Below are 56603 nucleotides of genomic sequence, written 5' to 3'. Positions count from 1 at the left end.
CGCCTCATCCGCATCGTCGTCGTCGGAGAGGCCACGCTCGCCGTTGCGAGCGATCGCGAGGATCCGGTCGGCTTCCGTCGTCCGGGCGAACACCACTCCCATGGTGTCGCGGCCCTTGGCGGGCACCTCGGCCACGGCAGAGCGTACCACCTTGCCGCTGGACAGAACCACAAGGACCTCGTCGTCTTCGGCGACGATCAGACCACCCGCGAGAGTGCCCCGATCGTCGTTCAACTTGGCCACCTTGATGCCGAATCCGCCGCGTCCCTGGACGCGGTACTCCTCGACGGCGGTGCGCTTGGCGTACCCACCGTCGGTGACGACGAACACGAACTTGCCGGGCGCGGCGAGGGATGCCGAGAGCAGGCTGTCGCCCTCGCGGAACTTCATGCCCTTGACGCCGGCGGTCGCGCGGCCCATCGGACGCAGCGCCTCGTCGCTCGCCTGGAAGCGGACAGACATGCCCTTGCGGCTGATGAGGAGGATGTCGTCCTCGGCATCGGAGAGCAGGGCGCCGACCAGCGCATCGTCGTCGTTCAGGCGAATCGCGATCACGCCGCCCTGACGGTTGGTGTCGTACGCCTCGAGGCGCGTCTTCTTGACGAGACCGTTGTGCGTCGCGAGCACCAGGTACTGGGCGACCGCGTAATCGCGGATGTCGAGGATCTGCGCGATGCTCTCATCGGGCTGCATCGCGAGGAGGTTCGCGACGTGCGTGCCCTTCGCGTCGCGACCGGCCTCGGGCACCTCGTAGGTCTTCGAGCGGTAGACGCGGCCCTTGTCGGTGAAGAAGAGCAGCCAGTGGTGCGTCGTCGTGACGAAGAAGTGCTCGACGATGTCATCCGCCCGCAGCTGGGCGCCCTTGATGCCCTTGCCGCCGCGGTGCTGCGACCGGTAGTTGTCGCTGCGCGTGCGCTTGATGTATCCGTCACGGGTGACGGTGACGACCATCTCCTCCTCGGCGATGAGGTCTTCCATCGAGACGTCGCCGTCGTAGCCGTGCAGGATGTGCGTGCGACGCTCGTCGCCGAACTTGTCGACGATCCCGGTGAGCTCCTCGCGGATGATCGTGCGCTGACGACCCTCGTCGGCGAGGATCGCCTTGTAGTCGGTGATGAGGGCTTCGAGCTCGGTCGCCTGATCGATGATCTTCTGACGCTCGAGCGCGGCGAGACGACGCAGCTGCATCTGCAGGATCGCCTCGGCCTGGATCTCGTCGATGTCGAGGAGCTTCTGGAGTCCCTCGTTCGCCTCCTGCGTGGTCTGCGATCGGCGGATGAGCGCGATGACCTCGTCGAGAGCATCGAGCGCCTTGAGGTATCCGCGCAGGATGTGCATCCGCTTCTCGGCCTCGGCGAGACGGAACTGCGTGCGGCGCACGATGACGTCGATCTGGTGGGCGATCCAGTTCGAGATGAAACCGTCGATCGCGAGCGTGCGGGGCACGCCGTCGACGATCGCGAGCATGTTCGCGCCGAAGTTCTCCTGCAGCTGCGTGTGCTTGTACAGGTTGTTGAGCACGACCTTCGCGACCGCGTCGCGCTTGAGCACGACGACCAGGCGCTGACCCGTGCGGTCGGACGACTCGTCGCGGATGTCGGCGATGCCCGTGATCTTGCCGTCGCGGGCGAGATCGCCGATCTTGACCGCCACGTTGTCGGGGTTCACCTGGTACGGCAGCTCGGTGATGACCAGGCACGTACGACCCTGGATCTCCTCGACGTTGACGACGGCGCGCATCGTGATCGATCCGCGGCCCGTGCGGTACGCCTCGTGGATGCCCTTGGTGCCGAGGATCTGCGCGCCGGTCGGGAAGTCCGGACCGGGAACGCGCTGGATCAGACCGTCGAGCAGCTCCTCGCGGGTGATGCCGGGGTTGTCGAGCGCCCAGAGCGCCGCCTCCGACACCTCGCGCAGGTTGTGCGGCGGGATGTTGGTGGCCATACCGACCGCGATACCGACCGAGCCGTTGACGAGCAGGTTCGGGAAGCGCGCCGGAAGGACCGTCGGCTCCTGGGTCTGACCGTCGTAGTTGTCGGTGAAGTCGACCGTGTCCTCTTCGATGTCGCGCACCATCTCGAGCGCGAGCGGGGCCATCTTGGTCTCGGTGTATCGAGGGGCCGCGGCACCCATGTTGCCGGGCGAGCCGAAGTTCCCCTGGCCGAGCGCCAGCGGGTACCGCAGCGACCACGGCTGCACGAGACGGACGAGGGCGTCGTAGATCGCCGAGTCACCGTGCGGGTGGTACTGACCCATGACCTCGCCGACGACGCGGGCGCACTTCGAGAACGACTTGTCGGGGCGGAACCCGCCGTCGTACATGCCGTAGATCACACGGCGGTGCACCGGCTTGAGTCCGTCGCGCACGTCCGGCAGCGCGCGACCGACGATCACGGCCATCGCGTAGTCGAGGTAGCTGCGCTGCATCTCGGACTGCAGGTCGACCTGGTCGATCCGGCCGTGGTCGTGCTCGGGGACGGGGCGTTCTTCGTCAGTCATGTGTGTTTCGATTCCGGTCGTTCAGTTCTGGGTCGCTGAGCTCGTCGAAGCGTCAGATGTCGAGGAAGCGGACGTCCTTGGCGTTGCGCTGGATGAAGGTACGACGCGACTCGACGTCCTCACCCATCAGCACGCTGAAGATCTCGTCGGCGGCCGCGGCATCCTCGATGGTCACCTGACGCAGGGTGCGCGTCGTGTGGTCCATCGTGGTCTCCCACAGTTCCTTGGCGTTCATCTCGCCGAGACCCTTGTACCGCTGGATGCCGGCGTCCTTCGGCATCCGCTTGCCGTTGTCGAGGCCGTACTTGAGCAGGGCGTCGCGCTCGTCGTCGCTGAACACGTACTCGTGCGGCGAGTTCGACCACTTCAGGCGGTAGAGCGGCGGCATCGCGAGGTAGACGAAGCCCGCCTCGATGAGCCCGCGCATGTACCGGAACAGCAGGGTCAACAGCAGCGTCGTGATGTGCTGGCCGTCGACGTCGGCATCCGCCATCAGGACGATCTTGTGATAGCGAGCCTTCTCGATGTCGAAGTCCTCGCCGATGCCCGTGCCGAAGGCCTGGATCATCGCCTGAACCTCTTTGTTGCCGAGGGCCTTGTCGAGGCGCGCTCGCTCGACGTTGAGGATCTTGCCGCGGAGCGCGAGGATCGCCTGCGTGTGCGGGTCGCGACCCTGCACCGCGGACCCACCGGCCGAGTCACCCTCGACGAGGAAGATCTCGCTGATCGACGGGTCCTTGCTCGTGCAGTCCTTGAGCTTGTCGGGCATCGCGGCCGACTCGAACACGCTCTTGCGACGCGCGGTCTCGCGGGCCTTGCGCGCGGCCATGCGCGCGGTCGCGGCGTCGATCGCCTTGCGGATGACGTTCTTCGCCTGACTCGGGTTGCGATCGAACCAATCGCCGAGCTGGTCGCCCACGACCTTCTGCACGAACGCCTTCGCCTCGGTGTTTCCGAGCTTCGTCTTGGTCTGCCCCTCGAACTGCGGCTCGCCGAGCTTGATCGAGATGACGGCGGTGAGGCCCTCGCGCACGTCGTCGCCGGAGAGGTTGTCGTCTTTCTCCTTGAGGAGGTTGTTCGCACGGGCGTAGCGGTTCACGAGCGTCGTGAGCGCGGCACGGAATCCCTCCTCGTGCGTTCCGCCCTCGTGCGTGTTGATCGTGTTCGCGTAGGTGAACACGTTCTCGGTGTACGAGGTGGTCCACTGCATCGCGACCTCGAGCGAGATCTTGCGCCCCTTGTCCTCCGACTCGAAGGCGATGATCTCTTCGGTGACGACCTCGGCGTGACGCACTTTGTTGAGGTACTCGACGTAGTCGACGAGACCGCGCTCGTAGAAGAAGACGTCGTGCGGCTGCTTCTCGATCGTCTGACCCTCGTCCTCGACCTCGTAGGTCGAGGAGGCGCGCTCGTCGCTCAGCTCGATGCGGAGTCCCTTGTTGAGGAACGCCATCTGCTGGAAGCGGGTGCGCAGGGTGTCGTAGTCGTACTCGGTGGTCTCGGTGAAGATCGACCCGTCGGCCCAGAAGGTGATGCTGGTACCGGTCTCGTCGGTCGCCTCGCCCTTCTCGAGCTTCTGCTGCGGGGCGCCGCCGTCGGCGAAGCTGTGCCGCCAGACGAAGCCCTTCTGCTTGACCTCGACCTCGAAGCGCGTCGACAGCGCGTTCACGACCGACGAACCGACGCCGTGCAGACCACCCGAGACGGCGTAGGCGCCGCCGCCGAACTTGCCGCCGGCGTGCAGGATCGTGAGTACGACCTCGACGGTCGACTTACTCGGGTCGGAGGAGTGCGGGTCGACGGGGATGCCGCGACCGTTGTCGACCACGCGCACGCCGCCGTCGGCGAGCAGGGTGACGACGATCGTGTCGGCGTAGCCGGCCAGCGCCTCATCGACGGAGTTGTCGACGATCTCGTAGACGAGGTGGTGCAGACCACGCGGACCGGTCGATCCGATGTACATGCCGGGTCGCTTGCGCACCGCCTCGAGACCCTCGAGGATCTGGATCGAGTCGGCCCCGTATTCGGGGAGCTCGGGAGCGGGTGCGTTCGATGTGTCTCCGGTCGCACCCGTCGAAGGGTCGGGGGTTCCCCCGGTGGTCGATTCGGACTCGTCGGCGGGGGATTCAGGCGTCATCAGAAGACATTCTCCACATCGATATTGCGAAGTCCCAGTCTAGCCGGGTTTTCCATCGAAATATCGCTCAACGGCCGCGTGTGGCCCTCTGAGAGGTTCGACCCCCTTGCATGGTGCCCTACCCGTAGGTATCGCGCGGGCCCCGCCCTGGAACGACTCTGGGACCCCATTTCCAGGAGGGGACGTCCGGTCCGATGAAGCGCAGATTCTCGACACCGGCATCCGGATACCGTCGTCCGATCTCGGTGAGGATGGTCGCCCGCATGTATTGGAGGTTCTTCGCCCATGCGGTGGAATCGCACTTCACCGTCAGCAGCCCGCGCTCCAGCGAGACCGGTTCCGAGTGCTTCGCGGTGTCGGCGCCGGCGAGATCCGCCCACTGCCGCACCAGGTCTTCCCGGGCGAGCGTGATCTGCCACCCGGAGTCGCGGCTGAGCTTGTCGAGCACCGCGCCGAGCGAACCGGGATCGCGACCCGGGGCGAACGGGGCGTTCTCGTCGTCGACCGAGACGCGCTTCTTCTTGCGCCAGTTCTTGGCGCTCGGCTTGAGACCGCGCAGGCGCAGGTAGGTCGCCACCGTCTCGGGTGCGTCGGGAGCATCGGGGGCGGATGCCGGGACGGATGCCGGATTCACGATGTCGTTCATTCGTCGCCCCCTGCCCGCTCATCGCTGATGGTTCCGGCGCTGATCCGCACGACGTGCGCGTGCAGCACCTCGGGGATATCCTCCTCCACGGCTGCGGTCACCACCACCTGCTCGTACCCGGCGGTGAGGGCGGCGAGCCGTTGACGGCGGTCGGCGTCGAGCTCGGCGAAGACGTCGTCGAGGATCAGCACCGGGTCGCCGGCGGGGGACTCGCTGCGCAGCAGTTCGGCGGAGGCGAGCCGGAGCGCGAGCGCGACCGACCACGACTCGCCGTGCGAGGCGTAGCCCTTCACCGGGAGCGACCGGACGCGCAGCACCAGGTCGTCGCGGTGCGGACCCGTCAACGTCAGGCCCCGATCGAGCTCGTTCGAGCGTTTCGAGGCGAGCGATGCGCGGAACTGCTCGGCGACGGCCGCCGGGGTCACGGCATCCTCGGATGCGGTGGTGGCGTCTTCGTCTTCTTCGGGGTCGCCGCCGCGGATCGACAGCGCCCATTCGAGCTGCGGTCGGTGATCGGCGCCCGCGATCGCGGCGTATGCATCGGCGAGCGGCTGCTGGAGATCGTTCGCCAGGCGCTGTCGCGCGACGATGATCTCCGAACCGAGGGCGACGAGCTTGTCGTCCCAGACATCGAGAGTGCTCAGGCCCTCCCCCCGGATGCCGCGTGCCCTGGCCGACTTCAGCAGAGCGTTGCGCTGCTTGAGCACTCGGTCGTAGTCGCCGAGCACCGCGGCGAGACGCGGGGTGCGCTGGATGAGCAGCTGGTCGACGAAACGACGGCGCGATGACGGGTCGCCCCGAACGATCTGGAGATCTTCGGGGGCGAAGAGCACGACGTGCGCATAGCGCGGGAGTTCGTTCGTCTTCGACGGCGAGCCGTTGATGCGCGCCTTGTTCGAGCCCTGCCGGTTGACCTGAACCTCGGTCAGGACCTTGCGTTCTCCGTGCGAGAGCCGCGCACGGATGATCGCGTACTCCTGTCCGTCGCGCACCATCGGCGCATCGGAGGAGACCCGGTGCGATCCGAGCGTGGCGAGGAACACCACGGCTTCGGCGAGGTTCGTCTTACCCTGACCGTTGCGGCCGACCAAGACGTTCGGACCGCGGTGCAGAGCGAGTTCGGCGGTCGCGTAATTGCGGAAATCCACCAGGCTCAGATGCTCCACGATCACGGAATCAGCCTACCTTCGGGGTCCGACATCTCCCCGCTCGAGGGTGACCGGCGACCGCCCGAAGTCCTCGAGCGGTCGCCGGTCGCGGCTCACGGAAGGGGACCGTAGAGCGACGGCGACGTCCGAGCATCCGTCGCCTGCTCGAATGCGTACGCCAGGCCGAGGAGCGTTCCCTCGTCGAAGTCGCGTCCGAGGAACTCGAGGTTCACACCGCTGCCGGGAACCGTCTCACCCGTGACCGTCTGCCCCATCGGCACGGTGACCGACGGCATCCCGGTGTTGGGGCTCAACCGCATATTGGTTCCCTGCGTACCGTAGGCGTTCGTGCTCGGGTAGATGATGGCGTCGAGGTCGAGATCCTCCATCATCTGCGTCACGAGGGTCTTGCCGGCCGCGAGCTGGACGGTGTGCGTACCGGTGTCACCCGCCCATGCCTGATACGTCGCATCCGTGACCGCGTTCCGCGATACGTAGATCGACCGGCGTGAGGTCACGAAGCTGTCGGTCGCGAGGATGTCGGTGAGAGTCCGCGCTTCGACGTCGGGGCCGAGGTGCGTGGCGATGTACTCGTTGAGATCGTGAACGAACTCGTTCGTGGATCCCGAACCCTCGTTCAGCACGGCGGAGAATCCGGACGGCGGCGTCACCGGAACCACGGTCGCTCCCTGCGCGGTCAGCGCGGCGGTCGCCTCGGAGAAGAGGCGTACGGTGCCGGCGTTGTTCCCCACCATCGAGGAGATGTAGCCGATCCGCGCGCCCTGGAGCGCGTCCGTGTCGAGGAACGAGGTGTACGACTCGGGCACGAGACCTTCCTGTCGCGCGGTCACGGGATCGGCGTCGTCGACTCCGACCACCGCGTCGAGAGCAACGGCGGCATCGATGACCGAGCGGGCCATCGGTCCACCGGTGTCCTGCGAGAGCGCCAGCGGGATGATGCCGTCACGGCTGGCCAGACCGACCGTCGGGCGAACGCCCACCAGCTGGTTGTACGACGACGGCACGCGGATCGATCCACCGGTGTCGGTGCCGAAGCCGATACCGGCGAGGTTCGCCGAGATCGCCGCTCCCGTTCCACCGCTGGAACCGCCGGCGGTCCGATCCGTGTTGTACGGGCTCGCGACGAGGGTCGTCGCACCCGGCTCCTGGAACGACGAGAACTCGGAGACGAATCCGTAGGCGAACTCGTCGAGGCTGGCCTTCGCGAGGATCACGGCTCCGTCTTCGCGCAGACCGGTGACCATCGAAGCATCCGTCGCGGTCTGGTTCTCGTTCCAGCACGCGCAACCGCCCGTGGTGACCATGTCGACCGTGTCGTAATTGTCCTTCAACGCGATCGGCACGCCCAGGAGCATGCTCGTCATGCCCTCGGATGCACGGATCTCGTCGGCAGCCGCCGCGTCGGCCAGAGCCTTCTGGTTCACCGTGATGATCGAGTTGAGAGGACGGGTGCCGCCGGGCACGACGGTGCGGTCGTACGCCGCGATCCGGTCGAGGTACTCCTGGGTGATGCTCTGCGAGGTGGCGACTCCGGCGTTCATCGCGGCCTGCATGTCGATCACGGATGCTTCGACGAGTTCGAAGGGTCCGTCGTCGTAGACGATCCGCTGCGAGAGATCCGCGAGGTCGAGGATCGTGAGCTCGCCGTCCGCGTCGGTATCGAGGACGGCCAGGCGCGACCAGTCCGCGGATTCGTCGGTGATGCCGAGGGAGTCGGCGGCGACCGACAGGTCATCGGCAGTCACCATCTCGTCGCCGGTGACGTCGAGCTCGCTGTAGTACGGCGGCAGACTGAGGGTCGCCGTCGGCGCCGCCGTCGCTGCTCCGCTCGCCATGCCGGCCGCGACGATCGTGGAACCCACGACCGAGACGGCGGCGACGATCCGCAGTGTGGTCTTCTTCACGGTGGTGTCTCTCCTGGTCTTCGCGTTGTCTGCTCGGCGTGCGTGCGCGGTCATCGGGTCCTCCGTCGCACGGCGATGACGGTGCCCGCGGCGATGGCGGCGATGGCGCCGGCCCCGAGGATCAGCCACGGTGCGGCATCCGCACCCGTCGTGGCGAGGGAGTCGTCGGTGGACGTGCCCGAACCGGAACCGTTGCCCGAGCCGGAACCGGTGTCGGGGTCACCGCCATCCGATCCGCCATCCGATCCTCCGCCGCCGGTTCCCGGTCCGGAGTCCTCGTCCGGGATGATCTCCACGATCGCGGACGTACCCGCGGCTGCCGCATCGATCGAGGAGGGCTGCGTGTTCGAGTCGACGATACGTCCGGAGGCGATGGCGATCGAGGCATCGCCCGCATCGATCGCGGTGAAGCTGAGGGTGACGAGGGTCTGCGTGCCGGTCAGACCGGGGGAGGTACCCAGTCGGGTCGCGGCGACTGCGATCTCGTCGCCTGAATCGGTCGCCGAACCGAACCCGCCGTCGGGGAACACCTCGCTGTCGGCGACGTATGCGAGCAGTTCGGGGTCGTAGGCGATGTCGAGTTCGTACGCGTAGGCGTCGACGAGACCCGTGAAGACCGCGGTGACCGTGACGGTGTCTCCGATGGAGACAGACGTCGGGGCTGCGGTCAGCGTCGCGGTTTCATAAGCATCCGGGACGACCACGGCCGAGGCCGATGATGCCGTACCGAGCGCGAGGAGGGCTGCGGCTGTGAAAGCGACGCCGGATGCGAGGGTGCGCATCCGGCGGAATCGGGCAGGGGGGATTTCTGGCATGCGGAGCGTCTTTCGTCTGGAGAGACGAGCTCGGCTGCACGGCTAGGGGGAGCAGCCGTGCTCTGGGGTACGGCTGACTCTCGCAGTCGGGTGTTTCGCGTTCTGAGCGGTGCCGTTTCCGGCACGTAACGGTCGGTGACGGCAGCTCGGAACGAGGCTCAGCGAAGCAGGAGGTTCGGCTGGAGCAGGTACTTGAACGAATCGAGGCCCGCCTGATCGACGGACGTCTGGCTCGTGATCAGCACGGGGCTGAGCTTGTTGGCGTTGTCGCTCGAGGTGAACGTGACGCGCACGAACTCGCTCTTCACGGCACCGAGCGCCTCGATCAGGTACTGCGGGTTGAGGCCGAGAACGACTTCGTCGCCACCCGAGAGGATCGCATCGACCGACTCGGACGCTCGGGCGTGCTCGCTGCCAGACGCATCCATGGTCACGCTGTCGCTCGAGAACGTGAAGCGCAGCGGAGCGGCCCGATCGAGCACGAGCGCGACGCGACGAACGGCTTCGATGAGATCGGCCGTGTTGACGACCGCGTAGTGGTCGGTCTGCTCGGGGAACAGCCGGCGCACCGGCGGGAAGTTGCCCTTGATCAGCAGCGAGGTCACGGTCTTGTTGCCCGCGGTGAACGCGATGATCTCGCGGTCGCCGGCGCCGGAGAACGCGATCTGGATGGTTCCGGCATGACCGAACGTCTTGCCGACCTCGACCAGGGTGCGGGCCGGGACGAGCGCGGTCTGATCGGCGGCCTCTTCGCCGTCCCACGGAACGTCGCGGAGCGAGACGCGGTAGCGGTCCGTCGCGACGAGGCTCAGGCTCTGGCCGGAGACCTCGAGCTGCACACCGGTGAGCACGGGGGTGACGTCATCCCGCGAGGCGGCGAAGCCGACCTGGGCGATCGCGGTGCCGAAGTCGTCGGCGGGAACGACGCCGGAGGACCCGGCGACCTCGGGGATCGACGGGTACTCCTCGACGGGCATGGCCGCGAGCGTGAATCGTGCGGATCCGCAGGTGACGGTGATTCCGCCGTCGTCTTCGACAGCGATCTCGATCGGTGCGTTCGGCAGCCGGCTGGCGATGTCGGAGAGCAGACGGCCGTGCACGAGGATCGTGCCGGGGGTGTCGACGGTGGCTTCGATCGTCGTACGAGCGGATGCCTCGTAGTCGAAGGCCGAGAGGGTGAGACCCGAACCGTCGGCCTCGATCAGGACACCGGCGAGGATCGGCTGCGGGTTGCGCTGCGGTAGGAGCTTGACGACGAACGACACTGCCTCGCTGAAGACATCGCGGTTGACCTGAAACCTCACGGGTGCTCCCTTGTCGTCGATCTGATGACGGTGTCGTCGGTACTGCTGCGAGGTGGGCCCACCGCAGGGCTTCCCATGCTAGCCCCACAGCCCTGCGGATCCCTACGCCGACGGGAATCTGTGGTTCCGGGTGGTTCTCCCCACCGTCTGGTGATCGGATCGCGCCTTAACCGGGTTAACTCCTTAACGGTGTTAACAGCTGTGGATACTGTGGATAACTCGGTGGATAGTAGTCGCGAGTAGGGAACTACAAGCTTGTCAGTTGTGGAATCCCTGAGGAAACCGCGGGTTCGCGGCATTTGATCGGCCGTTCTGTCTCCCGTAGTTATCCACAGGTTTGGGCCTTCGACCCACATTCATCCCGATCCGACTCACAACCATCCACAAGTTATCCACATGTGCATAGAGGCATTTATCGGATGCCGTGGATCGTCGTCAAGTCAGAGAAAAGGGGGACACGCTCCGCGAACGGATGCCGTGTCCCCCTGTGTCGAGGTGCCGAGCGCGGTGCGAGGTGTCAGCGTCGCCCGAGCTGCGTGGTGATCTCGGTGACCTGGTTGTAGATGGAGCGACGCTCCTTCATGAGGTCGCTGATCTTCTTGTACGCGTACATGACCGTGGTGTGGTCGCGGTTGCCGAACAGCTGACCGATCTTCGGCAGGGAGAGGCTCGTGCGCTCACGGCACAGGTACATCGCGATCTGACGCGCGGTCGCGATCTGCTGCGATCGACTCGACCCGTAGAGGTCGTCGACCGTCAGCTTGAAGTACTGGGCGGTGGCCGTGATGATGTCGGTCGGCGAGATGATGTTGTCCTCGGCCGTGTCGACGATGTCGCGCAGCACCGTCTGCGCGAGCGAGATGTCGAGAGCCGAGCGGTTCAGGCTCGCGAAGGCCGAGACGCGGATGAGTGCACCCTCGAGCTCGCGGATGTTCGACGAGACGACGGTCGCGATGTACTCGAGCACCTCATCGGGGATGTGCAGGGCCTCGCTCTGCGCCTTTTTGCGCAGGATCGCGATACGGGTCTCGAGGTCGGGCGCCTGCACGTCGGTGATCAGACCCCACTCGAAACGGCTGCGCATCCGGTCCTCGAAGCCGGTGAGGTGCTTGGGAGCGACATCGCTGGTGATGACGACCTGCTTGTTGTGGTCGTGGAGCGTGTTGAAAGTGTGGAAGAAGGCCTCCTGGGTCTCGGCGCGACCCTGGAGGAACTGGATGTCGTCGATGAGGAGGATGTCGACCTCGCGGTAGCGCGCTTGGAACGCGGCGCCGCGGTTGTTCGCGATCGAGTTGATGAAGTCGTTCGTGAACTCCTCGCTCGAGACGTAGCGCACCTTGACCCCGGCATAGAGGGACTGCGCGTAGTCGCCGATCGCGTGGAGCAAATGGGTCTTGCCCAGCCCTGAGTCACCGTAGATGAAGAGCGGGTTGTAGGCCTTGGCCGGCGCCTCGGCCACGGCGACGGCGGCCGCATGGGCGAAACGGTTGGACTGGCCGATGACGAAGTTGTCGAACGTGTACTTGGGGTTGAGGCGCGACTCGTGGCGCAGGGGAGTGGGCTGCTCCATCGGCGACTCGACGCGGACGTTCTCCTGCCGACCGAAGTCGGCCACCGCGATCGGAGCGGTCGGCTGCTCGGCGAGTTCGTGGTTCACCACGACCCGGAAGGAGGTGACCTCCTCACCGATGTGGGTGAGTGCCTCCATGATCGGAAGTCGCAGTCGCTTGTTGATCTGCGCGGCGGTGAGGTCGTTGGGCACCTCGAGGTAGAGAGTGGCCGACATCACACCCGCGGGGACCGCGAGACTCAGGAACCCCTGCAGCTGCGGCGTGACGCGATCGTCGTCGACGAGCAGCTCCTGCACCGTGGTCCAGATCGGAACGTCGGGCTGGGCAGGTGAGGACATGACGCTCCGGGGCGGGGATCGGTGAGGGGCTGCGAGATGCGGGTCGCCCCTGTGGATAACTACGGATGCCCACGGTAGTCACCGCAGCCGTGAACGGCAACCTGCCTTGGAAAATCAACGCGCGTGTTGTGTCTGGCCGAGTGCACGAGGTTGTGGATAATGGCTGTGCGGTACTCATTGATCCACCGCCGCGAAGCGCCCAGATTTGCTCTGCGCGCCGCAGAGACGTACCCTTAATCGGTTGACTTATGCCTTTTCGGCAGTTCCCTATATGTCTCCGGTCGAAGTGAATCCGGTGGCAGCATCCCCGGAGTGATCTCATGAGCAAGCGCACCTTCCAGCCCAACAACCGTCGTCGCGCCAAGAAGCACGGCTTCCGCGCCCGTATGCGTACCCGTGCGGGTCGTGGCATCCTCGCCGCGCGTCGTGCGAAGGGCCGCACCGAGCTCTCCGCGTAATCCGCTGTGCTCGCCCGCGCCAATCGGCTGACCCGCGGGAGCGACTACCGGTTGGTCGTTCGTCGCGGTTCACGCTGTGGCGGGGCGCGCGTCATCACCTCGATGATGACGACGGATGAAAGCAGGGCCGTGCGTTTCGGCTTCATCATCAGCAAGCAGGTCGGTGGCGCGGTGGTTCGAAACACCGTTCGACGCCGACTCAAAGCTGTCTGCGCCGAAGCGCTGTCACGCGTACCTCAGGGCACGGATGTCGTCATCCGTGCCCTTCCTTCGTCTGCGACGGCGACCTACGCCGAGCTCCGAGCCGATGTGGACCGCTGTCTCACGCGACTGTCGAGGGTGGACGCGCGATGACCGCGCTGCCGGCATCCTCCATCGGGACGGGACACCTCCGTTCGGGTGATCTGATGCGGAGCATCCCGCTGATCCCGCGAAATCTCGTGCTCGGGTTCCTCGCCGGGTACCGCAAGGTGATCTCCCCGATGTACGGAGACGTCTGTGCGTACTACCCCTCCTGTTCCGCTTACGCTGTAGGAGCGGTGCAACAGCACGGTGCCGTGCGGGGAACACTGCTCTCGGCATGGCGCATCCTCCGTTGCAACCCCTGGACCCGCGGGGGCGTCGACGACGTGAAACCGCACGAACACTTCCGCCACGACCTGACCGCCCATGGTTTCGTCGTTCCCGCTCGAAAGGACTGACCGGTGGGTCTCGACCTTCTGCTCGCCAGCGTCTCACCGTCGCCGGCCCCCTCCTCCGGAGGTTTCGATCTGATCGGAACCATCCTCTGGCCGCTCAAGTGGCTGGTCGAGCTGGTGCTCGTCGCCTGGCACTGGCTGTTGACCGCCGTCGGTCTCGCCGCTGACTCGGGTCTCACCTGGGTGCTGTCGATCGTCGGCCTCGTCATCGTCGTGCGCGCCGCTCTGATCCCGCTCTTCGTGAAGCAGATCAAGAGCCAGCGAAAGATGATGGAAATCGCTCCTGAACTGCGGAAAGTCCAGGAGAAGTACAAGGGCAAGCGCGACCAGCTGAGCCGCGAGGCGATGAGTCGCGAGACCATGGCGCTGTACAAGAAGCACGGCACGACGCCGATGTCGAGCTGTCTCCCGCTCCTCGTGCAGATGCCGGTCTTCTTCTCGCTGTTCAGCGTGCTCAGCGACGTCACGAAGCACCACGCGGCCGGTATCGGTGGTGTGGGCCTGCTCAACGCCGAGCTCACGGAGCAGTTCTACGACGCCAAGCTCTTCGGTGTCGCCTCGCTGCACGAGACCCTCGGTAACGCGGTGGATGCCGGCAACACGACGGCGATCATCATCCTCGTCACGCTCGTCGTCCTCATGATCGCGTCGCAGTTCTTCACCCAGCTGCAGATCATCTCGAAGAACCTGTCGCCCGAGGCCAAGACCGGCCAGGCGTACCAGATGCAGAAGATCATGCTCTACGTGCTGCCGCTGGGCTTCATCTTCTCGGGTATCTTCTTCCCGCTCGGCGTCGTCGTGTACTGGTTCATCTCGAACCTGTGGACGATGGGCCAGCAGTTCCTCGTCATCCGTGAGATGCCGACCCCCGGTTCCGAGGCGGCCAAGGCACGTGAGGAGCGCCTCGCTCGCAAGGGCAAGGCGATCGATTCCTCGGGCAAGGTCGTACCGATGGCTGCGTACGAAGCCGAGCAGAAGCGTCTGTTCGAAGAGGCCGAGAAGGCGAAGGCCGAGGCGCCGAAGCGTCAGCAGCCGGTGGGCAAGAAGCGCGCGAAGAAGAAGGGTTCCTGATGACCGAGAGCGTCACGGAGAGCGTCGAGCCCACGGTGGCCGATCTCGAGAACGAGGGCGACATCGCCGCGGACTACCTCGAGGAACTTCTCGACATCGCTGACATCGACGGCGATCTCAACCTCGACGTTCGTCAGGGACGCGCCTATGTCTCGGTCGAAGCCGAGGGTGAAGGCCTCAGCCTGCTCTCTGCACCCGACACCGTGCAGGCGCTGCAGGAGCTGACGCGTCTCGCCGTTCAGAGCAAGACCGGATCGTTCTCGCGCCTGATCCTCGACATCGGGGGATCGCGCGACACCCGTCGTCGTCAGCTCGAGACCCTGGTGGATGCCGCTGCGGCGAAGCTCGATGAGGGCGCGTCGCAGGCGTCGCTGCCCTCGATGTCGAGCTACGAGCGCAAGCTCGTTCACGACATCGCGGCGGATCGCGGCCTGGTCTCGGAGTCGTACGGCGAGGGTGCGGACCGTCACACGGTTCTGCGTCGTCGTTGACATCGATCGATCTCACGCAGGAGTACCAGGCATGAGTGCGCTCGAGGCAGAACCGGCGGTCGCGGTCACGCTCTTCGGCGACCGGATCGAGGCCGCTCGCGCGTTCACTGAAGCGCTTGCTCGTGAGGGTGAACAGCGCGGGCTGATCGGACCCCTGGAGCTGCCCCGGCTGTGGACGCGCCACATTCTGAACAGCGTCATCGCTGCTCCGCTGTTCCAGGGGCACGTCGCAGACATCGGTTCAGGCGCAGGACTTCCCGGTCTGGTGTTGGCGATCGCACGACCGGATGTGCACTGGACGCTCGTTGAGCCGATGGAGCGGCGTGTCACGTGGTTGAACGAGCAGGTCACCGAGCTCGGACTCGACAACGTCGAGGTTCTGCGCGCTCGTGCGGAGGAAGTGGGCCGACCCGGCGCCTTCGACGTCGTCACAGCCCGTGCGGTCAGCGCACTGCGGACGCTGCTCCCTCTGACGGCGCCGCTCGTGCGCGATGGGGGAGAGCTCGCTCTCCTGAAGGGCATGAACGCGGCGAACGAGATCGATGCCGCCCAGAAGGCGATCAAGAAGTACAAGCTCAGCGACGTGCGCGTCGAGGTCCTCGGCGAGGGAGTCCTGCCGGAGATCACCCGCGTCGTTCGGGCATTCGTACGCCGCTGAAAAGCAGATGTTTCACGTGAAACATCGGTGTGGGCGATTGTAGGAGGTAACCAGGTGGACTGGAAGCTGCGTTCCAGTACGAAGAGCGATGCAGCAAGGATGGCCGACCTGCGGGCGGTGGTCATGCGCCCGGATCTCGAGCGGCTCGATAGGTTCGACCCGATCTGGGTACGCGAGCGATTCCTTCGTTCCTTCGTTCCGGAGAACACCTGGGTGATCGTCCTCGATGGTCGGGACGTCGGATCCGTTGCGGTTCGAGCCGAGGCGGATTCCTCATGGATCGAGCACTTCTACCTGGATCCGAAGGTGCAGGGTCAGGGTCTGGGAAGTGCTGTTTTGACCCAGCTTCTCGGGACGAAGGATGAAGGGATGCCGTTCCGCCTCAACGTTCTGCAGGGGAGTGCTGCACGTCGTCTCTATGAGCGTCACGGTTTCGTTCTCGAGAGCGAGGATGCAGTCGACGTCTTCATGCTTCGCCCCGGAGTATCCTCCTAGCTCTCTGTTCCACGTGAAACATCTGGAATGTTGATGTCGGGGGCTGGGGCCCTGAGCCTGTCGAAGAGTTCTACAACGCCGGACCCTGACGAGTACGCCAGATCGTGCGGCGGATGCATGTTTCACGTGAAACATTTCGCTATTCCGTGAGTCGACGGGCGATCTTCGAGGGTTCCTGTGACCTGGAGGGGACTGGCCCCTTCGTTCCAAAGGGACTGGGTTCGTGCGTTCGAGGGGACTGGGATCTGCGCTCCAAAGGGACCCGTTCCGGTGATCCAGGGGAGTGGATCCCTGTTGCCAGAGGGGGGGGCTGGCCCGGTGAACCAGGGCACTGTGTCTCTATCACCCGAGCGGCTGGCCCCGTCATCCAGGGGGACTGGGCCCCGTCATCCAGGGGGACTGGGTCCCAGTGACCAGAGGGGGCCGGCCCCGTGATCAAAGGGGACTGGGTCCCTGAGCCTGTCGAAGGGTCCCGCCGCGCAAGGGCACGCCGCTGATGGGAGAGAGGAGCTTGTGTTTCACGTGAAACATCGCCCCGAAGAGGCTTGTCGCCGCAGGGGGATGCGTGGCACACGGGACGTCGGTGGTTCTCGATCATGCGTTTCACGTGAAACACAGTGCCCGAAAGACTGGGCCTCTGAGCCTGTCAAAGGGCCCCATGACGCAGGCGTTGCGCCCGTGCAAATCTGCGACTTCTTCGGAGGAAGGTCCTGCAACCTGTGCGAGGTGTAGTCACAAGCGAGGTAAGGGTGCTGCCAGAGGCGCGGGGCGCCTCATCTTGTTTCACTCGCTCAGGAACCGGATGTCTCCACCGTGCCACTCTTGGCTTGATGTTCCACGTGGAACATCGCCGACCACCCGGAGATAATGAGGTGCCTCCCGCAGCTCAGCGATTCAAGAGGAACTGGGTCTCTGAGCCTGTCGAAGAGTCCCGGGATCGAGGGCGTGGGGATGGTGTGCGTTGGCGAGGTGCTCACGAAGGGGTGCCACATCCTCCTCGGGATGTGACCGCAGGTGGGGCGGGTTCTTCCCCGCGATCGCGGCCCTTCGTCTCGCTTCGCTCGCTCAGGAGCCGGGTCTCCCCGTTGCATTGCGGACGACACCGATGGTGTTTCACGTGGAACGTTCTCGGCACCCAGGAGGCTGGCCGGGCGCCATGAGTGACTAGGCGACCGACGAGGCTGGGGCGCTGAGCGCGTCGGAGGTTTCCGGGATCGAGGATGATGGGGTTGTGTGCGTCGCCGATTTCTGTTCGGAGATGTCCCGCAACTTCCTTGTGGTCGGCCCTTCGTCTCGTTGCTCTCGCTCAGAAGCGAGGTTCTCTCCTCGCATTACTGACGACATCGATGTGTCACGTGGAACACGCTGGCAACTAGCGGAGCGCGATCGGCAGCTTCGAGCAGCTCAGTGACCGGAAAGAGACTGGGTCCCTGAGCCTGTCGAAGGGTCCGTGAAGTGGAACATTGAGGTGGTGTGCGTCGCCGGATTGTGCTCGGCGATGTGCCGCAACTTTATTGTGGTCGGCCCCTCGTCTCGCAGCTCTCGCTCATGAACCGGACTCTCTCGTCGCATTGCGGACGACACCGATGATGTTTCACGTGGAACATCATCGGACACCTGGGACGATGGGGTGCTTCCCGCAGCTGAGGGCCTTGAAGAGGCCGGGTCGCTGAGCTTGGCGAGGATCCCCGTGATGCGGGGTATTGGGGCGTATGTGTCGGCGAGCTGGGATCGGGGAGGTTGGCGCAGGCTCCAGGAGATGTGATCGCAGGTGATGCGGAACCGGATCACTCCATACGCTCGCGGCCCTTCGTCTCGCTTCGCTCGCTCAGGAACCCGACTTTCTCACCGATTGCGGACAGTATCGGTGATGTTTCACGTGGAACGTCTTGTCAGGCGGGGGACTGGCCGGGCGCTCAGCTCAGCTCAGTGAGCCGGAGACGCTGGGTCCTGAGCCTGTCGAAGGGTCCCGTGATGCGGGACGTTGGGGTGGTATGCGTCGGCGACTTGTTCACGAAGCGGTGCTGGAGCTTCCTCGGGGTCGGACCCTCGTCTCACTTCGCTCGCTCAGGAACCCCGGAGTTCTTCCGTGTCTCCTTCCCATGCCGACTGTGTGTCATGTGGGACCCGATCCGCGAAAGGTGTGTCGGGACGCTTCGACAAGCTCAGCGACCCACGGGGAACGAGGTCAGCGACCCAGGGGAGCGAGATCATCGACCTCAGGGAAGGGGTTCGCCTACAGCAGAGAGCGAGATCACCGCCCCCAGGACAAGGAGAACAGCCACCCCAGGACTATGTCCAGCGGCTGCAGGGGAGTAAGCCCAGTGCCCCAGCGGGAACAGGCCCACCCCATGGGATGCACCATGAGGTGTCCTCGAACGAGCGTCCGGCGCTCCGACGTCGGTCCGAGCGATTAGAGTGGAACGCGGCCCCGAAAGGAGTGGATGTTTCACGTGAAACAGTCCGAAAAGGCATCCCCGAGCGAATCGTTCGGGATGGATACACCGCTCGCGCGGGAGCTCGCCGACCTGTCTGCTCGACGTCGTGCCCTAGAGTCCACGAAGGTGGAGTTCTCTGGAGAGACGCGAGTGATGACGGTTTCCAACCAGAAGGGTGGGGTCGGTAAGACCACCACTGCGGTGAACGTGGCATCCGCCCTCGCCGGCCTGGGGGCGAAGGTGCTCGTCATCGATCTCGACCCGCAAGGGAACGCCTCGACGGCGCTCGGAGTTCCGCACAACGCGGAGACTGCGAGCATCTACGACGTTCTGATCGAGGGGACACCCCTCGCTGAGATCGTTCAGCAGAGTCCCGAGGACGAGAACCTCTTCTGCGCGCCGAGCACCATTCATCTCGCCGGCGCGGAGATCGAGCTCGTCGCACAGGTGGCGCGAGAGCACCGACTCCGGACGGCTCTCGACGAGTACCTCAAGAGCACGCCGATGGACTTCGTCATCGTCGACTGCCCGCCGTCCCTCGGTCTCCTCACGATAAACGCTTTCACCGCCGCATCCGAGGTCTTCATCCCCATCCAGTGCGAGTACTACGCGCTGGAGGGTCTGAGCCAGCTGCTCGGCAGTATCCAGATGATCCAGAAGCACCTCAACCCCGGCCTGCACCTCTCGACGATCCTGTTGACGATGTACGACGGTCGCACGCGCCTCGCTCAGCAGGTGGCAGAGGAGGTTCGGGGCCACTTCCCGGACCAGGTGCTCGAGACGATGATCCCGCGATCGGTGCGCGTGTCGGAGGCCCCGAGTTTCGGTCAGACGGTGATCGCCTACGACGGCCAGTCCGCCGGGGCGATCGCGTACCGTGAGGCCGCTGTCGAAATCGCGTCGCGTGCGGCGCAGAGCAAGGAGAAATGATGGCGAAGCGCACTGGTCTGGGCCGCGGAATCGGCGCACTCATCCCCACGGCGGATCAGACGGAGCGTCCGGTCGACGTGTTCTTCCCCGGGGCGAGCATCCGCCCCTCTGAGGCGACCACGACGACCGAGGTGCCGAGCGAAGGCGAAGCGGATGCCGCGAACCTCGCTGAGGTTCCGGGCATTCATCTCATCCAGATCGACCCGAACAAGATCGTCGCCAACCCGCGCCAGCCGCGCACCCACTTCGACGCCGACGATCTCGCCGAGCTGGTGCACAGCGTGCGCGAATTCGGTGTGCTGCAGCCGGTCGTCGTGCGCACGAACGCCGATGGCGACTACGAACTGATCATGGGGGAGCGGCGCACGCGCGCGTCCCGTGAGGCCGGGCTCACCGCGATCCCCGCGATCGTGCGCGAGACCGCCGATGAGGACCTCCTTCGCGATGCGCTGCTCGAGAACCTGCACCGCTCCGAGCTGAACCCGCTGGAAGAGGCATCCGCCTACCAGCAGCTGCTCGACGACTTCGGCATCACGCAGGAGGAGCTCGCGACGCGCATCGGTCGGTCTCGTCCCCAGATCAGTAACACGATCCGCCTGCTCAAGCTGCCTGTCCCGGTGCAGCAGCGAGTCGCCGCGGGCGTGCTGACCGCGGGCCACGCGCGCGCCATCCTCAGTCTCGAGACCCCCGAGTCGATGCAGCGCCTCGCCGACAAGGTCGTGAACGAAGACCTCTCGGTGCGTGCGACCGAGGAGGCCGCGAAGACGCAGTGGAGCAGCGGTACCAAGGCGACGAAGGCGACCTCCGGGGCGCGTCGCGCTTACCTCGATGAGGTCGCCGGCAAGCTCGGAGACCGTCTCAACACCCGCGTGAAGATCTCCCTTGGGTCGCGCAAAGGCCAGGTCACGATTGATTTCGCATCGATCCAGGATCTGAACCGCATCCTGAGCGAACTCGGCGAGGAGAGCTACGGCAACTGAGTCGCAGTCACCTCACGGAATCGCGCCCGACCCCCTGAATCGCGGGGAGTCCGGGCGCGATTCTCGTCCCGCGACCGGATTGTCAACCACCCCCGCGAGATTCTCCGGAGTCCTAGACTCACTGAGGAAGACGCACGGGAGGGCATCATGGCAGCGACGGCATCCGGATCCGGCATCAAGGGCAAAGTGATCGCGATCAGCATCGCGGCCGCGCTCGGCGGGTTCCTCTTCGGATTCGACACCGCGGTCATCAACGGAGCGGTGGATGCTCTCGCCGGAAGCCAATCCGGATTCGATCTCGGCGCCGGCCTCAAGGGCTTCGCCGTCTCGTCAGCGCTCATCGGCTGCGCGGTGGGCGCCTGGTTCGCCGGCCCGCTCGCGAATCGCTACGGACGAATCCCGATCATGGTCGTCGCGTCCATCCTCTTCCTCGTCTCCTCGATCGGTTCCGGCCTGGCGTTCAGCGTGGTCGATCTGATCATCTGGCGCATTGTCGGCGGACTCGGTGTGGGCGCGGCATCCGTCATCGCCCCCGCGTACATCGCCGAAGTCTCACCGGCCAGCATGCGCGGCCGACTCGGTTCGCTCCAGCAGCTCGCCATCGTCACCGGCATCTTCGTCGCACTGCTCTCGGATGCCCTGCTCGCCGAGGTCGCGGGCGGAGCCGCCGAGTCGCTGTGGGGCCTGTACGCCTGGCGGTGGATGTTCATCGCCGAGGCGATCCCCGCGATCATCTACGGCATCATGGCCCTGAAGCTCCCGGAATCTCCCCGTTATCTCGTGCGCAAGGGCGACATCGACAAGGCATCCGAAGTTCTCACGACCGTCACGGGCACCGTCGACGTGAAGGCGAAGATTTCTGAGATCACCGGCACGATCGACACCGAGAAGAAGGAGTCCCTGCGCGACCTGCGCGGCAACCGTCTCGGCCTGAAACCGATCGTCTGGGTCGGCATTCTGCTGTCGGTGTTCCAGCAGTTCGTCGGCATCAACGTGATCTTCTACTACTCCACGACCCTGTGGCAGTCGGTCGGGTTCGGCGAATCCGAAGCGCTCCTGATCACGGTGATCACGTCGGTGACGAACATCGCGGTCACGATCGTGGCGATCCTGCTCGTCGACAAGGTCGGTCGGCGGATCATGCTGCTCGTCGGTTCGGTGGGCATGACGATCTCCCTCGGTCTGATGGCGATCGCGTTCTCGTTCGGCACACTCGATTCCGCGGGTGCCGTCACACTGCCCGAGCCCTGGTCTACCGTGGCGCTGATCTGCGCCAACGCGTTCGTGGTGTTCTTCGGAGCTACGTGGGGTCCGCTCGTCTGGGTGCTGCTGGGGGAGATGTTCCCGAACTCCATCCGCGCCGGGGCGCTCGCGGTCGCGGCGGCGGCGCAGTGGGCGGCGAACTTCTTCATCTCGACCACGTTCCCGGCCTTCGCCAACATCGGCCTTCCGTTCGCCTACGGCTTCTACGCCTTCTTCGCGCTGCTGTCGTTCTTCTTCGTCTACTTCAAGGTCGCCGAGACCAAGGGCAAGGAGCTCGAGGACATGAGCGAGGATGTGAAGGTGGAGCGCCGACCCCGTCGCACACGCGCGTAGGCTGGAAGGCATGAGCGAGTCCGTCCCCCGCCGCGCCAGCCTGGAAGTTCTGCGCGCCGAGGCATCCGACGAACTCGCCGTCATCGTGCAGGAGCGCCTGCTCGGCGGGGAGGACCCGTGGGAGTTCATGGAGGAGCTCCCCAGCATCGATGAGCTCGTCGTGTACCTGCTCCGCGCCGACAACATCAGCGCGAACGACGGAGTGCGGCCCAACGAGGCCCGCCACTACCGCGTGCTCCGGCAGATCGCGCTCGAGTACCCCGAGCTCACCCCGGCCGTCTGGGGCCTTCTCGACGAGAAGCAGCGCTACCGCCGGTGGGATCCGACGGTCGCGGACGCCTCCTGACGATGGCGCGGATGCTCGTCGCCTACGACTCGTCGTGGCCGGAGCAGTTCGCCGCCGCCGCTGACCACTTGCGTGCGCACGGCGACCCGGAGTGGGTGATCGAGCACATCGGCTCGACCGCGATCCCGGGAATGCGGGCCAAACCGATCATCGATCTCGCGGTGCGGATCATGGATGTCGTGGATTTCGAGCGGCATCGTGCCGGGCTCGAGAACGCCGGCTGGCGGCAGGGGAGCGCGGTGCGCAGTCACCCCGTGATGATCCGCGAGAGCGGCGGCGTGCGCACGCACATTGCGCACTTCTTCGCCGCGGCGGACTGGGATGCCGTGAATCAGAGGATCCTGCGGGACTGGTTGCTCGAGAACCCCGCGGATGCCGATCGCTACCGGCACGCGAAGTGCGACGCCGTGGCCGCTGCGGCGCGCGGGACGGCGACGTACAACGAGGCGAAAGCCCCAATGATCCAGGAGATCGTGGACCGCGCGCGTGCGGCGCGGGGGATGCCCTGGGTCGAGGTGTCGGACAAGTAGTCGGGGTTTCTCGGGGTGGGGCCCTTCGACAGGCTCAGGGACCCAGTGCGCTTGTGGGCTGAACGCGAAGAGAAGGCCGCCACCCTCCGAAGAGAGTGACGGCCTTACGACTTCTCAGACTCAGCCGATGAACGCTGCGAGGTCCTTCTCGAGGGCCGGCTTCGGCTTGGCGCCGATGATGGTCGTCTTGACCTCACCGCCCTGGAACACCTTCATCGCCGGGATCGACGTGATCTGGTACTTCATCGCCAGCTCGGGGTTCTCGTCGACGTTGAGCTTGAGGATGGTGATCTTGTCGGGGTTGTCGGCCTGGATCTCGTCCAGTACCGGCGCGACCATACGACACGGTCCGCACCATTCGGCCCAGAAGTCCACGAGGATGGGACCCTCGGCCTGCAGTACGTCCTGCTCCCAGGTCGCCTGGCTCGTAGCCTGTGCACTCATCAGAGTTTCTCCTTGTTCGAGGTTCGTCGGTTACAACAGCCGACCGGGGAAAAGTGTTCCCGTGCCGGTCAGGCCGTGAGGATCTCGGCGGCCTCGGCTGCCGGCTCCTCGACCGAGGCATCCTCGAGGTCGGCGAGGAAGTGCTCGGCGTCGAGCGCGGCGACCGTGCCCGAACCCGCGGCCGTGATGGCCTGACGGTAGGTGGGGTCGATCACGTCGCCGGCGGCGAACACACCGGGCACCGAGGTGACCGAGGAGCGGCCGTCGACCCAGATCGTGCCCTCGGCGGTGAGCTGGAGCTTGTCGTGCACGAGGTGCGTGCGCGGGTCGTTGCCGATCGCGACGAACAGACCGTCGAGGGGAAGGTCGCGCAGAGTGCCGTCTTCGGTGGAGCGCAGCTGAACGCCCGAGACCGAGTCCTTACCGAGGATCTCGGCGACCTCGCTGTTCCAGATGAACTCGATCTTCTCGTTCGCGAAGGCGCGCTCCTGCATGATCTTCGACGCGCGGAGGGTGTCCTTGCGGTGGATCACGTAGACCTTGTCGGCGAAGCGGGTGAGGAACGTGGCCTCTTCCATCGCCGAGTCGCCGCCACCGACGACCGCGATCGTCTTCTCACGGAAGAAGAAGCCGTCGCAAGTGGCGCACCACGAAACACCGTAGCCGGAGAGGCGCTCTTCGCCCTCGATGTTCAGCTTGCGGTACGCAGACCCCGTCGCGTAGATCAGGGTCTGGGTCTCGTGCACGGCACCGCTGCCGAGCGTGACCTTCTTGACGGGGCCGGCGAGATCGAGCTCGGTGACGTCGTCGTAGACGACCTCGGTGCCGAACTTCTCGGCCTGCTCCTGGAACTTGGCCATGAGCTCGGGACCCTGGATGCCCTCGGGGAAGCCGGGGTAGTTCTCGACCTCCGTGGTGTTCATCAGCTCACCGCCGACCTCGACCGAGCTCGCGATGAGCAGCGGCTTGAGGTTCGCGCGCGCCGCGTAGATGGCGGCGGTGAAACCGGCGGGGCCGGAGCCGATGATGACGACCTGACGCATGAAATGCTCCCTGTGAGAACTGCAATGCCATCGAATGATGTTCGACAGCTTCAACCCATGGTAACCGCGCGGCATTCCCGCGTCGGGAGACGCTCAGCGACCGGGCAGGAAGCGACGGACGAGCGCTCCGGCGGCCTTCAGCTCGGGTGCGCGCAGCAGGGCGAGGATGCCGAGGTAGACGACCACGACGACGAGTCCGATGACCGCGGTTCCGACGGCGCCCAGGATCGTCGAGGCCACCATCCAGCCATCGACACCACCCATCAGGACGAAAGCGCCCCATCCGGCGAAGCCCGCGGGGATGCCGGCCACGGCGAAGCGGCCGATGGCAGCCATCCAGGAGCGGATCTGCAGGCCGCCGATCTTGCGGTGGAGCAGCCAGGTCGCGACGATCGTCTGCACGATGCTCGCGATCGACTGGCCGAGGGCGACCGTGGCGGCGAGCGAGGTGAGCGGAATGATGCCCGCCTCGCGCAGCCCGAGCGCTCCCAGCGCTGTGCCCACGATGAGCACGCACTGGAAGATCGTGAACCAGAACGGCGTACGGGTGTCGTCGTACGCGTAGAAGGTGCGCTGCACGATGAAGAGGATCGTGAGCGGGATGAGTCCGACGAGGTAGGCGATGAGCACGAGAGCGGCAGCCTGAGCATCGTCGGCGCTGTCGGTGAAGACGCGCGAGGCGGGGATCGCAGCCGCAGCGACGGCGGCGGTGGCGGCGACGATGAAGAACAGCAGGGTGCGGATGCTCTGCGCGATGTCTCCGCGCACCTCGTCGTCACGTCCGGCGGCGGCGTGGGCGCTGATCTGCGTGAAGTAGGGGGTGCCGATCGAGAGCACGATGACCGAGTACGGGAGCATGAAGATCAGCCAGGCGTTGGCGGTGACCGTGGCGGATGCTCCGAGGCCCGAGACCTCGCTGACGAGGTAGCCCTGGTACATGCCGGCCGCCAGGCTCGCGAACGCCATGAGGAAGGTCCAGCCGGCGAGGCGGCCGACATTGCCGAGGCCCACGCCGCGCCAGCGGAAGTCGGGCTTGAGGGCGAGGCCCGTGCGGCGCCAGAAGACGAGCAGCACGAGCGCCTGCAGCGCGATGCCGAGCGTGGCGGTGCCGCCGAGCACCGTGATCATCTCGGGCGTCCAGTCGGCGGCCTTCGTCGAGACCGGGCCGAAGAGAGCACCGAGCGCGAGGAACCCGGCGATCGAGACGATGTTGTTGACGACCGGCGCCCAGGTGAAGGGGCCGAAGATCTTGCGGGCGTTGAGCGCTTCGCCGAGCATCGCGTAGAGGCCGTAGAGCAGGATCTGCGGAAGGCACCAGTAGGCGAGGGCGGTGGCCAGAGCGAGCACATCGTCGCTCGCCTTACCGGCCACCAGATGCACGAGCCAGGGCGCGGCGGCGGTCGCGATAGCGGTGACGACGACGAGCACGACGGTGCCGAGCGTGAACAGCTTCGAGATGAACGCGTTGCCGCCGTCGGCATCCGCGGTCGCCTTCACGATCTGCGGCACGATGACGGCCGTGAGGATGCCGACCGAGATCAGCGAGAATACGCTGTTCGGCAGCTGGTTCGCGTAGGTGAAGGCATCCGCCGCCTCGGAAGCGACCGCCCCGAGCACCCCGACAAGCACGATGCTGCGCAGAAGCCCCGTGATTCGGGAGACGAGGGTGCCGGCGCCGATGATCGCGCTCGCGCGCCCGAGACTGCTCACGTGGTTTCTTTCTCTCCGGCATGGGTGTCGGCATCCGCTTCAGCCTCGGCCGAGGCATCCGCTCCGTCGCTCTCGTCCGCCGATTCCCGACGCCGACGGAGCACCGTACGGATCACACCGCCGACGATCAGGAGCACGGCGAGGCCGCCGAAGATGATGAGGCCGATCGTCTCCCACTCGGCGCGCACCGCGACCCGCACCGTCTGCGGGCCGTCGATCAGCACGCCGGTGGGGCTGTAGAGGTTGAGGCGCAGGTCGAGCTCGCCGCTGCCGACGCGCGCCGACACGGGAACCTTCACGCGCGCGCTCGAGTTCGCCTGCACGACGACCTCGTTGCTGCCCTGCACCTCGAGGCGCGGGTCGGTGGGTGCGACCGTCAGGCGCAGATTGACCGGCCACGGCAGGTCGTTGCGCACGCTGAACGGGAGGTCGGCGTTGGCGCTGAGCAACTGGATCGTGCTGGACGGCGGGATGCTGACGGCGTGGAGCGTGTCATTCGTCGCCGCGCGATGCACGGCGACGTTCGTGCTGAACTTCGTCTCGGGAACGCCGACCGCGATCTCGCGCATCACGCGGATGCGCTCGCGGCTGAGGAGCACCTGCGGGTCGTCGAGGATCGTGGCGAAGGTGGCGAGGGTTCCCTCGTCGACGAGCATGTTCTGAAGAGCGTTGACGCGGAGGTCATCGACGGCGCCCGCGACGAGGGTGACGGGCGACGCCGCGGCGGAGCGCACCGCCGACAGGTCGAAGCCGGGGGAGTCGACCGCGGCGATCGCCTCGCGGAGGGCGGCGGCATCACGGGTCTCGTCGCGGTCGAGTCCGACGAGGAGCGGGGCCTGCGGCGTCGCCTGCCCGGCGAAGTAGAGCTGCGCGCTCGCCGCCGCGAGCCAGCGCTGGCGGGCACCGGATGCCGATTCGGCGGCCGCACCGGAGATCGCTGCGGAGATCGCGTCGTCGATCACGAGCAGATCATGACCGTCGGCCGTCGCATGCGCGGTGTCGACGGCGTCGGTGGCCGCCGAGGAGACGATCGTCGTGACCTCTCCGCCGAAGTAGCCGGTGAAGGTCGCGAGGTCTTCGGAGCGGGCTCCCGCGAGGGGCCAGACGATGCCGTCGATCGCGTCATCGACAGCCGTGAGCTCCTCGTCGTCAGGCAGGACGGGGGCATCGGGCACCGTGGGCGTCGGTGACGGCGTGGAGGAGCCGGGAGTCGGCGTGGGCGTCGACGGCGTGCTCGGGAAGCTCAGAGGGTTCAGGAAGGGCGCGAGAGTCGTCGGCTGCAGCAGTTCCGGTAGTTGGGCCTGCGCCTGCACCGTGACATCGGCGTCGCCGAACTGCAGGGCGAAGCGCTCGTTGGGGAGATCGTCGAAACGCTCGAGCCAGTCGGTCGCGTTCGCCGGCGCTGCAGTGCCGAGCACGCGGATCGCGGCGATGATCGCGGGGTCGATGGCGATCACGGCCGCCGTTCCCGAGACGCCGTCGAGAGCCGCCGTGAGCTCTCCGTCCGCCGCGGTGAGCTCGGTGAGCTCGTCGGCCGTGAGCAGCACGCCGTCGGCGGGGGTGGCGGTGATGGGCACGATCACGCCGACCTGCACGGCATCCGCGGTCACGACGAGCACGCTGTCGGCGGCGACGTTGCGCGAGACGAGGTCATCGCTGTCGAGGGCACCCGTGCTCGCCCCGCTCAGTCCCGCCCGGATCGGGTAGACGCCGGGGGCGAGATCGGCGAGCGATTCCGGCGCGAGGTCGACGGTGATGCGATCCGATCCGCCGGCGTCGACGGCATCCGTCGCCTTCGATCCGAGCGTCTCGAACTCACCGGGCGCCGACGTCTCGTCGAGCCAGGTCGAGACGGCCGTGCCGTCGGTGAGCGGAGTGCGATTGATCTCGACCGTGACCGTGCCGGACGACAGGCGTGCGTCGGTGTCGTTCTGCAGGGCGAGGGATGCCGTCGCCGACGCACCGGGGGTGATCCGCCCGTGCGACCCGATCGCGACCGAGAGTTCGACGACCCCGGCATCCGTGGTCTCGTCGTCGCCGTCGGCGGCCATCGCCGGCGACGCGATCGCCCCGATGCCGGCGGCGAGGGCGAATGCGGCTGTCGCGCTCGTGAGTCGCCGAAGACGCGCACGGAGGCGTCTGTCGGGGGAGCTCGCGGTCATGAAGGTCTTCCTCGAACGCCCGGGAAGGGGGCGGATTCGTGAGTACTGACCCTGTGATTCTAGAAGGCGGGGCGGAGGAGAACCCTGAAGACGCGTAGAGTGACGGCCGTGTCCGCCTCTGCAACGCCCGTTCCCGACCCGCTCGGATGCGCCTCTCTCGCCGCCGACCTCGACGCCGCCGACCTGCGCTCCGCACCACTGCGGCGCCTGTGGGGCGAGGAGGCCGACGATGCCCTGGCCCGCGGGATGCGCGAACCCATCCTGCGCGCGATCGAGGGCGATGAGGGCACACTCGCGACCCTGGGACGCTTCTTCGTGCTCGGGATGCCGCAGCCGCGCCGTGCGGTCGAGGCTGCGCTTCCCCGGCTCGGTGTCGACGGATTGATCGGGCTCGGCCTCGCCACGGCAACCGATGACGTGGTGTCACCCACCGCGCTTCTGCGCCCGCAGTCGTTCGTCGACGCGGACGGCGTCGGGGAGTGGTGGATCGCGAGCGACCTCGACGAGGTGGCCCTCGGCAGGGCGCTTCCGGCCGACCACGTGCTCGGAGTCGGAGGCGCGTCGCGCACGCTCGCCGAGATCGTCGTGCCGATCGAAGTGGATCGCGCACTCGACCTGGGCACCGGATGCGGAATCCAGGCACTGCTCGTCTCGCGGCGGGCCGGACGGGTCGTCGCGACCGACATCTCCTCTCGAGCGTTGGCGTACGCCGAGCTCAACGCTCGCCTGAACGGGATCGGCAATATCGAGTTCCGTCTGGGCAGCATGTTCGAGCCGGTCGCGGGCGAGGCGTTCGACCTCATCGTCTCGAACCCGCCCTTCGTCATCACGCCGCGCACCGAGGGCGTGCCCGAGTACGAGTACCGCGACGGCGGACTCATCGGCGACGCGCTCGTCGAACAGTTCGTGCGCACCGCACCGGCTTTCCTCACCGCGGGCGGCACCGCCCAGTTGCTCGGCAACTGGGAGTCGCGCGACGGCGTGAAGGGTCTGGCGCGGCTGGACGCCTGGGTGCCGGGCGACCTCGACTTCTGGGTCGTCGAGCGCGAAGAGCTGTCGCCCCTCGCCTATGCAGAACTGTGGATCCGCGACGGCGGCACCACCCCGCGCGACCCGGAGTTCACGCCGTTGCTCACCGCGTGGCTCGACGACTTCGCCGCCCGTGGCGTGACGGCCATCGGATTCGGGTACGTGCTCATCCGACGCGGACAGGCGCCGGTGCTGCGGCGCAGCGAGCACGTCGGCCAGCCCGTCTCGGGTGTCGGCGAGGCCCTGGGTCGCGGACTCGTGGCGCACGACCTGCTCGCGAGTGGGATTCCCGCGACGCTGTTCACGGCATCCGATGTCACCGAGGCCCGGCATCTGCTGCCCGGCAACGACGACCCCAGCGTGATCGAACTGCGCCAGGGCGGAGGTTTCGGGCGCACCGTCAATGTCGATCCGGCGCTCGCCGCGTTCGTGGGCGCGTGCGACGGCGACCTGACGGTCGGGCAGATCGCCGCCGCGCTCGCCGACCTCTTCGACGTGCCGCTCGCCGATCTGTGGGCCGAGCTGGAGCCGCGCATCCGGGCGCTGCTGATCGACGGGTTCCTCGCGGCGGAATAGTCCGCGGCATCCATGCGTTCGAATAGACCATGAAGGCTTTCGGATTCCTCTCTTTCGGTCACTACGCCGACGTCCAGGGTTCGGCGACCCGCACGGCCGGCGACATGCTGAAGCAGACCATCGAGATCGCAGAGGGCGCCGATGAGATCGGGGTGAACGGTGCGTACGTGCGCGTGCACCACTGGGCCCGTCAGGCGGCGTCGCCCATGCCGCTGCTGTCGGCGATGGCCGCGCGCACGAAGCGCATCGAGGTCGGCACCGGCGTGATCGACATGCGGTACGAGAACCCGTTCCAGTTCGCCGAGGAGGCGGCCGCGCTCGACCTCATCGCCGACGGACGAATCGCGCTCGGCGTGAGCCGGGGGTCACCCGAGACGGCCCTGCGCGGCTACGAGACGTTCGGCTTCCACGACGAGGAAGATCCCGAGCGCGGCGGCGTGATGGCCCGCGAGAAGTTCGACATCTTCCTGCGCGCGATCGACGGCGAGGGCATCGCCCCCGGCGACCCGCGGATGGTCGGCGCCGGACGCTACCTGCAGATCGAGCCCCAGTCGCCCACGCTGCGCGACCACATCTGGTGGGGATCGGGCTCGCGCGCGACCGCTGAGGAGACCGGGCGCAAGGGCCTCAACATGATGAGCTCGACCCTGCTCACCGAAGCGACGGGCGTGCCGTTCCACGAACTCCAGAGCGAGCAGATCGCGCTGTTCCGCAGCGCGTACAAGGAGGCCGGTCACACCGGTTCGCCGCGCGTCTCGGTCAGCCGCAGCGTGTTCCCGCTGATCACCGACATGGACCGGGCGTACTTCGGTCTGCGCAGCGAGGACAGCGGCGACCAGATCGGCATCATCGACGGCTACCGTTCGACCTTCGGCAAGACCTACGCGGCCGAGCCGGACGTGCTCATCGAGCAGCTCAAGAACGACTCCGCCGTGATGGCCGCCGACACCCTGCTGCTCACGATCCCGAACCAGCTCGGACCCGCGTACAACCTGCACGTGCTCGAGTCGTTCGCGACGCACGTCGCCCCGGCGCTCGGCTGGAAGCCGAACACCGAGGGCCCGGTGCAGGGCGACCCCGTCGCCTGATTCGGCGTCGGGCGCGGCATCCGCTCCGGACTCGGACGACCCGTCGAGACCCATCGTTACCGTCGAGACCCACCGTCCCGCACGTCGGGCACGGTGGGTCTCGACGCGCGTGGGGGGTTTCGACGAGCGGCCATCGTTGACACGACGGCCGAGATGGTCGACAGTGGGTTCGCCGTGACGGATGCCGCGGCATCCGCCCCTCGCACATCGGAGAATCCATGACCCGCGTTCGCGTCGATCTCAACATCTCTCTCGACGGCTTCGCCACGACGACCGACCAGACGCCGGAGAACCCGTTCGGCGAGGACTGGGGCCGGATCACGGCCGCGTACGTCGCGACGCGCACGTTCCGCGAGCGGGTGTTCCACGACACGAGCGGCGCCGGCACGACCGGGGTCGACGAGAAGTACGCGGCGCGCTACTTCGAGAACATCGGCGCCGAGATCATGGGCGCCGGGATGTTCGGCCTGCACGCCAACCCCGACGACCCCGACTGGCGCGGCTGGTGGGGGGAGGAGCCGCCGTTCCACGCTCCGGTCTTCGTGCTCACGCACACCCCGCGTGAGCGCATCGAGTTCGCGAACGGCACGTCGTTCGAGTTCATCGATGCGACGCCGGAAGACGCCCTGCGACGTGCGGTCGAGGCGGCGAACGGCGCCGATGTGCGGGTGGGCGGCGGGGCGACGACGGTGCGCGAGTACGTGCGCGCCGGCCTCGTCGACGAGCTGCACGTCGGCATCACGCCGGTCCTCACCGGCAGCGGCATCCGTCTGTGGGACGACCTGCGCGCTCTGGAGTCCGGATACTCCGTCTCCTCGGAGACCGCAGAGTCGGGCGTCGTGCACATCACTTTCTCGCGCGCGAACTGACCCGAGACCGGGCGCGAAGTTCCTCTTCGCGTAGTTGGTATACCGATGTAGCCTGACGCCATGCGCCTGCAGCGAAGCGGTATCGCCGTCGGAATCCTGACCCTCGTGGCCGCCTTCGCCGTGACCGCGAGCCCTGCCTCGGCCGCGACCACGACGCAGTGGGCGACCTGGCAGCCGCTGACCGGCACGAGCGGCGCCTACACGACCTCGGTGCGGATCACTCCCGATCCGACGATCACCGCGACGGTCACGAGCACCTCACGGGGCGGGCAGATCGGCGTGATCCCCGGAGCCTCGACGTGGCTGTCGGAGGGCACGCCGGTCGGCGCGAAGTACGGATCCAGCCGAGGTCAGGAGTATCTGAATCTCCGACCCCAGGCCGACACCCCGACGGGATCGTCGACGACGACGTACTCCTTCCAGAATCCGACGCCCACCGCGGGGTGGACCTTCGTGCTCGGAGACATCGATGCGGATGCGGTGCGCATCCAGGCGACCGGTCCGACCGGGCAGCCCCTCACCGCCGAACAGATCGGCTTCCGCGGCGGCTTCAACTACTGCGCCCCGGGCGTGGTCGGCAAACCGTCGTGCACCGGCGCCGTCGACGACGTACCCACCTGGGACCCGACGACTCTGACTCTCACCGGCAATGCCGCGGCGGTGGACACCTCGGGTGCCGCGGCCTGGTTCGAACCGTCCGCCCCGATCACGACGCTGAGTTTCATCTACACGCGTCGCTCGGGTCAGCCGGTGTACCAGACGTGGTTCGCCTCACTCGCGCGCGACATCAGCGGCACCGTGACCGACGATGCGGACGCGCCGCAGGCCGGCATCCCGCTCACGCTCACCGACGCGAACGGACGGGTCGTCTCGACGACGACGACGACCGCCGCTGACGGTACCTACTCCTTTCCCCGAATCCTGGGCAGCGACGGGTACACGGTGCGTGTGACCGCGCCAGAGGGGATGATCGCGGACGGTTTCTCGACGCTGCCGGTGAACCTGAGCGAGACGGATGCCGTCGGCGTCGATTTCGTCGTGCGGGAGATCGTGCCGGTCGCGGTCTCGGGACGCGTGGTCGACGCGAACGGCGACGGGGTCGCCGGAGTGACGGTGGTGGTCGACGGCACGGAACTCACGGCCGTCACCGGATCGGACGGACGGTACCTGTTCGACCGCGTGGAGCCTGGTGCCTACGACGTGCGGGTCGTCACGCCCGTCGGATACTCGACCGACGACGACACACGTGCGATTTCGGTCGCTGAAGGCACGGAAGAACCGATCGAGATCCCGGCCGATGACGACTTCCTGCTCGTCGAGAACGCCGACCTGGGCGGCGTGGTCACCTCGCCCGCCACGGGCGTCGGTGTGGTCGGGGCGCTCGTGACCGTGACGGATTCCGGTGGCGAGGTCGTGGCGACCACGACCACCCGTCCGCTCGGCGAGTACACGATCCCGCGCCTGCCCCCGGGCGAGTACACCGTCACCATCACGCCGCCCAACGGCTATGCGCCGCTCGGGCCGATCAGTGCGGAGGTCGCGCTCGGCGCCGACGACCTCACCGATGTGAACTTCGAGTTCGCCGTGCTCGGGAGCTTCTCGGGAACCGTGCGTGACTCGGCGGGCGATCCGGTTACCGATGTCGTGCTCACGCTCGACGGCCCGGGCGGCGTGCGGCAGCTCGTCTCGGCGGAGGACGGGACATACAGTCTCGGCGGACTCGCCCCCGGCGACTACGTGCTTACCGTGGTGCCGCCCGAGGGGACGCAAGCGGTCGACTTCGCTCAGCGGGCGTTCGGGTTCCCGCCGGAGGGCGGCGGAACCGTCGTGGCACAGGACTTCAGGCTCGAGGCGGTTGCGGTCGAACCGACGCCGACGCCGACGCCAGACCCGCCGACCGCCACGCCCGCGCCCGGCGGCAGTGGGGGCGGGGGCACGGGAACACTCCCCGGCACGGGTCTCGGCCCCGAGACCTTCGCGTGGGCGGCCGGCGGAGCGGTCGTGCTGCTGCTCGGCGCGACGCTGCTCATCGTTTCGCGTCGGCGTGCGCGGGACCGCGACGAGGGCTGAGGCATCCGTCGGGTGCGTGCATAACTCCTCAGAATCGGGACGATCCGGGCGGGAATCGGCCGTTTCGACGAGGTGGACGCAGATTGCTGCCGAGTTATGAACGCGCGACCGGGTGCACCAGCCGGAACAGCTCGCACAACACCGGCATGTCCGGCGCGAATCCGCGCGGATTCTCGGAGTGCGCGCGCCAGAACCGCTCATGCGCCGCGCGCCAGTACGCGAGCGAGCGGTCACCCTCGCCCTCGGCATGGGCGTGTGCGGCATCGACCCCGTCGAACGGAACCGTGCGCAGCGACGTCGTCTCGATCACCGCACGCGGGCTGCCGGTGCCGTCGAGGATGATGCTCAACTCGCCCTCGACGGGAAGCGGATCGCCGGTGGCCTCGTAGTCCCAGATCGACGACGCCGTGCCCGTCTTGGTGCCGGCGAGAACCAGCGCGAGCAGGTCATCAGCGTGCGCGGCGGTCGCGCCGAAGGCCCATGCCTCGGGGACCTCGGCGGGCAGCTCGGGATGCTGCGCCCGCACCGCGTCCCAATACGAGTCGAGCGTTGCAGGGTCGGCGGTGATCATGACCTCAGCCTAGGCATCCGCCAGCCGTCCCGATCATGAAGCGGGTGGCCCGAACAGCTCCTCGCCGTGCTCGTGCAGCAGACGGTACGCGTCGGCGAACGTCTCGGGATCGGGCTCGCCCGGCTGCCCGTAGCGCGAGAGCAGCAGCCCGAGCAGTCCGCGCGCGGGGGGAGTGAGCGGCTTCATACCCGACGGGTCGCCCGGCTTCGGCTCGAGCTCCTCGGGGTTCGGGGGCGTGTAAGCGGGGGTCGTGACCGGCCAGTCGGACGGATGCCGCGGCTGATCGAGGTTGATCACCTCGAAGAGCGTGTTCGCCGAAGCGTCGCGGTCGTTGAGGGGCCTCAGCCCGTGCAGCCGCGAGAGCGTGGCGGTGACGGTGCCGTGATGCATCTCGTCGTGCACGATCGTGCCGCGCTTCGTGTACGCCGACACCGCAATCGCGGGCACGCGGCATCCGAGGCGATCGAAGGTGAATCCCATCTCGCCCGCGCCGGTGTCTGCCGTCGGCTTCGTCGCCGCGGGCGGCGGCACGTGGTCGTAGCAGCCGCCGTGCTCGTCGAAGGTGATCAGCAGCAGGGTGTTGACCGCGTTCGATCCCTTCGGCGACGCGCTCGTGCGCACGGCCTCGTAGATGTCATGGATGAGTCGGTCGCCCGCGCGCACGTCGGAGATCGCACTGTCGTACACGGGCTCGCCGTCGACCGTGCTCTCGCGGGGCGCGCCGAAGGGCGGGTGGAAGTCGTTGTGGTCGTAGACCATGCGCGGCTCGATGAAGGCGTAGGCCGGGAGGGTGCCGTTCTTCGCCTCGGCGTAGAAGTCCTCCATCGTGCCGAAGTGGTCGGTGCGCCAGTACTTCTCGAGCACGGCGGCGTGCAGCATCCCGGTGAACGAGACGAGCTGCAGCTTGTCGATGTAGATCTTCCAGCTGACCTTCTCGTCTTCGAGGCGGTTGAACACGGTCGGGGCGGCGGGGGCGTCGAGCCACTTCTTGTAGCCGCCGCCGGCCTGGTTGGTGACAAAACCGTGCGAGGTCGACGCGTGGAAGAAGGAGCGGTTGCAGAAGGTCTGCGAGGGCACGCCGGCGTACCAGTGGTCGAAGACGGCGAACTCGCTCGCGAGGGTCGAGAGCACGGGCAGCATCTCGGGCGAGAACGAGCCCATGATGTGCGCGGCGTCTTCGGGCTTGGGTTCGGTGCCCTTGCGCAGGCGCCGGAAGTTGATGATGTAGTCCTCGAGGAACCCCGACATGTTCGCCTTCTCGCCGTGGGTCGGCGCGTTGAACGGGGCGGTCATCTCGTCGACGAACAGATCGGCGTTGCCCTTCGGGTCGACCGTGCCGAAGATCTGCGTGTTGACGTGCGGGTACTCCTCGCCCGGGTCGGGGTCGGGCAGGCTCATGATGCGGTCGGTGTCGCCGGTGTAGACGTGCGCGTCGACGACGGTGCCATCGGATGCCGTGTTGCTGTGCTTGCCGAAGGCCAGACCCTCGAACGTCTCACCGGCGGGCAGCGTCTCCTGCGAGTAGAGGTACCCGAGAAGGTTGTCGAAGGAGCGGTTCTCTCCCATGACGACCACGAGGTGGTCGAACCCGGGCTCGCTGCGCGGGGTGAGGGCGGCGAACGGGTCGGGCTCAGTGGCGAAGCCGCCCCGGGAGGTGTTCGTGGCGACCGAGGCGCCGATCGCTGCGCCCGCCGCGCCGCCGACGACCGCGCCGGCGAACGCGGCCCCGCCCATCTTGAGGAACCCGCGCCGCGACGGGGTGCGGGGGTCGCGAGCGGGTTCGGATGCCGGGGGAGCGGTGCTGTCGTCGGCCATGCGCCGATCCTAGGACGGTGCGGCCGCATGCGGAATGCCGGAGCGCCGTCGGGGCTGGGCACGAGAGCGCACCGTCGATACCGTGGAGGCATGAGCACCGCCGGAGACTCCTCGATCAACGCCCGCGTCGACGCCGTGAACAAGGAGTACCTCGCGCGTCAGACCCGGCTCTTCGTCACGTTCGCGCTGATCGAGGGGCCTCTGCTGCTGATCGGCGCCGTGCTCATCTACGGATTCGAGATCATCGACCCCGAGGTCGGCGTCTGGTTCCTCGTCGCGGTCGCCCTGATCGGCGGCGCGGTGCTGAGCATGCTGCTGCTGCGCCTCATCCAGGGGCGCACGCAGGCGGTCGCCCAGGCCCGGGGAGAGAACCCCCTGTTCTGAGCGAGTGACCTTCGTCTCGTCGCTGCGTGGTTCCTGAGCGAGCGGAGCGAGACGAAGGCCCGACCAGGCCGTCCGACTACGCTGGAACCCATGCTCAACATGGCCGAAGGCCTCGACCGTCTCGGCGCGCTCGCCGCGCATCCGGTCGTCCGTACCCTCGCCACGGCGTTCGCGGATGCCGGGTTCGACCTGGCCGTCGTGGGCGGTCCCGTGCGCGACGCGCTGCTGGGGCGTCCGACCCACGACCTCGACTTCACGACGAACGCGCAGCCCGACGACATCCTGCGCATCGTCTCTCCGATCTCCACCGCGCAGTGGGACATCGGCCGCGCGTTCGGCACGATCGGGGCCCGGGTGCAGAAGGAGCAGGTCGAGATCACGACCTACCGCGCCGACAGCTACGACGGCGTGACGCGCAAGCCCACCGTCGAGTTCGGCGACACGATCGACGCCGACCTCGTGCGTCGCGACTTCACGGTCAATGCGATGGCGCTCCAGGTTCCCGCTGTGAAGCTCGTCGATCCGACCGGCGGCGTCGAAGACCTCGTCGCGGGTGTTCTGCGCACCCCGACCGACCCCGACGTCTCGTTCGGCGACGACCCGCTGCGCATGCTGCGCGCCGCCCGGTTCAGCGCACAGCTCGGGTTCCGCATCGACGACGCAACCGCCGACGCGATCACCCGACTCAAGGCGACGCTCGAGATCGTCAGCCCCGAGCGCATCCAGTCGGAGCTCGTGCGCCTCATGCAGACCGACGACCCGGTGCGCGGCATCCGCGCCCTCGTCGACACCGAACTGATCGACGAGTTCCTGCCCGAGGTGAGCGCCCTCAAGCTCGAGGTCGACGAGCACCACCACCACAAGGATGTCTACGAGCACTCCCTGACCGTGCTGCGCCAGGCGATCGAGCTCGAGCACTCCCGGCATCCGGGGGCCGAACCCGACGTGGCTCTGCGCATCGCGGCCCTGCTGCACGACATCGGCAAGCCCCGCACGCGCAGGCTCGAGGACGGCGGCGCGGTCACGTTCCACCACCACGACATCGTCGGCGCGCGCATGGCACGCAAGCGCCTGCAGGCTCTGCGGTTCGACACCGCCACGACGGATGCCGTCGCCACCCTCATCGAACTGCACCTGCGGTTCTTCGGCTACGCCGAGGGTGCGTGGACGGATGCCGCGGTGCGCCGCTACGTTCGCGATGCGGGCGACCTGCTGGAGCGGCTGCACATCCTCACCCGTGCGGATGTGACCACCCGCAATAAGCGCAAGGCCGGCCGACTATCGTCGGCGTACGACGACATCGAGTCGCGCATCGCGGCGCTCGCCGAGCAGGAGCAACTCGACGCCATGCGGCCCGAACTCGACGGCAACCGCATCCAGGAGGTGCTCGGCATCCGTCCCGGTCGCGAGGTCGGCGAGGCCTACAAGTTCCTGCTCGACCTGCGCCTCGACGAGGGCGTGCTGGGGCCGGAGGTCGCCGAGGAGCGCCTGCGCGAGTGGTGGGCTGCGCGGGCCTGACCCGTTCTAGAGCGGGCCTGACCCGTTCTAGAGGTCGCGCCGCCGCGTGAGTTCCGTGAAGACGACGCCCGACTCGTAGGCGACGTTCTGCACCACGTCGAACTGCTCGGGGTGGTAGCCGCGCTCGCCGAAGAGAGGGATGCCGGAGCCGAAGAGCAGCGGCTGGCGTTTGAGTATCAGCCGGTCGATCTGATCGCCGAGCGTCGCGGCGAGAGCGCCCCCGCCGCAGAGCCAGATATCCCCGCCTTCCTCCTGCTTCAGGCGTCGTACGACGGCGACGGGATCCTCGTCGGTCACCTCGAGGCTCTCGGCCGTCGCGGTGCGTGTACGACTGAAGACGATCTGGCGCAGGTGCCGGTACGGGCTGGCGACGCCTCCGATCGTGTAGGTGTTCCAGCCCATGAGCACCGTGTCGAACCGGTCGCGGTTCTGGGGGATCCCGAGGCTGACGGCCGCATCCGTCGGCAACGTATCGGCGAACCGCCGGTTGATCGCGTCCATGTGATCGCCGGTGATCATGAACGCATCGAACTGCCCGGCCGGGCCGGCGATGAAGCCGTCGATGGTGACGGCAGCGTAGTACACGAGCTCGCGCATGACTCTCCAATCACTACGTATGTCGTGGTTAATGTACAACATCCGTAGTGATCGCGCTAGGGTCATTGCATGGCGAAGAACGAGGAGCGTCGCCGCGCGCTCGCGGACGCGGGCATCGCCGTGCTCGCACGGGAGGGCTCGCGGGGGCTCACCCATCGGGCTGTCGACGCTCAGGCCGAGGTGCCGACCGGCACCACCTCGAACTACTTCCGCAGCCGTGAGGCCCTGATCGGCGGCCTCATCGAGCGCATCGGTGAACGACTCGCGCCTACGAATGAGGATCTGCGCCGACGCGAGACCGCCGCGCCCGGAGCGGAGCTCTTCGCGGATTACGTCCGTGACATCGTCCGCCGCCTCACCACGCACCGCGACGTCACGCTCGCCCTCTTCGAACTGCGATTGGAGAGCGCGCGACGCCCCGAGGTGGCTGCGGTCCTCGGCGCTTGGCAACGCGTGGGCTTCGATGCCGATGTGGCGTTCAACTCGGCCGCAGACCTTCCCGGGGGTCGACGCGAGATCACCCTCTTCCACTACGCCATCGACGGACTGCTGCTCGACCGGCTGACGACCCCGATCGATCCCGAGACGTCCACCGACGAGGTCATCGACTCTCTCGTAGAGGGGCTTCTGCGCCGCGACGCGTGACGCTCCGCGCAGAAAGCTTTCGCGCACCCTCCGGCGGTCGAGGCGACACCCCGATCGGGGTGTCGGCGAGGCATCCGCTCTTCTATGCTGGGAGCGATCCCGCCACCGAAGATCGGGGTGCCGTGTCTGCGCAATGGAACGTGTCTCGCGATGCCTCTCCCGAGGCCTCCCGCCTGATCATCGAGCGTGCGCACGAAGAACTCCTCGCGGGCAACCTCGATGACCAGCGCCTGCTCCAGGTGCGCCCACTCGTTCGCGCGTCGTGGGAGCGATCGTGGCGCGGACGCGTCGGGCCCGAGAGCCCGCCCCCGCTCGAACTCGGCCACGACGAACTCGAGGAGTATCGCCGCGCCCACCCGCTCGCCGCGGTGATGGACACGATCCGCGGACTCCTGCTGCCCGGCACTCCTGAGGACGCCGGCGTGGTGATCGCGATCGGTGATCAGGCCGGACGGCTGCTGTGGATCGAGGGCGACCGACAGTTGCAGAGTCTCACCGACGACATGGGTTTCGTCGCCGGCGCGAACTGGGCGGAGGATTCCGTCGGCACGACCGCCCCGGGCACCGCGCTCGCTCTGGGGCAGTCCGTGCAGATCCGCGGCGCCGAGCACTACAACCGACTCGTGCACCCGTGGTCGTGCACCGCGGCTCCCGTGCGCGACCCCGAGACGCAGCGCGTGCTCGGAGTGATCGACATCACGGGTGGGCCGGAGGTCGTCACGCCCCAGGCTCGCCTGCTCGTCGACGCGACCGCCCGAGCCGTCGAGTCCGAGCTGCTCGTCGCCCGGCTGCGGGCCCGCGCCGAGGTGGCTCCGCGCGTGCATCACTTCGCGCCGACCCGCACCCGGCCGGCGGCGCGGGCGAGCCTGCACGTGCTCGGGCGCGACAGGGCACGGCTCGAAACGGCATCCGATCATGAGGAATCGGTCATCGAGCTCAGCGCCCGCCACGCGGCTATCCTGCTCATGCTCGCCGTCAACCGGCAGGGTCTGTCGGCCGAGCGCCTCACCGAACTCGTCTACGGCGCCGATGTCTCGCCCGACACGCTGCGTCCCGAGATGGTGCGCCTGCGCAAGGTACTCGAACAGCGGATGCCGGAGCTGGTGCCCGAGTCGAGACCGTATCGTCTGCCCGTCACCCTCGACACCGACGCGCACGACGTGATGTCGCTGCTCGACCGCGGCGCCCACCGCGTCGCGCTCACCGCGTACCGGGGTCCGGTGCTGCCGGAGTCGACCTCGCCTGGGGTCGAGGACTTCCGCGAGACGGTGCGGGCGGCGCTGCGCGAGGCGATGCTGTCGGAGGCGAGCCTCGACGTGCTGCTCTCGTACGCCGAGATTCCGGAGGGGCAGGCGGATGCCGAGGCACTGCGTCTCGCGCTCGAGATGCTGCCGGCGCGCTCGCCGAAGCGCCCCGGTCTGGTCGCCCGGATCGAGCGCCTCGAGCGCGCCCAGGCCTGACCGGCATCCGTTCCCCGGTTTCGAATCGCTCAGTTCGTCACTTTCGAGCCGCGATTCCTGCAAGGTGAGCGATTCGAAAGCCGTCACCGCACCCCGCAACCGGGCGCAACGTTGCGCACTCGGGTGCAACGTCCGGCGACCTACCGTCGGAGGACAGCCGCGCACCGAGGCGCGGCCGACCCCGAGGAGTCACGATGACCATCGTCGAAGAAGACGTGTCCACTGCTGCCTACGCCGCCCCGGGTCAGCCGGGTTCCCTGGCCGACTACCGCCCCCGCTACGGCCATTACATCGGCGGGGAGTTCGTCGAACCCGCCAAGGGCCAGTACTTCGAGAACGTGAGCCCCGTCAACGGCAAGCCGTTCACCGAGGTCGCCCGCGGCACCAGTGAAGACATCGACCGCGCGGTCGACGTCGCCTGGAAGGCCTTCGCCGCCTGGGGCAAGACGAGCCCCGCCGAGCGCTCGGTCATCCTGAACAGGATCGCCGACCGCATCGAGCAGAACCTCGAGCGCATCGCCGTCGCCGAGACGTGGGAGAACGGCAAGCCAGTGCGCGAGACGCTCGCCGCCGACATCCCGCTCGCGGTCGACCACTTCCGCTACTTCGCGGGTGTGCTGCGGGCGCAGGAGGGCGGCATCAGCCAGCTCGACGAGAACACCGTCGCGTACCACTTCCACGAGCCGCTGGGTGTGGTGGGCCAGATCATCCCGTGGAACTTCCCGATCCTGATGGCCGTGTGGAAGCTCGCTCCCGCGCTCGCCGCGGGTAACTGCGTCGTCATCAAGCCGGCCGAGCAGACCCCGGCATCCATCCTGTTCCTGTTCGAGATCATCGGCGACCTGCTGCCCGCGGGCGTCGTGAACATCGTCAACGGGTTCGGCATCGAGGCGGGCGCCCCGCTCGCGCAGCACAAGCGCATCCGCAAGGTCGCGTTCACGGGCGAGACGACGACAGGCCGGCTCATCATGCAGTACGCCTCGCAGAACCTCATCCCGGTGACGCTCGAGCTCGGAGGCAAGAGCCCGAACGTGTTCTTCGAAGACGTCGCGCGCTCGACCAGCGACCCGTTCTACGACAAGGCGCTCGAGGGCTTCACGATGTTCGCGCTCAACCAGGGCGAGGTCTGCACCTGCCCGTCGCGGGCGCTCATCCAGCGGTCGATCTACGAAGGCTTCCTCGCCGACGGACTCGAGCGGGTCGGCAAGGTCGTGCAGGGCAACCCGCTCAACCCCGCGACGATGATCGGAGCGCAGGCGTCCAACGACCAGTTGGAGAAGATCCTGAGCTACATCGACATCGGAAAGCAGGGCGGCGCGCGTCTGCTGACCGGTGGCGAGCGGGTCGACCTCGGTGGTGACCTCAGCGAGGGCTTCTACGTCGCCCCGACCGTGTTCGAGGGCACCAACGACATGCGCATCTTCCAGGAGGAGATCTTCGGACCGGTGCTGTCGGTCACCTCGTTCGACTCGTACGACGACGCCATCTCGATCGCGAACGACACGCTCTACGGTCTGGGCGCGGGTGTCTGGAGCCGCAGCGGCGACACGGCCTACCGCGCCGGCCGTGCGATCGAAGCCGGCCGCGTGTGGACGAACACCTATCACCAGTACCCGGCGCACGCCGCGTTCGGCGGGTACAAGCAGTCGGGCGTCGGCCGCGAGAACCACAAGATGATGCTCGACCACTACCAGCAGACGAAGAACCTCCTCGTCTCGTACGCGGAGGGCCCGATGGGCTTCTTCTGATGGTCAGCATCGGCACCTACCAGCGGGTCGCGGTGACGGATGCTGCGGCATCCCTCATCCGCGACCTGACGGCGCAGCACGGCCCGCTCATGTTCCACCAGTCGGGCGGATGCTGCGACGGCTCGTCACCCATGTGCTACCCGGTGGGGATGTTCCTCACCGGGCCCGGCGACGTTCTTCTCGGCACCCTCGACGTCGGGCTGGATGCCGGGGTCGAGGTGTACATGTCGGAGTCGCAGTTCGAGTACTGGAAGTACACGCACCTGACCATCGACGTCGTGCCCGGGCGCGGTGCCGGGTTCTCGGTCGAGGGGCCGACGGGTATGCGGTTCCTGATCCGGTCGCGGATGCTGAACGACGCGGAGCTGGAGTACTTCGGTTTGGCGTGAGGGGTGTCCGCGGGGTGGGGCCCTTCGACGGGCTCAGGGACCCAGTTGCAGTCACTGGGTCGCGGTGTGTGTGACTGGGTCGCTGAGCTTGTCGAAGCGTCCCCCACGCGCGGTAGCGGAGGAGAATTCGCGTTCTGCAGGAGGCATCCGCCGTTTCGATCCTGTCGAGCGTGAGAACTCCTCCCGAGCGGATGCTGCGGGGTGGGGCCCTTCGACAGGCTCAGGGACCCGGTTTCCGGGGGCGGCCGAGAGGGACCCGACTCGCGAGCCAGACCAGGGCACCGAGGGCGAGGAGGGTGGCGAGGAGTCCGAGCACGTGCAGGGCGAGGGTGGCAGGGCCGTGCGCGGGAAGCAGGAAACCGTACGGCACCCAGCCGTCGGTTGCACCGCGGATGAGTACGACGACGATCCACACCAGCGGATACACCGTGACCACCCAGAGGTGGCGCCAGCGCAGCGCGGGGTGATCGCGGATCAGCATCCAGTCGAGCGCGACGAGCAGCGGGAAGACCGCGTGCAGCGTGACGCTCACCCACGCCGGAGCGGATCCGGTTCCGGGAACGACGAGGTTGTAGATCACGGCGACGAGCAGCATGCAGGTGACGGCGACACCGCGCGCGTACGACAGCCAGAGCGGATGCCGTCGCCGGCGCAGAGTCAGGATTCCCGTCGCGATGAACAGCGCGCTCGTGAGCAGGCTCGTGAGGTTCGTGAAGTATCCGAAATAGTCGAACAGGCTCGTGCGGCCCGCACTGACGCCGAGGAGATAGGTGTGCACGAGCACCGAGATCACCGCGAGTCCGACGACGATGCGGGCGATGCCGACCGGGCGCGGGGTGGGGGATTCCGGGGCGTCGGGCATGACGTTCACCCTAGTGAGGGTGCGGGGCCCTTCGACAAGCTCAGGGACCAGGGGGTTGCTCAGGGACGCAGGGGGTTGCTCAGGGACCCAGGGGGTTACTCAGGGACCCAGCGCGACTGGATGAGGATCCATGAAGACTGAACGACCGTGCAACGAATTGCAACGTGACCCGGCATACCATTTTTCCAACCGCCGATATACCGCTTGTCCCCAGCAGGCGAAGGCGTTCGCGGCACAAGCCGCATGCAGAGGGAGAGTCGAACTTCTTCTGATCCCGAGGGGGGATGGGGTGGGTGTCGGTCCCCAGAACGACATCCACCCCCACACTCGGCATCCGACCTGTCGAGCGGGTCAGCGGATCGTCATGATCGCGTACGCGATGCCGATGAGCACCACGACGACGAGCGGGACCCACGCCGTCCGACGCTTGAGCCGTCGGCCCTGCGGCGCGACGCCCGGAGGGGGAGTGAGCAGTCCGGCCGGCGGCGCGAACGGCAGTGGAGCGGATGCCGTGGCACTCTGCCCGACGGCATCCGCTGTCTGCCGATGCTGGGCGTGCAGACGGTCGTCGCGCCAGCGCGCCCACTGGTCGAACTTCGTCAGCAGCGCACCCACCACACCGAACAGCCAGGCCCACGTCGCCGGGTCGAGCGACGACGCCTCGCGCTTCGTGTAGAGGAACATCCAGTCGTCGACGATCTCGACGTCGAGCTGTGCGGCGTGGTCGATGAACCGGGCCATGATGTCGGGCGTGAAGAGGTAGAGGGCGTCCTGCTCGTACCCCTCGGGGCAGTAGAGCGTGAAATGCCGGTCGAAGTCGCCCTCGAGCGATAGGCGCTGTGCACGCTGGAACGAGGCCGGCAGGTTCGTGCCGAAGCCGTTGTTGCCGAGCGCGTCGAGCACGATGTTCGGCAGCGGCACGTCGAGTTTCACGGCGATATAGCCCCAGCGGTACGTGGTCGAGCTCTTGCCGTGCTTGATCGTGTACTGGTAGTTGCCGAACTCGACGAACCGCGGCTGGGTTCCGCGCACCAGGTCGGTCGCCAGCCGCCCCGAGCCGAGGGTGAAGATCATGCCGGGCAGCGGGGGGCTCGCGATGCGCTCGGTGTAGCTCATACCGTTCGCCTGCGCGAACGTGCCGATCCGATAGCGACGGATGCGGTTCGCGCGCGTCACCGCCCAGACGATCGCGACCGTCGCGCCGGCGGCCACGAGCAGGAGCGCGGCGAAGAACGACAGCCCCGCGACGTTCCCCGAGAGAGCCGCGCGCGCGAGCAGGGTACCGACCACGCCCAGGCCGATGACGCCGACGAAGACCAGCACCACGATGCCGATCACCGTGCCGGCGACGGTGCCGGCAGAGGCCGGCGATCGTCGCGCTTTGAGATCTGCCGTGAAGGCGCTCACCGCGCGCGGATCGACCGGTTCGGTGAGCGCGCGGGCGTCGAACGTGGATGCCGGATGCTGGGGCGTGCTCATCGATTCACCTCGTCGGCATCCCAGGTCAGGGAAGAGCCCTCGCGGAGGGGCAGGGCCTCGAAACGGTCGTCGGTGCACAACGCGCGGACGAGTTCGTTCGACCCCGCGATCACCGTCGAATCGGCCTCGATCTCGGTGACCATCACCCAGGCCCGGTCCTCGGGCCAGATCAGATTCGGGCTCTGCGCGTGGGGCGGGTGGCCGTCTCGTTCGGAGGGGAGGTCGCGCCACGGTGCGCCCAGCACCCAATCCGGGTCGGCGAACACATGAGGTGCAGCGGAGAAGAGGACGTACGGGCGGTCGGGGAGCTCGAGACGAGGACCCTCGGAGACGTCGCGGGGGAGTAGCCCCTCTTGCCAGGTCGGCTTGCGGAAGACGTTGTTGAACGGATCATGCGCGCTGCGACCGAGCATGGCCTGATGGTGCGGATCGTCGCCTCCGGCCGGGCCGAAAAGCCCGGGGTTCGCGGGGATGCCCAGGTGTCCGACGACGTTGCCCCAGCCCTCCCAGATCGCCGCGTATCCGGCATCCGGGGTCGACGTGTACGCGGCGAGCACCTCGGCCACCACGGGCAGGAGTGAGGGGTCGAGCTCGCCCTCTGTCGGAGCATCGAACTCGCGGCCGTCCGGGGCGATGCGCGTGCGCCAGTCGCCGTCCATGGGCGTGCGCACGAGGCGGTGCCACTGCGCGAGGGCGTGCATCGTCGTGCCGAACGCGGCGGCGGTCTCGGCCCAACTGACCTCGGCGTCGACGAAGTCGGGCAGCAGGCCCTCACGCTCGGCGTCCGGCATCCGGAGCCAGTCCTCGGGAGCGGGCACCGCGCGTCCGGGGAGCGATCTCGTGAACCCCCGATGGAACACGCGTGCGTAGGCCTCGAAACCGTGCGGAACGGCCGCGTGCATGGTGCCCGTGCGAGGGTCGAGCCGCTCCCGCAGCCAGTCGCCGACGGTCGGGTTCGCGATCCACTCCATGCGACCACGGTACCCGGGTGGTGTGACGCGCCCGCCATAATCGAAGGGTGACTGCGACTGCAACCCTTCCCTCGCTCGATGGCCGCCGCTTCCGGATGATCTCGTCCACGACCTCGGCGGTCGACCCCGAGGCGCCGAGCATCTTCGAGTACTTCGAGAAGGACGGCGCGATCTGGGGCGGGTACACCGGCGACACGGTCACCTTCGGCAAGTTCGTGGGAACCCGCACCGCCGACACGATCTGGGTGTCGTTCGTGCACGTGCTCGTCGCCGACGGACAGGTCGTCACGGGCGATGGCGAGAGCGAGCTCGAGCTCACGGACGACGGACTCATCCGCCTGGTCGAGCATTACGAGATGCACGGCCTGCCGCAGCTGAGCGTGTGCGAGGAGATCCCCGCCTGACCCGCGGCCGGCAACCCTCGGCCGGTAACCCTCAGCGGGGCGGGAGGGCGTCGCGTCCGGGTGACGCAGGCGTCCAGCGCGTCATGCCGAGCGGGGTCTCGACATCGCGCTCGGGAATGTCGGACGGCAACAGGTACGACCGGCGGATCACCTCGTCGAGCACGACCACGCTGACCACGGTGCGCACCTCGGGCAGCTGGGCGATGACTCCGGTCGAGAACTCGTGCACGCCGCTGACGTCGACGGCCCGGATGAGCAGCATGGCGTCGTGCTCGCCGGTCGTGATCGCGCACCATTCGACGTCGGGCATCTCGCTCACGCGATCGCGGAAGGATGCCCAGGCCTGCGGCAGCACCGTGACGAAGACGAGCGCGCCGATCGAGAGGCCCGCTTTGGCCTGATCGACGCGGGCGGAGAACCCGGTGATCACACCGTCGCTCACCAATGATTCGACTCGCGAATAAGCGCTGGCGCGGGAGATGCCGACCTTGTCGGCGAGGGCGGCGATCGAGATCCGACCGTTATCACGGAGCACTTCGAGAATCTTGTATGCGATCTCGTCCAACCCCGTGGCACTTCGTCCAGAATGCTTCAGATGTTCGGCATCCTTGCTGGACATATTGCTCCCCACGGTTGGTGATCTGGACAGACCGTGCCGGTCATCCCGACACTTGCTGGACACATCGTCGCATATGATGCGAATCTGATCCACGGTCGTCCACACCGGTGGCGGCCGACACCCGAATGTACTCCTCGCCCTTGGAGGCTCACATGTCGTCACGCCGCATTCTGCCTGCGCTCGCATTCGGAGCGGTCGCGCTCCTCGCGCTCGCCGGTTGCTCGGGAGGAAACTCCGCCAACACCGGCGATGACTCGTCGGGCTCCGGCTCGCTGGTCATCGACACCGCGTTCTCGATCGAGACGACCGACCCGGGCCACACCTATGACCCGACCGGCAACATGATCGCCAAGGCGATCTACGAGACCCTCGTCGACTTCGAGGGCTCCGACGTCTCGACCCCGGTTCCCGGACTCGCCTCGTGGGAGCAGAACGACACCGCGACCGAGTTCACGTTCACGCTCGAGGGCGACCGCGTCTTCTCGGACGGCTCGCCGATCGAGGCGAAGGACGTCGTCTTCTCGCTGCAGCGCATCCAGGGCATGGAGGACGCCAAGCCCAACTTCCTGCTCGCGGGCGTCACGATCTCCGAGGTCGACGACAAGACGATCTCGTTCACGACCGAGACCCCGCTGCTGCAGCTGCCCGCGATCCTCGCGAACCCGGCGCTCGGCATCGTCAACTCCGACGTCGTGATCGAGAACGGCGGCGCGACCGACGGTTCCGACAGCGCGCAGAGCTTCCTCGACGGTGAGTCGGCGGGCTCCGGTCCGTTCGTGCTCGACACCCTCGACCTCTCGTCGCAGGTCGTGCTCACCAAGAACGCCGAGTACAACGGTGACGAGGAGTCGGCCTACGACCGCGTCGTCGTGCGTAACGTCTCGGAGAGCGCCACGCAGCTCGCCAACCTCAAGGGCGGCGACTCCATGGTCGCGATGGACCTGAACGGCGACCAGGTCGCCGGTCTCGGCGACGACCTCACGGTCGACTCCGTGCCCTCGGGTCAGACCATCTTCCTGCTGCTCAACCAGGGCGAGGCCGGAGGCGACCTCGCCAACGTCAAGATCGCCGAGGCGATCCGCTATGCGCTCGACTACGACGCGCTGCTCGAACTCGCCGGTGCCGGTGCGGTGCAGGCGACCGGCGTCATCCCGCCCGGGTTCGAGGGCTCGCTCGACGGCGGCGTCTCGCAGGACCTCGACGCGGCGAAGGCCGCGCTCGCCGAGGCCGGCTACACGGGCCAGACCCTGAAGCTGCAGTTCCCGAACGACTACCCGGTCGGCGGCGTGGAGTTCACCCCGCTCGCCGAGCGCATCCAGGCACAGCTCGAGGATGCCGGCATCGCGGTGGAGCTCGCCCCCGCCCCGTTCGCGACCGAGCTCGACGCGTACGTCAACGGCACCGAGGGCTTCGGCCTGTGGTTCTGGGGCCCGGACTACGCCGACTCGGCGAACTTCCTGCCCTTCGGCCCGGGCCTGAAGGTCGGCCTCCGCGCCGGCTGGGCAGCCGAGGCCAACCCGGAGATCGCCGAGATCGCCGCGAACGCCGCCGCAGCGACGGATGCCGACGAGCGCACCGCCCTGTTCACCGAGTTCGCCGAGGCCATGCAGGCCGAGGGTCCGTTCGTGCCGCTCATCGTTCCGGGCCGCAACATCGCCTCGGCATCCGCCGTCTCGGGCGCCGTGTACAACTCGGTGTGGGAGATGGACATCGCCGAGATCGCTCCCGCGAGCTGAACGGATAAGAACGAATGACAACGGTGGCGGTGCAGAGACAGGCGCGCAGGCGTCGGTCTCCCCTGATCGGATACCTGCTGCGGCGGGCCGGCACCTCCCTGCTCCTGTTGGTGGGCGTGACCATCGTCACGTTCCTGCTCACCAACCTGGTGCCGGGAGACCCGGTCTCGGCCGCGCTCGGTGAGGGTGCATCGCAGAACCCGGCGACGCGTGAAGCGTTCATCCGGGAGCACGGACTCGATCAGCCGTTGATCGTGCAGTACTTCATCTACATGGGGAACCTGCTGCGCGGGGACCTCGGGACGTCGCTGGTGACCGGCCGTGCGGTCACCAGTGACCTCGCCACCGCGGTGCCGGCGACGATCGAGATCGCCATCGGCGCGATCATCCTCAGCCTCGTCGTCAGCATCGTGCTCGGCACGCTCGCCGCCTACCGCCGCGGACTCGTGACCGACCAGGTCATCCGCGTCGTGACCCTCGTCGGTCTGAGCGTGCCGACCTTCTGGCTGGCGCTGGTCAGCTTCTACGTCTTCTTCCTCGAGCTGCGCATCGCCCCCGGGTCGGGGCGCATCTCGCCGTCGATCACCCCGCCGCCGCGCGTGACCGGGCTCTACACGGTCGACTACCTCCTCAACGGCGACGCCGTCGGCTACTTCGACGCCCTCGCCCACCTCGCCCTCCCGGTCATGGTGCTGTCGCTCGTGACGATCGGCCTGCTCACCCGCTTCATCCGCACCTCGGTGCTCGAAGTGCTCGGAAGCGACTACGTGCGGGCCGCCCGCGCGAAGGGGCTCCCCGCGATGCGCGTCATCCTCGACTACGTGCTGCGCGGAGCATCCCTCCCGATCCTCACCGTCGTCGGCGTCGCCTTCGGAACCCTGCTCTCGGGAACCGTGCTCGTCGAATCGGTCTTCGCCTGGCCGGGCCTCGGCACCTACGCCTACAACTCCGCCGCGAACCTCGACCTGCCCGGCATCATGGGCGTCGGCCTCGTCGTCGGATTCATCTACCTCCTCATCAACTTCGTCGTCGACATGCTCTACGGCGTCCTCGACCCGAGAGTGAGGATCGCATGAGCAGCATCGACGCCGCATCCGGTCGCTTCCGGTTCCGCTTCCGCTGGCCGCGCGCCTGGCGCACGCCCCTCGGCATCATCGGCACGGTCATCGCCGGCGCCTGGGTGATCGTCGCGTTCACCGCGCAGTGGTGGGTGCCCTACGGTCCTAACGCGCAGATTTTCCCGCGCCTGCAGGAGCCCGGGGTCGAGACGATCCTCGGCACCGACGGCAACGGCCGCGACATCTTCTCGCGCCTCATGACCGGTGCGACGGTGAGCCTGCCGCTCGCGCTCATGCTCGTGATCGCGGCGATGCTCATCGGCACGCTGATCGGTGCGCTCGCCGGATACTTCGGCGGCTGGGTCGACGAGACGCTCATGCGCATCACCGACCTGTTCATGGCGTTCCCCACCGTGATCCTCGCGATGGTGGTCGCGGCATCCCTCGGGCCGTCGCTGTTCAACGCCGTGATCGCGGCGATCGTCGTCTCGTGGCCGCAGTACTCCCGTGTGACCCGCAGCATCGTGCTCGGTCTGCGCGGACAGAACTACGTCATCGCCGGTCGGCTGCTCGGCCACTCGCCGCTCCGCACGCTGTTCGTCGACATCGTGCCCAACATCGCCGGCCCCGTGCTGGTGCTCGCGACGCTCGACATCGGTGCGGCGATCCTGCTGCTGTCGGGCCTGTCGTTCCTCGGCCTCGGCGCGCAGCCGCCCACGGCGGAATGGGGTTCGATGATCTCGTCGGCCATGCAGAACTTCGACGCCTGGTGGCTCGGAGTGTTCCCGGGTCTCGCGATCCTGACGGTCGTGCTGGCGTTCAACTTCCTCGGCGACGCGATGCGCGACATCCTCGACCCGACGGCCGAGGTCACGCACGAGAAGCAGGCCGAGAAGACGGATGCCGCGGGGGTGCCCGCATGACCGCGCTCAGCATCCGCGACCTGACCATCGAGATCGGACGCCCGCTCGTGAAGGGCGTCTCGCTGGAACTCGAACCCGGTCGCATCCACGGCCTCGCCGGTGAGTCCGGCTCGGGTAAGACCCTCACCTCGCTCGCCGTGCTCGGGCTCCTGCCGCGCCAGGCGAAGGTCGGCGGCTCGATCGCCCTCGCCGGCGACGAGCTCGTCGGGCTCAAGCGTCGGACGATGAACCGCGTGCGCGGCAAGCGCATCGCGATGGTCTTCCAGGACCCCTCGGCGTCACTGCATCCGCAGCTTCCGGTCGGTCGTCAGCTCACCGACCACATGCGCGTGCACCTGGGCCTGCGCGGCGCGGCCGCCCGCGACAAGGCCGTCGAGCTGCTGCAGACCGTCCAGGTGCCGAATCCGGCCGAGGCCCTCAAGCGCTATCCGCATCAGTTCTCGGGAGGTCAGCGTCAGCGCATCGCCATCGCGTGCGCCCTGGCGTGCGACCCCGAGGTGCTGCTCGCCGACGAGCCGACAACGGCCCTCGACGTCACGGTGCAGGCCGGCATCCTGCAGTTGCTGCGCGACCTCGCCGTCGAGCGCAAGCTGGCCGTGCTGCTCGTGACCCATGACCTCGGCGTGATGAGCGCCATCGCCGACGAGGTCGCCGTCATGAAGGACGGACTCATCGTCGAGAAGGCCGATCGCGAAACCCTGTTCCGCGACCCGCAGCACGAATACACGCGGATGCTGCTCGCCGCACTGCCCGGTTCCCGCATCGAGGAGGACGCTGATGAGTGAGGTCTCCGTCCTCGACGCGCACGACCTGGTCGTGCGCTACCCGGGGCACCCGCCCGTCATCGCCGTGAACGGGGTGTCGATGACCGTCGCCGCCGGCGAGACCGTCGCCCTCGTGGGCGAGTCCGGCAGCGGCAAGTCGAGCTTCGCTCGCGCCGTCGTCGGCATCGAGAAGACCGCGGGAGGGACGGTGCTGTTCAACGGCGCACCCGTCTCGCCCCTCGGCATCCGTCGACGTTCGATCGCCCTCACCGGCATCCAGATGGTCTTCCAGGACCCGTCGACCTCGCTCAACCCGCGCCGACGGGTGGGCGACCAGATCTCCGACGGCATCGCCACCGCCCGAGCGCGCGGTGCCGCCGGATCCACCGTCGAGGAGTGGCTCGAGCGCGTCGGGCTGCCGACCTCGGTCGCCTCGCGCTTCCCGCACCAGTTCTCGGGTGGGCAGAAGCAGCGCATCGCGATCGCCCGGGCGCTCGCGGCGCGGCCGTCGCTGCTTGTCGCCGACGAGCCGATCTCGGCGCTCGATGCCTCGACGCAGACCAGTGTCGCCGGTCTCATGCGCGACCTGGTCGCCGAATCGGGTGCCGGGATGCTGTTCATCTCGCACGACCTCGCCGTGGTGCGACGCATCGCCGATCGCACGTTCGTCATGTACTCCGGCCGCGTGCTGGAGTCGGGCCCGACCGATCGCCTCTGGGCCGAGCCGCAGCATCCGTACACCCGGGCGCTGCTCGCCGCGATCCCCGAGCCCGACGGCACCGGGCGTATCCCCGACGCCCCGTCGACCGAGGACCGCGAGGTCTGGTCGGAGATCCCGCCCGTCCTCAACTGAGGCTGGGGCCCTTCGTCTCGTCGCTGCGCTCCTCGCTCAGGGACCGGGGGTCTTGAGACCCGGTTCCTGAGCGAGCGGAGCGAGACGAAGGGCCCCACCACGAGAGACGCAGAACGGCCCGGCATCCGCGAGAGATGCCGGGCCGTCGTCGTGTCGATCAGAGCGGCGCGACGATGTCCTGCTTCACGTCCCAGTCGGTGATCTCCAGGACGGACTCGATGGCCTGCCCCTGCACCTCGGTCTGGGTGGTCGTGGCGAGGATGATGTAGTCGGAGGTCACCTCGAAGGTCGCGTCGACCTCGACGCCCTGCGTCTCTGTGGTCCCGCTGACGACGAAGACCTTCTGGCCGAGGCGCTCGCCCGTGCCGGTCACCGTGAACTCTCCGTTCAGCGCGGCCGCGGCCGTGGCGGGGTCGAGAGCGGCGGCGTTCTGCGCAGCCGTGCTGAGCGCCGCGACCACGGGGTCACTCGCGTTCGGGTCGGCAGCCTGCCACTCGCTGCTCGGGCTCTTCACCCACGTGTCGTCACCGATGATGATCATCGAACCCATGTCGGAGATGACCTCGGTCGCGTCGCTCGCCGAGTCGAAACGTGCAGTCGACACCATGCCCATGGTGGTCGACGTCGCCGCGTACCCGGCTGATTCCTTCATCCGTTCCGCCGAGCAGGTGCTGAGCACGGTGATGTCGACCGTCGCTCCCTCCGAGAGCTCGGGGCAGTCGGATGCCGCGGACGACGTCTCCTCCGACGGCGCCGAACTGCTCGAGCTGCTGGGCTTGTTCTCGGTGCTCCCGCTCGGCGCCGAGCATCCCGCCAGCAGGATCGCGGCTGCGACGACGGCTCCGGCCTTCCACATGTTGACGCGCATGGCGTCCCCCCTTCGTACGGCCGATGACGGTCATCGGCCACCGCAGACAAGCATGCCAATGCGAGTGCGAAGGCCGCGGTAGTACCTCCCCGTTCCGTCCGCTAGACTGAGCAGGTTGTCTGCCTTCTGGCAGGCACGTTCACACACCCTCCTGCTTTCGAGAAATCCTCGGAAGCCGTTCTAGTCCGAAGGAGGTGGGTAAGTGACGCACCAGTACGAACTCATGGTCATTCTGACCCCCGAGATCGACGAGCGCCAGGTCGCACCTACGCTCGACAAGTTCCTGAAGGTCATCACCAACGATGGTGGCTCGATTGACAAGGTCGACATCTGGGGTAAGCGCCGTCTGGCCTACGAGATCCAGAAGAAGAACGAGGGCATCTACGCCGTCGTCAACTTCACCGCTACCAGCGAGGCCACGCAGGAGCTCGACCGTCAGCTCAAGCTGAACGAGCAGATCATGCGCACCAAGGTCCTCCGCTCGGAAGAGGCCCAGGCAATGGTCGCTTCGGAAGCCAAGCGCTCCGAGGAGAAGGCTGCTCGCAAGGCCGCCAAGGCTGCGAAGGCCTAAGTCCCATGGCAGGCGAAACCGTCATCACCGTTGTGGGCAACCTCACGGCCGACCCCGAGCTGCGCTACACGCAGAACGGGCTGCCGGTGGCGAACTTCACCATCGCATCGACGCCTCGGAACTTCGACCGTGCCGCGAATGAGTGGAAGGACGGCGAAGCGCTGTTCCTCCGCGCATCCGTCTGGCGCGAGTTCGCCGAGCACGTGGCGGGTTCACTGACGAAGGGCATGCGCGTCATCGCGCAGGGCCGTCTGCGTCAGCGCTCCTACCAGGACCGCGAGGGCAACCAGCGCACCGCGATCGAGCTGGAGGTCGACGAGATCGGCCCCTCGCTCCGCTACGCGACCGCGCAGGTCACCCGTGCGGCCTCGAACGGCGGTGGCGGTGGAGGACAGTCTCGCCCCGCACAGCAGCAGCAGGTGTCGGAGGAGCCGTGGTCTACCCCCGGCTCGTCGACCAGCGCCGACGCCTGGAGCACTCCGGGCAGCTTCGGCGACGACACCCCGTTCTGATCAACACTTCTGGATCCGCCCCTTCGGGGTCGGCATCCGCTCATAACTAAGGAAGAACCATGGCTGGAAAGTCGAGCGGCGACCGCCGCAAGCCGCGGAAGGGTGGCAAGCCCACCGCTCCCGCGAAGTCGATCCGGGTCGGAGTCATCGATTACAAGGATGTCGCCACCCTTCGCAAGTTCGTCTCGGAGCGCGGCAAGATCCGCGCCCGTCGTATCACCGGTGTCTCGGTGCAGGAGCAGCGTCTGATCGCCACGGCGATCAAGAACGCGCGCGAAATGGCGCTCCTGCCCTACGCTGGCGCCGGCCGGTAAGGGGTATCGAGATGGCAAAGCTGATTCTCACGAACGAGGTCGCCGGGCTGGGTAGCGCCGGTGACGTGGTCGAGGTCAAGAACGGGTACGCCCGTAACTACCTCATCCCCCAGGGCTTCGCTACGGCGTGGACCCGTGGTGGCGAAAAGCAGGTCGCATCGATCCAGGCCGCGCGTCAGGCACGCGCGATCCACGATCGTGACGACGCGGTCGCACTGAAGAACGCCCTCGAGGGCACCAAGGTCCGTCTGGCCGTCAAGGCCGGCGCCGCCGGTCGTCTCTTCGGTTCGGTCAAGACCGAGCACGTCGCAGACGCCGTCGCCGCTGCGGGCCTCGGCTCGATCGACAAGCGCAAGGTTCACATCACCTCGCCGATCAAGTCGACCGGTGACCACGAGGCCACGGTTCGTCTTCACGAAGACGTCACCGCGGTCATCACGCTGCAGGTCGTCGCCGCGAAGTAATTCGCGTCACTTCCTCGGAACGCCCTCTGTCCTTCGGGACAGGGGGCGTTCGGCGTCAGCGGGGCTGCAGTCGCCGGTGGGGTGTGCACCAACTCAGGACGATCGGGTGTTCAGTGACCGGTTTGGGTCGATCTGGGCGGGTTCGGGGCGGTTCTTCCTGAGTTAGTGCACGCGGGCCCGCCGCATAACTCCTCAGGAACGGGTGCCTCGGCTCCGATTCGGTCTGTTTAGGCGCCAACGGGGCGGTTTCTGAGGAGTTGTGCAGAGGGCGCGGTTCAGAACTCCGGAGGAACGGGCGGGAACGTGGCAGATCCGGCCCGTCCGGCCCGGTGCGGGTGTGGATCTCCGGAGTTGTGGACGGGCGCGACGGATGCCCCGTGCTGGGGGCACGGGGCATCCGCCCTTGCGGCCGCGTCGGGGCCGACGCCGGACTGGGGACCCGGGGGCAACTCGTCGTTACCGCGGCGACGCGGCGCTCCGGTGGTACGGCGCCTCCTCCCTCCAGGGCGCCGGACCACCGGGGTCCGCGTTACGCCGTGCGGCGGCGCAGCAGGCCGAATCCGGTGAGGACCAGCAGGGCGGCGACGGCGAGAAGCGCGTACGGAGCCGCACCACCGGTGGTGGCCAGCGCGTCAGCGCCTCCCGACGACGTCGCCATTCCCGCGGCCATCGTTCCGCCCGAGCTCGGGCCGACACCGGGGTTCGCACCCGGGGTCCTACCGGGGTCGGTTCCGGGGTCGGTCCCCGGGTCGGTGCCGGGATCGGTCCCCGGGTCGGTTCCGGGATCGGTTCCCGGATCCGTTCCCGGGTCCGTTCCGGGGTCTGTCCCGGTCGGCGTGGTCACCGTGCTGTCACCGAGAACGGAGATCGCGTTGTCACCGATCGTGATCGGCAGCGTGATCGGAAGTCCGATCTGGGTTCCGCCGAGGATGCCGTCGTCTCCGGTGGTGGTGCTGCCGGTGGACGGGGCTGCCGGGGTGGTGGTGCCGGTGCCGGTGGTGCCGACGGCGGCG

The 56603-nt window shown here is 67.4% G+C and carries 52 protein-coding genes and 1 pseudogene (1 of these 53 running past the window's edge); 32 read left to right on the top strand and 21 right to left on the bottom strand.

The features are described 5' to 3' along the window. The 8 genes from gyrA to dnaA form a co-directional block, all read right to left on the bottom strand. Positions 1 to 2499 carry the 5' portion of a DNA gyrase subunit A gene (gyrA, locus tag ACFY9N_RS15175; RefSeq protein ID WP_391479637.1) on the bottom strand. The gene continues 60 nt to the left of window position 1, outside the view, so 2499 of the gene's 2559 nt are visible here — the first part of the coding sequence; it begins with the start codon at positions 2497 to 2499; its stop codon lies off the left edge, out of view. A gap of 52 nt (positions 2500 to 2551) precedes the next feature. Continuing rightward, complete coding sequence (gene gyrB, locus ACFY9N_RS15170) at positions 2552 to 4636, bottom strand: DNA topoisomerase (ATP-hydrolyzing) subunit B (protein WP_391479636.1); 2085 nt, start codon at positions 4634 to 4636, stop codon at positions 2552 to 2554. A 118-nt stretch (positions 4637 to 4754) separates the two neighbouring features. Then, on the bottom strand, positions 4755 to 5282 hold the full coding sequence (locus ACFY9N_RS15165) for a DUF721 domain-containing protein (protein ID WP_391479635.1): 528 nt from the start codon (positions 5280 to 5282) through the stop codon (positions 4755 to 4757). After that, positions 5279 to 6454, bottom strand: coding sequence for a DNA replication/repair protein RecF (recF, locus tag ACFY9N_RS15160; protein WP_391479634.1), 1176 nt, complete (start codon positions 6452 to 6454; stop codon positions 5279 to 5281). Before recF ends, ACFY9N_RS15165 begins: the two co-directional genes overlap by 4 nt. An 89-nt stretch (positions 6455 to 6543) precedes the next feature. Next, positions 6544 to 8409, bottom strand: a complete 1866-nt coding sequence (locus ACFY9N_RS15155) for an amidase family protein (RefSeq protein WP_391479633.1) — start codon at positions 8407 to 8409, stop codon at positions 6544 to 6546. After that, positions 8406 to 9170: a cohesin domain-containing protein gene (locus ACFY9N_RS15150; RefSeq protein WP_391479632.1), complete on the bottom strand. Its 765-nt coding sequence runs from the start codon at positions 9168 to 9170 to the stop codon at positions 8406 to 8408. Before ACFY9N_RS15150 ends, ACFY9N_RS15155 begins: the two co-directional genes overlap by 4 nt. Positions 9171 to 9328: 158 nt before the next feature. After that, positions 9329 to 10474, bottom strand: a complete 1146-nt coding sequence (gene dnaN / locus ACFY9N_RS15145; protein WP_391479631.1) for a DNA polymerase III subunit beta — start codon at positions 10472 to 10474, stop codon at positions 9329 to 9331. Between the two features lie 517 nt (positions 10475 to 10991). Further along, positions 10992 to 12260: a chromosomal replication initiator protein DnaA gene (gene dnaA, locus ACFY9N_RS15140; RefSeq protein WP_391479691.1), complete on the bottom strand. Its 1269-nt coding sequence runs from the start codon at positions 12258 to 12260 to the stop codon at positions 10992 to 10994. 443 nt (positions 12261 to 12703) lie between these two features. On the opposite strand from dnaA, the gene rpmH reads away from it, so the two are divergent. The 12 genes from rpmH to ACFY9N_RS15080 all read left to right on the top strand — a co-directional run bounded on the left by rpmH (position 12704) and on the right by ACFY9N_RS15080 (position 23074). Next, positions 12704 to 12841, top strand: a complete 138-nt coding sequence (gene rpmH, locus ACFY9N_RS15135; RefSeq protein ID WP_013584598.1) for a 50S ribosomal protein L34 — start codon at positions 12704 to 12706, stop codon at positions 12839 to 12841. Between the two features lie 6 nt (positions 12842 to 12847). Continuing rightward, on the top strand, positions 12848 to 13195 hold the full coding sequence (gene rnpA, locus ACFY9N_RS15130; protein ID WP_391479630.1) for a ribonuclease P protein component: 348 nt from the start codon (positions 12848 to 12850) through the stop codon (positions 13193 to 13195). Next, a complete protein-coding gene (gene yidD, locus ACFY9N_RS15125) occupies positions 13192 to 13542 on the top strand; it encodes a membrane protein insertion efficiency factor YidD (protein WP_391479629.1) in 351 nt (116 codons plus the stop codon). The genes rnpA and yidD overlap by 4 nt, the downstream gene beginning before the upstream one ends. Positions 13543 to 13545: 3 nt before the next feature. Next, positions 13546 to 14610, top strand: a complete 1065-nt coding sequence (gene yidC, locus ACFY9N_RS15120; RefSeq protein ID WP_391479628.1) for a membrane protein insertase YidC — start codon at positions 13546 to 13548, stop codon at positions 14608 to 14610. Then, positions 14610 to 15101 (top strand): protein jag, encoded by a 492-nt coding sequence (locus ACFY9N_RS15115; RefSeq protein WP_391479627.1) that lies wholly within the window; start codon positions 14610 to 14612, stop codon positions 15099 to 15101. The genes yidC and ACFY9N_RS15115 overlap by 1 nt, the downstream gene beginning before the upstream one ends. A 31-nt stretch (positions 15102 to 15132) precedes the next feature. Next, on the top strand, positions 15133 to 15759 hold the full coding sequence (gene rsmG, locus ACFY9N_RS15110) for a 16S rRNA (guanine(527)-N(7))-methyltransferase RsmG (RefSeq protein ID WP_391479626.1): 627 nt from the start codon (positions 15133 to 15135) through the stop codon (positions 15757 to 15759). Positions 15760 to 15813: 54 nt separating this feature from the next. Further along, positions 15814 to 16254 (top strand): GNAT family N-acetyltransferase, encoded by a 441-nt coding sequence (locus ACFY9N_RS15105; protein WP_391479625.1) that lies wholly within the window; start codon positions 15814 to 15816, stop codon positions 16252 to 16254. A 2444-nt stretch (positions 16255 to 18698) separates the two neighbouring features. Next, entirely contained in the window at positions 18699 to 19622 is a 924-nt protein-coding gene (locus tag ACFY9N_RS15100; RefSeq protein WP_391479624.1) for a ParA family protein, read from the top strand. Continuing rightward, complete coding sequence (locus ACFY9N_RS15095) at positions 19622 to 20602, top strand: ParB/RepB/Spo0J family partition protein (protein ID WP_391479623.1); 981 nt, start codon at positions 19622 to 19624, stop codon at positions 20600 to 20602. Before ACFY9N_RS15100 ends, ACFY9N_RS15095 begins: the two co-directional genes overlap by 1 nt. 99 nt (positions 20603 to 20701) lie before the next feature. Continuing rightward, entirely contained in the window at positions 20702 to 22198 is a 1497-nt protein-coding gene (locus tag ACFY9N_RS15090) for a sugar porter family MFS transporter (protein ID WP_391479690.1), read from the top strand. Positions 22199 to 22208: 10 nt separating this feature from the next. Then, on the top strand, positions 22209 to 22544 hold the full coding sequence (locus tag ACFY9N_RS15085; RefSeq protein ID WP_247624061.1) for a tryptophan synthase subunit alpha: 336 nt from the start codon (positions 22209 to 22211) through the stop codon (positions 22542 to 22544). Further along, positions 22514 to 23074 (top strand): GrpB family protein, encoded by a 561-nt coding sequence (locus tag ACFY9N_RS15080; RefSeq protein ID WP_391479622.1) that lies wholly within the window; start codon positions 22514 to 22516, stop codon positions 23072 to 23074. Before ACFY9N_RS15085 ends, ACFY9N_RS15080 begins: the two co-directional genes overlap by 31 nt. Before the next feature lie 120 nt (positions 23075 to 23194). Here ACFY9N_RS15080 and trxA read toward each other — a convergent pair whose 3' ends face one another. From trxA to ACFY9N_RS15060, 4 genes are all read right to left on the bottom strand, one after another. Continuing rightward, positions 23195 to 23518 (bottom strand): thioredoxin, encoded by a 324-nt coding sequence (gene trxA, locus ACFY9N_RS15075; protein ID WP_391479621.1) that lies wholly within the window; start codon positions 23516 to 23518, stop codon positions 23195 to 23197. Between the two features lie 68 nt (positions 23519 to 23586). Continuing rightward, positions 23587 to 24561 carry a thioredoxin-disulfide reductase gene (gene trxB, locus ACFY9N_RS15070; protein WP_391479620.1) on the bottom strand — a complete coding sequence of 325 codons (975 nt, stop codon included), beginning with the start codon at positions 24559 to 24561 and terminating at the stop codon, positions 23587 to 23589. Positions 24562 to 24654: 93 nt separating this feature from the next. Then, a complete protein-coding gene (murJ, locus tag ACFY9N_RS15065; protein ID WP_391479619.1) occupies positions 24655 to 26271 on the bottom strand; it encodes a murein biosynthesis integral membrane protein MurJ in 1617 nt (538 codons plus the stop codon). Further along, positions 26268 to 28433: a DUF6049 family protein gene (locus ACFY9N_RS15060; RefSeq protein WP_391479618.1), complete on the bottom strand. Its 2166-nt coding sequence runs from the start codon at positions 28431 to 28433 to the stop codon at positions 26268 to 26270. The genes murJ and ACFY9N_RS15060 overlap by 4 nt, the downstream gene beginning before the upstream one ends. 99 nt (positions 28434 to 28532) lie before the next feature. Here ACFY9N_RS15060 and ACFY9N_RS15055 point away from each other — a divergent pair, with 99 nt between their 5' ends. The 4 genes from ACFY9N_RS15055 to ACFY9N_RS15040 all read left to right on the top strand — a co-directional run bounded on the left by ACFY9N_RS15055 (position 28533) and on the right by ACFY9N_RS15040 (position 34065). Further along, positions 28533 to 30038: a methyltransferase gene (locus ACFY9N_RS15055; RefSeq protein ID WP_391479617.1), complete on the top strand. Its 1506-nt coding sequence runs from the start codon at positions 28533 to 28535 to the stop codon at positions 30036 to 30038. Between the two features lie 29 nt (positions 30039 to 30067). Beyond that, positions 30068 to 31126 (top strand): LLM class flavin-dependent oxidoreductase, encoded by a 1059-nt coding sequence (locus ACFY9N_RS15050; protein ID WP_391479616.1) that lies wholly within the window; start codon positions 30068 to 30070, stop codon positions 31124 to 31126. 218 nt (positions 31127 to 31344) lie between these two features. Continuing rightward, positions 31345 to 31995: a dihydrofolate reductase family protein gene (locus ACFY9N_RS15045; protein WP_391479615.1), complete on the top strand. Its 651-nt coding sequence runs from the start codon at positions 31345 to 31347 to the stop codon at positions 31993 to 31995. 60 nt (positions 31996 to 32055) lie between these two features. Next, positions 32056 to 34065, top strand: coding sequence for a collagen binding domain-containing protein (locus ACFY9N_RS15040; protein WP_391479614.1), 2010 nt, complete (start codon positions 32056 to 32058; stop codon positions 34063 to 34065). A 94-nt stretch (positions 34066 to 34159) separates the two neighbouring features. On the opposite strand, the gene ACFY9N_RS15035 is transcribed toward ACFY9N_RS15040, so the two are convergent. Both ACFY9N_RS15035 and ACFY9N_RS15030 read right to left on the bottom strand, forming a co-directional pair. After that, a complete protein-coding gene (locus ACFY9N_RS15035; protein ID WP_391479613.1) occupies positions 34160 to 34636 on the bottom strand; it encodes an ASCH domain-containing protein in 477 nt (158 codons plus the stop codon). 33 nt (positions 34637 to 34669) lie between these two features. Further along, positions 34670 to 36451: an alkaline phosphatase family protein gene (locus ACFY9N_RS15030; RefSeq protein ID WP_391479612.1), complete on the bottom strand. Its 1782-nt coding sequence runs from the start codon at positions 36449 to 36451 to the stop codon at positions 34670 to 34672. A 90-nt stretch (positions 36452 to 36541) separates the two neighbouring features. Between ACFY9N_RS15030 and ACFY9N_RS15025 the strand changes: the two genes are divergently transcribed. After that, positions 36542 to 36835, top strand: coding sequence for a hypothetical protein (locus tag ACFY9N_RS15025; RefSeq protein WP_391479611.1), 294 nt, complete (start codon positions 36542 to 36544; stop codon positions 36833 to 36835). 90 nt (positions 36836 to 36925) lie between these two features. After that, positions 36926 to 38353 (top strand): CCA tRNA nucleotidyltransferase, encoded by a 1428-nt coding sequence (locus ACFY9N_RS15020; protein ID WP_391479610.1) that lies wholly within the window; start codon positions 36926 to 36928, stop codon positions 38351 to 38353. A gap of 27 nt (positions 38354 to 38380) precedes the next feature. Here ACFY9N_RS15020 and ACFY9N_RS15015 read toward each other — a convergent pair whose 3' ends face one another. Next, a complete protein-coding gene (locus tag ACFY9N_RS15015; protein ID WP_391479609.1) occupies positions 38381 to 38950 on the bottom strand; it encodes a dihydrofolate reductase family protein in 570 nt (189 codons plus the stop codon). 69 nt (positions 38951 to 39019) lie between these two features. On the opposite strand from ACFY9N_RS15015, the gene ACFY9N_RS15010 reads away from it, so the two are divergent. From ACFY9N_RS15010 to ACFY9N_RS14995, 4 genes are all read left to right on the top strand, one after another. Next, positions 39020 to 39595, top strand: a complete 576-nt coding sequence (locus ACFY9N_RS15010) for a TetR/AcrR family transcriptional regulator (RefSeq protein ID WP_391479608.1) — start codon at positions 39020 to 39022, stop codon at positions 39593 to 39595. Positions 39596 to 39735: 140 nt separating this feature from the next. Next, the gene (locus ACFY9N_RS15005; RefSeq protein WP_391479607.1) at positions 39736 to 41055 is read left to right on the top strand and encodes a GAF domain-containing protein; all 1320 of its coding nucleotides are present in this window, start codon (positions 39736 to 39738) and stop codon (positions 41053 to 41055) included. Positions 41056 to 41249: 194 nt separating this feature from the next. Then, positions 41250 to 42803 (top strand): aldehyde dehydrogenase family protein, encoded by a 1554-nt coding sequence (locus ACFY9N_RS15000; protein WP_391479606.1) that lies wholly within the window; start codon positions 41250 to 41252, stop codon positions 42801 to 42803. Further along, on the top strand, positions 42803 to 43192 hold the full coding sequence (locus ACFY9N_RS14995) for a DUF779 domain-containing protein (RefSeq protein WP_391479605.1): 390 nt from the start codon (positions 42803 to 42805) through the stop codon (positions 43190 to 43192). The genes ACFY9N_RS15000 and ACFY9N_RS14995 overlap by 1 nt, the downstream gene beginning before the upstream one ends. Before the next feature lie 220 nt (positions 43193 to 43412). On the opposite strand, the gene ACFY9N_RS14990 is transcribed toward ACFY9N_RS14995, so the two are convergent. The 3 genes from ACFY9N_RS14990 to ACFY9N_RS14980 form a co-directional block, all read right to left on the bottom strand. Continuing rightward, entirely contained in the window at positions 43413 to 44054 is a 642-nt protein-coding gene (locus tag ACFY9N_RS14990; protein WP_391479604.1) for a Pr6Pr family membrane protein, read from the bottom strand. A 351-nt stretch (positions 44055 to 44405) separates the two neighbouring features. Beyond that, entirely contained in the window at positions 44406 to 45533 is a 1128-nt protein-coding gene (locus ACFY9N_RS14985) for a hypothetical protein (protein WP_391479603.1), read from the bottom strand. Continuing rightward, positions 45530 to 46504, bottom strand: a complete 975-nt coding sequence (locus tag ACFY9N_RS14980) for a hypothetical protein (RefSeq protein ID WP_391479602.1) — start codon at positions 46502 to 46504, stop codon at positions 45530 to 45532. The genes ACFY9N_RS14985 and ACFY9N_RS14980 overlap by 4 nt, the downstream gene beginning before the upstream one ends. Positions 46505 to 46551: 47 nt before the next feature. On the opposite strand from ACFY9N_RS14980, the gene ACFY9N_RS14975 reads away from it, so the two are divergent. Next, the gene (locus ACFY9N_RS14975) at positions 46552 to 46908 is read left to right on the top strand and encodes a hypothetical protein (protein WP_247624080.1); all 357 of its coding nucleotides are present in this window, start codon (positions 46552 to 46554) and stop codon (positions 46906 to 46908) included. Positions 46909 to 46939: 31 nt separating this feature from the next. On the opposite strand, the gene ACFY9N_RS14970 is transcribed toward ACFY9N_RS14975, so the two are convergent. Beyond that, a complete protein-coding gene (locus ACFY9N_RS14970; RefSeq protein WP_391479689.1) occupies positions 46940 to 47527 on the bottom strand; it encodes an Lrp/AsnC family transcriptional regulator in 588 nt (195 codons plus the stop codon). A gap of 152 nt (positions 47528 to 47679) precedes the next feature. Between ACFY9N_RS14970 and ACFY9N_RS14965 the strand changes: the two genes are divergently transcribed. From ACFY9N_RS14965 to ACFY9N_RS14945, 5 genes are read left to right on the top strand one after another with little or no spacing between them, the layout of a single operon-like run. Further along, positions 47680 to 49263 carry an ABC transporter substrate-binding protein gene (locus ACFY9N_RS14965; protein WP_391479601.1) on the top strand — a complete coding sequence of 528 codons (1584 nt, stop codon included), beginning with the start codon at positions 47680 to 47682 and terminating at the stop codon, positions 49261 to 49263. A 14-nt stretch (positions 49264 to 49277) separates the two neighbouring features. Further along, a complete protein-coding gene (locus ACFY9N_RS14960) occupies positions 49278 to 50339 on the top strand; it encodes an ABC transporter permease (protein ID WP_391479600.1) in 1062 nt (353 codons plus the stop codon). After that, positions 50336 to 51244: an ABC transporter permease gene (locus tag ACFY9N_RS14955; protein WP_391479599.1), complete on the top strand. Its 909-nt coding sequence runs from the start codon at positions 50336 to 50338 to the stop codon at positions 51242 to 51244. Before ACFY9N_RS14960 ends, ACFY9N_RS14955 begins: the two co-directional genes overlap by 4 nt. After that, complete coding sequence (locus ACFY9N_RS14950; protein WP_391479598.1) at positions 51241 to 52029, top strand: ABC transporter ATP-binding protein; 789 nt, start codon at positions 51241 to 51243, stop codon at positions 52027 to 52029. The genes ACFY9N_RS14955 and ACFY9N_RS14950 overlap by 4 nt, the downstream gene beginning before the upstream one ends. Next, on the top strand, positions 52022 to 52861 hold the full coding sequence (locus ACFY9N_RS14945; RefSeq protein WP_391479597.1) for an ABC transporter ATP-binding protein: 840 nt from the start codon (positions 52022 to 52024) through the stop codon (positions 52859 to 52861). Before ACFY9N_RS14950 ends, ACFY9N_RS14945 begins: the two co-directional genes overlap by 8 nt. Before the next feature lie 157 nt (positions 52862 to 53018). On the opposite strand, the gene ACFY9N_RS14940 is transcribed toward ACFY9N_RS14945, so the two are convergent. After that, entirely contained in the window at positions 53019 to 53729 is a 711-nt protein-coding gene (locus ACFY9N_RS14940) for a hypothetical protein (RefSeq protein WP_391479596.1), read from the bottom strand. Positions 53730 to 53931: 202 nt separating this feature from the next. On the opposite strand from ACFY9N_RS14940, the gene rpsF reads away from it, so the two are divergent. The 4 genes from rpsF to rplI are packed head-to-tail and all read left to right on the top strand — an operon-like array spanning position 53932 to position 55590. After that, positions 53932 to 54300, top strand: a complete 369-nt coding sequence (gene rpsF, locus ACFY9N_RS14935; protein ID WP_029264265.1) for a 30S ribosomal protein S6 — start codon at positions 53932 to 53934, stop codon at positions 54298 to 54300. Between the two features lie 5 nt (positions 54301 to 54305). Beyond that, entirely contained in the window at positions 54306 to 54812 is a 507-nt protein-coding gene (locus ACFY9N_RS14930) for a single-stranded DNA-binding protein (RefSeq protein ID WP_050723584.1), read from the top strand. 59 nt (positions 54813 to 54871) lie between these two features. Beyond that, positions 54872 to 55126, top strand: coding sequence for a 30S ribosomal protein S18 (gene rpsR, locus ACFY9N_RS14925; protein WP_017829850.1), 255 nt, complete (start codon positions 54872 to 54874; stop codon positions 55124 to 55126). A gap of 11 nt (positions 55127 to 55137) precedes the next feature. Continuing rightward, positions 55138 to 55590, top strand: a complete 453-nt coding sequence (rplI, locus tag ACFY9N_RS14920; protein WP_391479595.1) for a 50S ribosomal protein L9 — start codon at positions 55138 to 55140, stop codon at positions 55588 to 55590. A gap of 529 nt (positions 55591 to 56119) precedes the next feature. Here the strand turns inward: rplI and ACFY9N_RS14915 are convergent. After that, positions 56120 to 56603: pseudogene (locus tag ACFY9N_RS14915) on the bottom strand (hypothetical protein); the annotation flags it as partial.

The organism is Microbacterium sp. NPDC008134 (assembly GCF_042957055.1).
Classification (GTDB): domain Bacteria; phylum Actinomycetota; class Actinomycetes; order Actinomycetales; family Microbacteriaceae; genus Microbacterium.
This window is presented reverse-complemented; position numbering and strand designations above follow the sequence as displayed.

What these genes read in the sequence shown, in the direction of transcription:
- gyrB (WP_391479636.1), bottom strand. Translation starts at nt 4,636, where the DNA reads ATGACGCCTGAATCCCCCGCCGACGAGTCCGAATCGACCACCGGGGGA.
- ACFY9N_RS15165 (WP_391479635.1), bottom strand. Translation starts at nt 5,282, where the DNA reads ATGAACGACATCGTGAATCCGGCATCCGTCCCGGCATCCGCCCCCGAT.
- ACFY9N_RS15155 (WP_391479633.1), bottom strand. Translation starts at nt 8,409, where the DNA reads ATGACCGCGCACGCACGCCGAGCAGACAACGCGAAGACCAGGAGAGAC.
- ACFY9N_RS15150 (WP_391479632.1), bottom strand. Translation starts at nt 9,170, where the DNA reads ATGCCAGAAATCCCCCCTGCCCGATTCCGCCGGATGCGCACCCTCGCA.
- dnaA (WP_391479691.1), bottom strand. Translation starts at nt 12,260, where the DNA reads ATGTCGGCCACTCTCTACCTCGAGGTGCCCAACGACCTCACCGCCGCG.
- rpmH (WP_013584598.1), top strand. Translation starts at nt 12,704, where the DNA reads ATGAGCAAGCGCACCTTCCAGCCCAACAACCGTCGTCGCGCCAAGAAG.
- yidD (WP_391479629.1), top strand. Translation starts at nt 13,192, where the DNA reads ATGACCGCGCTGCCGGCATCCTCCATCGGGACGGGACACCTCCGTTCG.
- ACFY9N_RS15115 (WP_391479627.1), top strand. Translation starts at nt 14,610, where the DNA reads ATGACCGAGAGCGTCACGGAGAGCGTCGAGCCCACGGTGGCCGATCTC.
- rsmG (WP_391479626.1), top strand. Translation starts at nt 15,133, where the DNA reads ATGAGTGCGCTCGAGGCAGAACCGGCGGTCGCGGTCACGCTCTTCGGC.
- ACFY9N_RS15100 (WP_391479624.1), top strand. Translation starts at nt 18,699, where the DNA reads ATGTTTCACGTGAAACAGTCCGAAAAGGCATCCCCGAGCGAATCGTTC.
- ACFY9N_RS15095 (WP_391479623.1), top strand. Translation starts at nt 19,622, where the DNA reads ATGGCGAAGCGCACTGGTCTGGGCCGCGGAATCGGCGCACTCATCCCC.
- ACFY9N_RS15085 (WP_247624061.1), top strand. Translation starts at nt 22,209, where the DNA reads ATGAGCGAGTCCGTCCCCCGCCGCGCCAGCCTGGAAGTTCTGCGCGCC.
- trxA (WP_391479621.1), bottom strand. Translation starts at nt 23,518, where the DNA reads ATGAGTGCACAGGCTACGAGCCAGGCGACCTGGGAGCAGGACGTACTG.
- trxB (WP_391479620.1), bottom strand. Translation starts at nt 24,561, where the DNA reads ATGCGTCAGGTCGTCATCATCGGCTCCGGCCCCGCCGGTTTCACCGCC.
- ACFY9N_RS15060 (WP_391479618.1), bottom strand. Translation starts at nt 28,433, where the DNA reads ATGACCGCGAGCTCCCCCGACAGACGCCTCCGTGCGCGTCTTCGGCGA.
- ACFY9N_RS15050 (WP_391479616.1), top strand. Translation starts at nt 30,068, where the DNA reads ATGAAGGCTTTCGGATTCCTCTCTTTCGGTCACTACGCCGACGTCCAG.
- ACFY9N_RS15045 (WP_391479615.1), top strand. Translation starts at nt 31,345, where the DNA reads ATGACCCGCGTTCGCGTCGATCTCAACATCTCTCTCGACGGCTTCGCC.
- ACFY9N_RS15040 (WP_391479614.1), top strand. Translation starts at nt 32,056, where the DNA reads ATGCGCCTGCAGCGAAGCGGTATCGCCGTCGGAATCCTGACCCTCGTG.
- ACFY9N_RS15035 (WP_391479613.1), bottom strand. Translation starts at nt 34,636, where the DNA reads ATGATCACCGCCGACCCTGCAACGCTCGACTCGTATTGGGACGCGGTG.
- ACFY9N_RS15030 (WP_391479612.1), bottom strand. Translation starts at nt 36,451, where the DNA reads ATGGCCGACGACAGCACCGCTCCCCCGGCATCCGAACCCGCTCGCGAC.
- ACFY9N_RS15025 (WP_391479611.1), top strand. Translation starts at nt 36,542, where the DNA reads ATGAGCACCGCCGGAGACTCCTCGATCAACGCCCGCGTCGACGCCGTG.
- ACFY9N_RS15020 (WP_391479610.1), top strand. Translation starts at nt 36,926, where the DNA reads ATGCTCAACATGGCCGAAGGCCTCGACCGTCTCGGCGCGCTCGCCGCG.
- ACFY9N_RS15015 (WP_391479609.1), bottom strand. Translation starts at nt 38,950, where the DNA reads ATGCGCGAGCTCGTGTACTACGCTGCCGTCACCATCGACGGCTTCATC.
- ACFY9N_RS15010 (WP_391479608.1), top strand. Translation starts at nt 39,020, where the DNA reads ATGGCGAAGAACGAGGAGCGTCGCCGCGCGCTCGCGGACGCGGGCATC.
- ACFY9N_RS15000 (WP_391479606.1), top strand. Translation starts at nt 41,250, where the DNA reads ATGACCATCGTCGAAGAAGACGTGTCCACTGCTGCCTACGCCGCCCCG.
- ACFY9N_RS14995 (WP_391479605.1), top strand. Translation starts at nt 42,803, where the DNA reads ATGGTCAGCATCGGCACCTACCAGCGGGTCGCGGTGACGGATGCTGCG.
- ACFY9N_RS14990 (WP_391479604.1), bottom strand. Translation starts at nt 44,054, where the DNA reads ATGCCCGACGCCCCGGAATCCCCCACCCCGCGCCCGGTCGGCATCGCC.
- ACFY9N_RS14985 (WP_391479603.1), bottom strand. Translation starts at nt 45,533, where the DNA reads ATGAGCACGCCCCAGCATCCGGCATCCACGTTCGACGCCCGCGCGCTC.
- ACFY9N_RS14980 (WP_391479602.1), bottom strand. Translation starts at nt 46,504, where the DNA reads ATGGAGTGGATCGCGAACCCGACCGTCGGCGACTGGCTGCGGGAGCGG.
- ACFY9N_RS14970 (WP_391479689.1), bottom strand. Translation starts at nt 47,527, where the DNA reads ATGTCCAGCAAGGATGCCGAACATCTGAAGCATTCTGGACGAAGTGCC.
- ACFY9N_RS14965 (WP_391479601.1), top strand. Translation starts at nt 47,680, where the DNA reads ATGTCGTCACGCCGCATTCTGCCTGCGCTCGCATTCGGAGCGGTCGCG.
- ACFY9N_RS14960 (WP_391479600.1), top strand. Translation starts at nt 49,278, where the DNA reads ATGACAACGGTGGCGGTGCAGAGACAGGCGCGCAGGCGTCGGTCTCCC.
- ACFY9N_RS14955 (WP_391479599.1), top strand. Translation starts at nt 50,336, where the DNA reads ATGAGCAGCATCGACGCCGCATCCGGTCGCTTCCGGTTCCGCTTCCGC.
- ACFY9N_RS14950 (WP_391479598.1), top strand. Translation starts at nt 51,241, where the DNA reads ATGACCGCGCTCAGCATCCGCGACCTGACCATCGAGATCGGACGCCCG.
- ACFY9N_RS14945 (WP_391479597.1), top strand. Translation starts at nt 52,022, where the DNA reads ATGAGTGAGGTCTCCGTCCTCGACGCGCACGACCTGGTCGTGCGCTAC.
- ACFY9N_RS14940 (WP_391479596.1), bottom strand. Translation starts at nt 53,729, where the DNA reads ATGCGCGTCAACATGTGGAAGGCCGGAGCCGTCGTCGCAGCCGCGATC.
- ACFY9N_RS14930 (WP_050723584.1), top strand. Translation starts at nt 54,306, where the DNA reads ATGGCAGGCGAAACCGTCATCACCGTTGTGGGCAACCTCACGGCCGAC.
- rpsR (WP_017829850.1), top strand. Translation starts at nt 54,872, where the DNA reads ATGGCTGGAAAGTCGAGCGGCGACCGCCGCAAGCCGCGGAAGGGTGGC.
- rplI (WP_391479595.1), top strand. Translation starts at nt 55,138, where the DNA reads ATGGCAAAGCTGATTCTCACGAACGAGGTCGCCGGGCTGGGTAGCGCC.